The organism is Algoriphagus boritolerans DSM 17298 = JCM 18970 (assembly GCF_900108085.1).
Lineage (GTDB): Bacteria > Bacteroidota > Bacteroidia > Cytophagales > Cyclobacteriaceae > Algoriphagus > Algoriphagus boritolerans.
Genome location: NZ_FNVR01000006.1, coordinates 1 through 57,671 on the forward strand (window position 1 = coordinate 1; position 57,671 = coordinate 57,671).

The 57,671-nt window shown below is 44.0% G+C and carries 41 protein-coding genes (1 of these 41 running past the window's edge); 28 read left to right on the forward strand and 13 right to left on the reverse strand.

Going from position 1 to position 57,671, the window contains the following annotated elements; translation table 11 throughout:
• Positions 1-347: 347 nt before the first annotated feature.
• The 7 genes from C4S61_RS07570 to C4S61_RS07600 all read right to left on the reverse strand — a co-directional run bounded on the left by C4S61_RS07570 (position 348) and on the right by C4S61_RS07600 (position 6,494).
• Positions 348-962 carry a hypothetical protein gene (locus tag C4S61_RS07570; protein ID WP_103924190.1) on the reverse strand — a complete coding sequence of 205 codons (615 nt, stop codon included), beginning with the start codon at positions 960-962 and terminating at the stop codon, positions 348-350.
• Positions 949-1,977: an RHS repeat domain-containing protein gene (locus tag C4S61_RS07575; RefSeq protein ID WP_200820550.1), complete on the reverse strand. Its 1,029-nt coding sequence runs from the start codon at positions 1,975-1,977 to the stop codon at positions 949-951. The genes C4S61_RS07570 and C4S61_RS07575 overlap by 14 nt, the downstream gene beginning before the upstream one ends.
• An 86-nt stretch (positions 1,978-2,063) precedes the next feature.
• Positions 2,064-2,384: a hypothetical protein gene (locus tag C4S61_RS07580; protein WP_103924191.1), complete on the reverse strand. Its 321-nt coding sequence runs from the start codon at positions 2,382-2,384 to the stop codon at positions 2,064-2,066.
• Between the two features lie 934 nt (positions 2,385-3,318).
• Positions 3,319-4,128, reverse strand: a complete 810-nt coding sequence (locus C4S61_RS07585; protein ID WP_103924192.1) for a TPM domain-containing protein — start codon at positions 4,126-4,128, stop codon at positions 3,319-3,321.
• Positions 4,109-4,543, reverse strand: a complete 435-nt coding sequence (locus C4S61_RS07590) for a TPM domain-containing protein (RefSeq protein ID WP_103924193.1) — start codon at positions 4,541-4,543, stop codon at positions 4,109-4,111. The genes C4S61_RS07585 and C4S61_RS07590 overlap by 20 nt, the downstream gene beginning before the upstream one ends.
• A 2-nt stretch (positions 4,544-4,545) precedes the next feature.
• A complete protein-coding gene (locus C4S61_RS07595; RefSeq protein ID WP_103924194.1) occupies positions 4,546-5,136 on the reverse strand; it encodes a LemA family protein in 591 nt (196 codons plus the stop codon).
• A gap of 101 nt (positions 5,137-5,237) precedes the next feature.
• A complete protein-coding gene (locus C4S61_RS07600; RefSeq protein WP_103924195.1) occupies positions 5,238-6,494 on the reverse strand; it encodes an aspartyl protease family protein in 1,257 nt (418 codons plus the stop codon).
• Between the two features lie 210 nt (positions 6,495-6,704).
• On the opposite strand from C4S61_RS07600, the gene C4S61_RS07605 reads away from it, so the two are divergent.
• A complete protein-coding gene (locus C4S61_RS07605) occupies positions 6,705-7,184 on the forward strand; it encodes a Fur family transcriptional regulator (RefSeq protein WP_103924196.1) in 480 nt (159 codons plus the stop codon).
• Here C4S61_RS07605 and C4S61_RS07610 read toward each other — a convergent pair.
• Positions 7,162-7,611 (reverse strand): SRPBCC family protein, encoded by a 450-nt coding sequence (locus C4S61_RS07610; protein WP_103924197.1) that lies wholly within the window; start codon positions 7,609-7,611, stop codon positions 7,162-7,164. The genes C4S61_RS07605 and C4S61_RS07610 overlap by 23 nt on opposite strands.
• Positions 7,611-8,225, reverse strand: coding sequence for a cytochrome c oxidase subunit 3 (locus C4S61_RS07615; RefSeq protein ID WP_103924198.1), 615 nt, complete (start codon positions 8,223-8,225; stop codon positions 7,611-7,613). Before C4S61_RS07615 ends, C4S61_RS07610 begins: the two co-directional genes overlap by 1 nt.
• A gap of 123 nt (positions 8,226-8,348) precedes the next feature.
• On the opposite strand from C4S61_RS07615, the gene mfd reads away from it, so the two are divergent.
• The 3 genes from mfd to C4S61_RS07630 all read left to right on the forward strand — a co-directional run bounded on the left by mfd (position 8,349) and on the right by C4S61_RS07630 (position 15,702).
• Positions 8,349-11,699 (forward strand): transcription-repair coupling factor, encoded by a 3,351-nt coding sequence (gene mfd, locus C4S61_RS07620; RefSeq protein ID WP_103924199.1) that lies wholly within the window; start codon positions 8,349-8,351, stop codon positions 11,697-11,699.
• A 177-nt stretch (positions 11,700-11,876) separates the two neighbouring features.
• Positions 11,877-13,100, forward strand: coding sequence for a gliding motility lipoprotein GldJ (gldJ, locus tag C4S61_RS07625; protein WP_103924200.1), 1,224 nt, complete (start codon positions 11,877-11,879; stop codon positions 13,098-13,100).
• A 166-nt stretch (positions 13,101-13,266) separates the two neighbouring features.
• On the forward strand, positions 13,267-15,702 hold the full coding sequence (locus C4S61_RS07630) for an alpha/beta hydrolase family protein (protein ID WP_103924201.1): 2,436 nt from the start codon (positions 13,267-13,269) through the stop codon (positions 15,700-15,702).
• 320 nt (positions 15,703-16,022) lie between these two features.
• Here C4S61_RS07630 and C4S61_RS07635 read toward each other — a convergent pair whose 3' ends face one another.
• Complete coding sequence (locus C4S61_RS07635; protein ID WP_103924327.1) at positions 16,023-16,805, reverse strand: undecaprenyl-diphosphate phosphatase; 783 nt, start codon at positions 16,803-16,805, stop codon at positions 16,023-16,025.
• Positions 16,806-16,946: 141 nt separating this feature from the next.
• On the opposite strand from C4S61_RS07635, the gene C4S61_RS07640 reads away from it, so the two are divergent.
• The 3 genes from C4S61_RS07640 to C4S61_RS07650 all read left to right on the forward strand — a co-directional run bounded on the left by C4S61_RS07640 (position 16,947) and on the right by C4S61_RS07650 (position 20,126).
• Positions 16,947-18,824: a DUF4139 domain-containing protein gene (locus C4S61_RS07640; protein ID WP_160111214.1), complete on the forward strand. Its 1,878-nt coding sequence runs from the start codon at positions 16,947-16,949 to the stop codon at positions 18,822-18,824.
• A gap of 103 nt (positions 18,825-18,927) precedes the next feature.
• On the forward strand, positions 18,928-19,380 hold the full coding sequence (locus C4S61_RS07645) for a DUF1569 domain-containing protein (RefSeq protein ID WP_103924203.1): 453 nt from the start codon (positions 18,928-18,930) through the stop codon (positions 19,378-19,380).
• A gap of 278 nt (positions 19,381-19,658) precedes the next feature.
• A complete protein-coding gene (locus C4S61_RS07650; RefSeq protein ID WP_103924204.1) occupies positions 19,659-20,126 on the forward strand; it encodes a copper resistance protein NlpE in 468 nt (155 codons plus the stop codon).
• 2 nt (positions 20,127-20,128) lie between these two features.
• Here the strand turns inward: C4S61_RS07650 and C4S61_RS07655 are convergent, their stop codons facing one another.
• Positions 20,129-21,061: a hydrogen peroxide-inducible genes activator gene (locus tag C4S61_RS07655; protein ID WP_103924205.1), complete on the reverse strand. Its 933-nt coding sequence runs from the start codon at positions 21,059-21,061 to the stop codon at positions 20,129-20,131.
• Positions 21,062-21,528: 467 nt separating this feature from the next.
• Here C4S61_RS07655 and C4S61_RS07660 point away from each other — a divergent pair, with 467 nt between their 5' ends.
• From C4S61_RS07660 to C4S61_RS07745, 18 genes are all read left to right on the forward strand, one after another.
• A complete protein-coding gene (locus C4S61_RS07660) occupies positions 21,529-22,839 on the forward strand; it encodes a Gfo/Idh/MocA family protein (RefSeq protein WP_103924206.1) in 1,311 nt (436 codons plus the stop codon).
• A gap of 26 nt (positions 22,840-22,865) precedes the next feature.
• Positions 22,866-24,071, forward strand: a complete 1,206-nt coding sequence (locus C4S61_RS07665) for a redoxin domain-containing protein (protein WP_103924207.1) — start codon at positions 22,866-22,868, stop codon at positions 24,069-24,071.
• A gap of 112 nt (positions 24,072-24,183) precedes the next feature.
• On the forward strand, positions 24,184-24,636 hold the full coding sequence (locus C4S61_RS07670; RefSeq protein ID WP_103924208.1) for a MarR family winged helix-turn-helix transcriptional regulator: 453 nt from the start codon (positions 24,184-24,186) through the stop codon (positions 24,634-24,636).
• Positions 24,624-25,043: an organic hydroperoxide resistance protein gene (locus tag C4S61_RS07675; protein ID WP_103924209.1), complete on the forward strand. Its 420-nt coding sequence runs from the start codon at positions 24,624-24,626 to the stop codon at positions 25,041-25,043. Before C4S61_RS07670 ends, C4S61_RS07675 begins: the two co-directional genes overlap by 13 nt.
• Before the next feature lie 145 nt (positions 25,044-25,188).
• On the forward strand, positions 25,189-25,797 hold the full coding sequence (locus C4S61_RS07680) for an inorganic diphosphatase (protein WP_103924210.1): 609 nt from the start codon (positions 25,189-25,191) through the stop codon (positions 25,795-25,797).
• A gap of 81 nt (positions 25,798-25,878) precedes the next feature.
• A complete protein-coding gene (locus tag C4S61_RS07685; protein WP_200820551.1) occupies positions 25,879-28,413 on the forward strand; it encodes a M14 family metallopeptidase in 2,535 nt (844 codons plus the stop codon).
• A 198-nt stretch (positions 28,414-28,611) separates the two neighbouring features.
• The gene (locus C4S61_RS07690; protein ID WP_146064362.1) at positions 28,612-32,322 is read left to right on the forward strand and encodes a sensor histidine kinase; all 3,711 of its coding nucleotides are present in this window, start codon (positions 28,612-28,614) and stop codon (positions 32,320-32,322) included.
• Positions 32,323-32,599: 277 nt separating this feature from the next.
• Positions 32,600-36,328, forward strand: a complete 3,729-nt coding sequence (locus C4S61_RS22560; RefSeq protein WP_103924212.1) for a sensor histidine kinase — start codon at positions 32,600-32,602, stop codon at positions 36,326-36,328.
• Between the two features lie 5 nt (positions 36,329-36,333).
• Positions 36,334-40,458, forward strand: coding sequence for an ATP-binding protein (locus C4S61_RS07700; RefSeq protein ID WP_103924213.1), 4,125 nt, complete (start codon positions 36,334-36,336; stop codon positions 40,456-40,458).
• Positions 40,459-40,478: 20 nt separating this feature from the next.
• Positions 40,479-40,862, forward strand: a complete 384-nt coding sequence (locus C4S61_RS07705) for a response regulator transcription factor (protein WP_103924214.1) — start codon at positions 40,479-40,481, stop codon at positions 40,860-40,862.
• 57 nt (positions 40,863-40,919) lie between these two features.
• A complete protein-coding gene (locus C4S61_RS07710; RefSeq protein ID WP_103924215.1) occupies positions 40,920-42,299 on the forward strand; it encodes a sensor histidine kinase in 1,380 nt (459 codons plus the stop codon).
• A 246-nt stretch (positions 42,300-42,545) separates the two neighbouring features.
• The gene (locus C4S61_RS07715; RefSeq protein ID WP_103924216.1) at positions 42,546-44,324 is read left to right on the forward strand and encodes a patatin-like phospholipase family protein; all 1,779 of its coding nucleotides are present in this window, start codon (positions 42,546-42,548) and stop codon (positions 44,322-44,324) included.
• A 103-nt stretch (positions 44,325-44,427) separates the two neighbouring features.
• Positions 44,428-47,679, forward strand: coding sequence for a sensor histidine kinase (locus C4S61_RS07720; RefSeq protein WP_103924217.1), 3,252 nt, complete (start codon positions 44,428-44,430; stop codon positions 47,677-47,679).
• A gap of 7 nt (positions 47,680-47,686) precedes the next feature.
• The gene (locus C4S61_RS07725; protein WP_103924329.1) at positions 47,687-48,067 is read left to right on the forward strand and encodes a response regulator; all 381 of its coding nucleotides are present in this window, start codon (positions 47,687-47,689) and stop codon (positions 48,065-48,067) included.
• A 40-nt stretch (positions 48,068-48,107) separates the two neighbouring features.
• Positions 48,108-49,439 (forward strand): ATP-binding protein, encoded by a 1,332-nt coding sequence (locus C4S61_RS07730; RefSeq protein WP_103924218.1) that lies wholly within the window; start codon positions 48,108-48,110, stop codon positions 49,437-49,439.
• A 10-nt stretch (positions 49,440-49,449) separates the two neighbouring features.
• Entirely contained in the window at positions 49,450-49,830 is a 381-nt protein-coding gene (locus C4S61_RS07735; RefSeq protein WP_103924219.1) for a response regulator, read from the forward strand.
• 1 nt (position 49,831) lies between these two features.
• The gene (locus C4S61_RS07740; RefSeq protein WP_103924220.1) at positions 49,832-50,872 is read left to right on the forward strand and encodes an adenylate/guanylate cyclase domain-containing protein; all 1,041 of its coding nucleotides are present in this window, start codon (positions 49,832-49,834) and stop codon (positions 50,870-50,872) included.
• A 162-nt stretch (positions 50,873-51,034) separates the two neighbouring features.
• On the forward strand, positions 51,035-54,664 hold the full coding sequence (locus tag C4S61_RS07745; protein ID WP_103924221.1) for an amidohydrolase family protein: 3,630 nt from the start codon (positions 51,035-51,037) through the stop codon (positions 54,662-54,664).
• Positions 54,665-54,720: 56 nt separating this feature from the next.
• On the opposite strand, the gene C4S61_RS07750 is transcribed toward C4S61_RS07745, so the two are convergent.
• Together C4S61_RS07750 and C4S61_RS07755 are read right to left on the reverse strand one after the other, a co-directional pair.
• Complete coding sequence (locus C4S61_RS07750; protein WP_103924222.1) at positions 54,721-55,185, reverse strand: TspO/MBR family protein; 465 nt, start codon at positions 55,183-55,185, stop codon at positions 54,721-54,723.
• 2 nt (positions 55,186-55,187) lie between these two features.
• Positions 55,188-55,490: a DUF4286 family protein gene (locus C4S61_RS07755; protein WP_103924223.1), complete on the reverse strand. Its 303-nt coding sequence runs from the start codon at positions 55,488-55,490 to the stop codon at positions 55,188-55,190.
• 95 nt (positions 55,491-55,585) lie between these two features.
• Between C4S61_RS07755 and C4S61_RS07760 the strand changes: the two genes are divergently transcribed.
• The 3 genes from C4S61_RS07760 to C4S61_RS07770 form a co-directional block, all read left to right on the forward strand.
• Positions 55,586-56,251 carry a carotenoid biosynthesis protein gene (locus tag C4S61_RS07760; protein WP_103924224.1) on the forward strand — a complete coding sequence of 222 codons (666 nt, stop codon included), beginning with the start codon at positions 55,586-55,588 and terminating at the stop codon, positions 56,249-56,251.
• A gap of 98 nt (positions 56,252-56,349) precedes the next feature.
• Positions 56,350-56,796: a sterol desaturase family protein gene (locus C4S61_RS07765; protein WP_103924330.1), complete on the forward strand. Its 447-nt coding sequence runs from the start codon at positions 56,350-56,352 to the stop codon at positions 56,794-56,796.
• On the forward strand, positions 56,793-57,671 hold the 5' portion of the coding sequence (locus C4S61_RS07770) for a MerR family transcriptional regulator (RefSeq protein WP_103924225.1). 18 nt of this gene lie beyond the right edge of the window; the window shows 879 of its 897 coding nt (coding positions 1-879); it begins with the start codon at positions 56,793-56,795; its stop codon lies off the right edge, out of view. The genes C4S61_RS07765 and C4S61_RS07770 overlap by 4 nt, the downstream gene beginning before the upstream one ends.

Genomic DNA, 57,671 nt, shown 5'->3' on the forward strand with positions numbered 1-57,671 from the left:
AATCCCTTTTCCAACTGACAATACGAAAGGTTCTCCAAAATCAAATCGCGATATACTTTTCTGGTAAAAACATCCGCCCAACCTACAACCTGAAAAGTAAGGAAATAGGGCATTTCAAATGGTTCTAATTAGTTTTAATTGCCATTTGGAATCTCGCAAAAAGGTATATTTTATAAAATTTTGATTATGTTTTGCTCGATTTCTTGATCTCTTATCTGATAGGCCTCTCCCATAAATCATGGTTTTTCGATATCAGCAAATTACAAATTTGTTTGGATAGAAAGGTGTAGTTACAAACTACACCTAGTCCCAATCAACCTTCTTCTACACCCAGAGGGGGGGCAATATCAATTAGAACGCTCATATTTTATACCTTTCCATAGAATGGACTTATTAACAGCTATTTCTTTTATAAAATCACGACAATTCTTTTCAATAATATCGATCAAAAGCGATTCATCACTATTAATTATTATTGGATCAAAATCAAAAATTTTGAATACACCTAACCTATCTGATTTTATCTCAATAATACCCACCAATATGTCAGGACCTCTTAAACCACCACTTGAATTATAAATTCCATATTGTTTGATAATTGATATTTGAAATTCCTCTATTTCATCAAACGAAATCACTTTCTTACTAAAGAATCTTGTTACGACCAACTCCTTTTTTTTTGATAAAACAAACACTCTTGAAGTGAAAATCTGAAAGTAGCGTAAGAAAACTACTAAAAGAAAATAAAAAGCAATTATAGAAAGAACCAAAAAAACAATCCAAATATTAAAATCTGATGAATTACCTTCTTTTAATCTAATAATAATAATAAAAACACCTATAGACATTAAAATTAATAAAACATCCGTAAATAAAATTTTAGGACGAACATAAAATTTTACATATCCAGTATCCTTTTTCGTACAATATAAAGAAAGGTGCCTCGGCTTACTTTTTCTCATATTCAGATGCTTTAGTTGATGCTCCTCCAATTGTTTTCAATGTAGTATTTGCATTAGCTCCAACTGTTACTCCAGCTATTGTGATAGAAACTCCAGAGCTATTTGCACTTCGAACGTTGACATAGTTATCTCTAGCTTCACTTAATTCATTTCTTAAATGTACTTTATTAGGGTTTTGTACGCGAACTGCAGTTTCAGCCTTCTTTAAATTTTTTGAAGCAGTATTTACCTCTTGATTTGTTGCCAATCCTTTAGGGGCAATCCCATTTGCCACTCCAACAGTAGCAACATCGGATACAACACTTCCAAACTCAAACTCTTTACTTTCTTGAATTGAATTAATAGACTCTTTAACCACAGACTTTAAACCCTCTTGTACAACCTCATTATTAGCCAGTTTCATAAGTGTTGAACCTAATTTTGTAGCATTTTTTAAGGTAGAAAGTCCTCCTGTAGCAGCACCCGCTAATCCTTCAACTCCAACGTCGGTAAAATCAACATTGTCAAATGCCACTTTCTTCAAATCTGAAAATGAATTAACCCCACCATTTGCTACCACATTTCCAATAACCTGAGTACTATATTCAATTCCCGCACTAATTAAACCTGACACAACTGGAACTGGAATATTTCCATCCGGATCAATAAACTTGATCGGATTATCAAAGGCATAATTGTAAGGAGAATGTCTTCTCATTTGATCCGATAATGGATCTATGACCCCCCATCTACCTATCGTAGCATCATACATCCTTGCCCCGTAGTCGTAGTACTGAAGTCCGGCGTCCTCAATCAGTTCCTTGCCGTTGTAAAGGTACTTATTCGCTTTTATCCCCCCATACTGAAATCCAATTCCAGTCAGTTCCAATCCCCATGGATCGTAATGGGTCTCCTGAGCGATCGGTGAGGACATGCTCATCAGCATCATATTGTCAAACCAGACATCCTCGGAGGTCTCGTTGACCAGGAAGGTTTCCATAAATCCGTCCTGAGAAATATACAGATTCTCCTCCAAAACCTCATGTTGATTGGCTGCATTTCTGCTCAGAACCCTCCCCTACAAGCTGGCCCCTCACTAAAACAGTCCACCGGACTGTTTCTTCACGTTCGGTCCTCAACCTCGTATCGGTTACTGTCCTGATCATATAGTGCATAGATCAGATAAGCCTCCGGTGCTGATTTCTTTTGCAGATCGCCAGCAAGGATATCCACCAAGTTGAACAAGGCTATCGGATTGCCTCCTCCTGCACGCTGGGTGCTTACAGCCAGTTCATTCAGGTCATTGACCAGTTTGTCTTTCGCTCCCTGGGTCGCAAAGCTTCCCGCATTGGCTTTTTTCTCCTTTTCGTCCGCATATTTCCCAAATACCTGAAGCTTCACACTGTCTCCTCCGTAGATTTTCTGGCTTCTGCCCGGCCCCACCTCCCCTTCAGGCTGGCCTCTCGCTAAATCAGTCCACAGGACTGATTCTTAACGCTCGATCCTCTCTGTCCGCATTCAGCCAAGCCACCCCTCCCCTGCAAGCTGGCTCTTCGCTAAAAATGTCCACCGGACATTTTCCTTACGCTCAGCCCTCACCCACAGTCTTGTTGTGCTCCGGTGCCAGTTGTCTGGAGACCTGGATCTGGGTAAACTGCTGCTCTTCCGTTTCGGCATTTTGGGTCTCCATGGTTGCCATAACCGTCTGGCTGACAGGACTTCGTAGAACTTGGCGCACATTGCCCAAGTGGTCCTTTATGTCTGAATTTTAAATGATTAGGGAACCTTTCAATCATCAATGAAGGTTACGATTTAATTGAAAATTCCTTCCTCGTCTTAGTATAGATTCTACCCTAAACCATTGAAATACCATTATAGGTCAGGTGAATTTTCATCACTTCTACAAGTTGCTCCTTCAAAGTTAGCGGGACGGAAACAGGAACTTCAGTCTCTTCACAACCCGTCAAGAAAATTAGGCCAAACAAAAGAAATAATATATGCCTCATTGTCTTTTAGTTTAAAACGAATCTGTTTTCTAACGCATAAGCTATCAACAAATTATCTCATATTTACTTAAAAAGAAAGTTTTCAAAAAACATTAAATTAAACAGCAGTATTTTTAGAATATGAGTATTCGGTTAGCTACACCTACCCAAATAATGACAGGATTGAGTTCTAGTTGAAGCTACTGTGGTCCGATAGTTATCGGACCGATGGCTATCGGACAGTTGACCGGCGTCTGTGGACATGTATCCGCATTTAAAACACCCAAAATCTATTCACGTGATCAGTGCGGATACACATATTTTAGAATGCGAGGAAGCAAAAAAGCACCTCTTAGTAAGTGCTTTTTTGATGTTATAATTATTCAAACAATTTACCAACTTCCCCCCGCACCACCTCCACCAAAGGAACCACCACCAAAGCCTCCAAATCCACCGCCTCCACCGAAGCCTCCTCCAAAAGAACCCCTTCCAGAGGAGAAATCGCCGAATTTTCCTCCGCCACCTTTTAGCATATTAGCCAACATGATCGTAGTCCAGAGGTCAATTCCACCTCCGCGTCCACCCATGTGGTTATCATTGTCCTTCCGGTTTTTGATCAGCGGAAGGATCACAAAAATGAAAATGAATAACAGAAGCAGAAAAAATGCTCCTCCATGATTTCCATCTGATTCCACCTCTTCGGCTTTGTATTCACCGGAGGCCAATTTGAAAATCATATCCGTAGCTTGATCCAAGCCTTGGTAATAGGACTCGGTCTTGAAGTTGGGTATGATCAGATTAGTGACGATCCGTTTGGCTAGTGCATCGGGCACGGCCCCTTCCATTCCCCGACCGGTAGCGATGAAGACATTGCGGTCATTCATCGCTGCCAAGATTAAGATCCCGTTATCCTTTGAGCTTCCAATTCCCCAGTTTTCACCCAGCCGCTGCGCATAATCGGCTATTTCATAATCACCCGTCGAGCGCATCAGGACAATGGCGATTTGGGTAGAAGTAGTATCCGTGTAACCGACCAGTTTCTGCTCCAAGCGTGCCAGTTCATCAGCCGAGAGGGTCCCGGTGAAGTCGTTGACCAAACGCGGTGGATTGGGTAATGGAGGGAAATCCTGAGCCCTGATTTGCCCAAAGAAGAGGACAAAAAACAACAGGAATAGCGGCTTTTTAGCCAAAAGATAGTTCATCCGAGAGTTCGTTTTTGTCGCCGGCTTGATCGTATGGGAAATGTGCCCCCAATTGCTCTCCGGCTTGATGAATGCCTGCGATCAGGCCTTGGGTAAACTTTCCCTGACGGAAATGTGCTGCCATCAACTCCTTGGTACTTTCCCAGAAATCCTTGGGCACCACTCGATTGATTCCCGCATCGCCTAATATCGCAAACTTGTGATCTACCACTGCCAGGTAAAATAAGACACCGTTTCGGTCTTTGGTCTGGTACATTTTCAGCGTTTCAAATACTTCTGCCGCGCGATCCAGCACATCCCCTTTGCAGTGGTTTTCGATGTGCACTTGGATTTCTCCGGAGGTCCGGGTCTCAGCAGTCTGGATGGCAGCTGTGATCTGAGCTTTTTCCTCCGGAGAAAATAATTTTTCAGCCATAATTAGAATTGAACTGTTGGGGCATTTTCAGCGCCTTCGGAAGCTTTGAAGGTGCCTTTTGTTTCGAAACCATACCAACCTGCAAAAATATTGTTGGGGAAGGTTCGGATGCTGGAATTATAGGCTACCACAGATTCATTGAAGTTTCGTCTCGCGACTGCGATTCGGTTCTCTGTGCCTTCGAGTTGAGCCTGAAGTTCGAGGAAGTTTTGATTGGCCTTCAAGTCCGGATATCGCTCCACTGTCACGAGCAGTCGACTCAAAGCTCCGGAGAGTTGGTCCTGCGCCTGTTGAAACTGTGCGAGGTTTTCAGGAGTCAGATTCGTAGGATCAATGGTAACGGAGGTAGCTTTGGAGCGTGCCTCTATGACGCCGGTAAGCGTTTCCTGCTCAAAATCAGCATACCCTTTGACCGTGTTCACCAAGTTGGGGATCAGGTCAGCGCGACGTTGGTATTGTGTTTCGACTTCGGCCCATTGACCGTTGACTTGCTCTTCAGATTGTACAAACTGGTTGTAGCTTCCAACTGCCTTTGTGTATAAGTAAATACCCAAAACAGCAATAATGGCAACAGGAATAAGAAATTTCTTCATAGTTCTTAGCTTGGTTTTAAATCGAGTTTTTACACGGATTTCTCCCGAATGTGTTTGGATCCTCGATCAAAGGTATCCAATTATCTTTTGTGGCCTGAAAATTAAATCTGCTTTTTGAGAAAAATACTCACCTTATAGTCGTTGTAATTGGTAAGATCATTGCCTTGATATCGCCTCATTTCCAGCTGAATTTCCTTTCCTTCTTCTGAGCGAAGCATTTTGAAAACATCCGAAAGCTCGTAGAGAAAAATCGGAACTTTGTTTAGTGTCAGAATCTCATCAAAGGGCAAAATCCCGGTTTTGTAAGCCGGTGAGCCAGCTCGGACTTCGCTGACGTAAATTCGATTATCGTCATTTGGAATTTTTCTCAATACCAACCCACTCATGTCAAACTCAAAAGGGGCATAGAAATTTTCACCCTTTCGGACCAGCGCTCTTTTTTTGGGATAATCCAAAATCAACCGAGTCCTACCCAAAACTTCAGAACCCAGGCTTCCCTGCCTTCCCGTGGCAACTATAATTTCGCTGAACGTATTCCTTTCGGGATAAGAAGTCAGGACCTCCCGCATACTTAGATTTTTCAACTTTAGGGAATTGACTCTACCGATAAAACCATAAAGCACCCCTCCCAGTGACTGACCGAGTTGGGATTCTATATAAACAGGCGGCATTTTAATGGCATCGGAAGTCTCCTGATTCAAAAGTAAACCATGGTTGGCCCCGGTATCGATCAGCAGCTTAGCCTCCAGCTTTGGACCGTTTTTTTGATTGATTTTCGCAGTGATATAAGCCTTATTTTCCTCTATGGCCAAGTCAAGTTTCCGATAAAAGGGAGGTTTCCACTTGATGGAATTCTCCCGGTAGAAATCGATAAATCCTTCATCGTAATTGATCTTTACGGGATTGAATTTGAAAAACTCATAGCCAATAATCCCATAGACCGGTACGCCGATTACCGATTCCAACTCAAAAAAATCCTCCTCTAGGACCAACAAACTCTGCAATCTCCCCTCAATGGGGCCCATGTCCAGGGTATTAATGGGAGAGACCTGCGCCATGATCACAGTGGACCCATCTGCACCGGCGATACTCAGCCGACGGGTATATTCCAGCCCCAACGCATCTCCGAGCGTTTTGCTAAACAGGATATTGGATCTGACACCCGTATCCACCAAAAAATTGATCGATCCCTTCCCGTTGATCGAAACAGGCAGTATAATCAGGCTATTTGAGCTGTAAAATGGAATTCTGACTTTTCTGGCGGCTTCTTTCATAAAGAAACCAGGCACTTGTGCCTGCGCAAAATCCAGAAACTTGAAGACCAAGATCAGGGAAAAGAGCAGCTTTCTATAAGTCATTTGGGTTGGCGGCGATCATTGAGAGAAGTTAAAGAGATTTCTTCTATCCATCTAGTCCTTTAAACTCAACTTGACCGCTAAAATGTTGGATTGATTCAAAAAAAACTTTTTGGCTAATTTAGACTGAAACCAAATTACGCCTTGGAGACCGTATCGATTTGTCAAAAATATCGGAATGCGTCATCTTTAATTATTAATCCTTAAACCAAAATGGCAAACACAGCCCTCACAGATAAAGCGAAAAAAATCTTTGAAAACTTCCTGATCAAGCAAGGGAACAGAAAGACACCCGAACGGTTTTCAGTCATTGACGAGCTTTACATTCTCCCGGAAGACGAACACATCGACGTGGAGGGACTTTTTCTAAAAATGAGAAACAAAGGCTATACAATCAGTAGAGCGACCATTTACAATACCTTGGATCTTTTGGTCGAGAGTGGACTGGCTGTCAAGCATCAGTTTAAAGACAAAGTAGCACTGTACGAACAAGCCCTCACCTACAAGCATCATGATCACCATGTGTGCAATCAATGCCAAAAGATTCGGGAATTCTCCGATCCAAAGATCAATGAGATCAAGGAATCCATAAGCAAGGACTTCCGATCCAAGATCACGAGCCATTCCCTCGTACTCTATGGGGACTGTCTGATCGAAAACTGCGAAAACCTCACCTCGAGCCAGTCCTTTTAAAGATTTTCCGATAAATCGGCTTTCTGAAGGCAAATTGGAGCCACAAAGCCGGATAAAGTAGGTAGGTCAAAATCCCCAGTGGCGCTTCATAGTCAATTTCATCCCGGATGATGGAGCCGATGCCGGAGGAGATCACCCGGTGCTTGTGTTTCCATTTTTTTAGAAAAAAGGGTAACTGAATGCCTTTATCAACAAAGAAAAACTCCAAATCAGTAGTCTTGTCATCGATGATTTCACTGGTCCATTTTTGCTTAAAAAAGATAAAATTCAGCTCCAGCGTGACTAGATCTCCCTTTTGCGAACCATCGAAGCGAAGTAATTTCACCGGTGGAAAGGGAGGGCTGAGACTCTTGAACAGGGATTCATTGAAACCTGATTTGACATCCAAATAACCTTGTTCGACGGGTGTTTCGATTACTATTTTCATCAGAAACTGAGGATAAAAAGAAAAAACAAGATAAGCCAAATCGCATCCATAAAATGCCAGTAAACGGTGAAAAGTCGAATTCGCATCTTTTCAAAGGGATTGGTCACCAAGATAAGCTTTCGGATGCCATCTTCCTGCGTTTTGCCCAGCTGAAGCAAAAGTATAATCGCAAAAATCATCGCTCCCAACAGGTGGAAAACATGAATGCCTGAAAGCAAATAAAGAAAGCTGCCACTTGGAAGCCCTGTGAAATTGATTCCCATATCGGTGAGTTCTCTCCAACCTGCAAACTGAAGAATGGTAAAAATCACACCCAGCATAAACGTGTTCCTGAGTGCACTTTCGAGTTTGGGTATATTTTCCTCCTGATAGTGCAGCCTCATCTTGGTCGCAGTATATCCCGATATAATCAGCATAAAAGTGGAAATGAGAAACGCCACCGGAATCCGGTGATTCAAGCCCTCCAATTGATTCAGCCCCGATGAAATAAATGCAATCACCAGAAATAAAAAAATCAGTCCACTCCCAAACATACCCAAATAGAGCATCATCTCATAAGGATGGAGTCTTTCCAGCCGTTCAAGCCAGGTTTGAGGTTCTTTGGTACGGTTCATTGGCTGAAAAACATTTTGAAAGGTGCTTGGTTCAGAAAATTATCAAATACTCGCGCTTTAAACCGAAAAAGGTCAAAATAACCTAAATTTGGCACTTCAAATTTTCCCCTAATCTTCCCCGCTTTGGATCGTCAGTCCTTTCTCTACCTATACCAGTCCGACCCGATTTTTCAGACGCTTGCGCATCAGCTTGCTGCTGCCGACAAGTTCAAACTTCAGCTTCGAGGTGTTTCCGGCAGTTTGGACATGGTGCTTTTCGCTTCATTTTTTGAGAAAAATGGGGGGTTTCACCTGATCATAGCGCAGGACAAAGAAGAAGCCGCTTATCTTAATTCGGATTTGCAAAATCTCCTCCAAACCGACCATTACATGGTATTCCCGGGGAGTTTCAAGCGTCCATATCAATACGACGAGATCGATAATGCCAACGTATTAATGCGGGCAGAAATTCTGAATCAGATTTTGGAGACCAAGGAGGAACCGAAAATAATCATCACCTATCCCGAGGCCTTGTATGAAAAAGTGATCAACAAGCGATCCCTGGTGGATAATACCTTTTCTATTCGGGTAGGTGAATTACTTGATATGGAATTCGTCTCAGAAGTCCTCAGCAGCTATGATTTTGAGCGGACAGATTTTGTCTATGAACCCGGGCAATTTGCCATACGGGGAGGAATATTGGATGTTTTTTCATTCAGCAATGAGCATCCCTACCGCTTGGAGCTCTTCGGCAAGGAAGTCGAAAGCATCCGCACTTTTGACCCGGAGACCCAGCTTTCGATCGCAACTGTGGAGTTGATTTCTTTGATTCCAAATGTGCAAACCAAGCTGCTGCAAGAAGTCAGGCAGTCATTTCTGGGGTTTTTGCCGAAGAACTGCATCATCTGGATCAAGGATTACCAACTGACTTCCGACGTGATGGATGAGTCTTTTCACAAAGCCGAGCAGGCATTTTCCCAGATTGTATCAAAATCCAATTCAGAAAATCTACTGCTTAAGCCCAGTGATTTGTTTGATCGGGGAAGTGACTTTACCGAAGCGATCAGTGAATTTTCGACCGTTGAGTTTGGGCGCCAATTCTATTTGAAAACTGAAAACAAGGTAATCTGGGAAAGCCAGCCTCAACCCTCTTTCAACAAAAACTTTGACCTGCTGGTCAGCAATCTGGCTGATAACGAAAAGCAGGGATTTACAAATTTGATCACCGCGGAGAATGAAAAGCAGATTGACCGACTGCTTGGCATTTTTCATGAATTGGATCCCATACTTCAGGTCCAAAGCATGCTGCTGGGGTTGCGCGAGGGTTTTGTGGACAAGCAGAGCAAAATCGTCTGCTACACAGATCACCAGCTTTTCGAACGTTTTCACCGCTACAAGTCCAGATCAAAAGCCAGCAAATCGAAAGCACTGACAATCAAAGAACTCAAGTCTCTCCATCCGGGAGATTACATCGTTCACGTCGATTATGGTGTAGGGCGGTTTGCAGGATTGGAGAAAGTAGATGTCAGTGGCAAAATGCAGGAAGCAGTACGCCTGATCTTCCGAGACGATGACCTGCTGTATGTCAACATCCATTCCCTGCATAAAATATCGAAATATTCCGGTCAGGAGGGTCAAGTACCCTCCATGTCCAAGCTCGGTTCGCCGGAATGGGACAACAAGAAAAGTCGGGTCAAAAAGCAAGTCAAGGACATTGCTAAGGACTTGATTACCCTCTATGCCAAGCGAAGAACTGCCCCGGGTTTTGCATTTTCCAGAGACTCGGTCTTACAGGTGGAACTGGAATCATCCTTTATCTATGAAGATACCCCGGATCAAGCTTTGGCCACCTCGGATGTGAAATCTGACATGGAAAAGTCCTATCCCATGGATCGCTTGATCTGTGGAGATGTGGGGTTTGGAAAAACTGAGGTCGCCATTCGTGCGGCATTCAAAGCCGTCAATGACCGGAAGCAGGTTGCTATTTTGGTTCCTACGACCATTTTGGCTATGCAGCATTATCACACGTTCAGCGAGCGCCTGGAAAATCTACCGGTGAAAGTGGAGTACATCAATCGCTTTCGCAGCGCGAAAGAAATCAAAGAAATCGTGGCCCAGGTGAAAACCGGAGAAATTGACATTCTGGTCGGCACCCATAAAATCGTCAACAAAGACATTGTATTTAAAGATCTTGGGCTCCTGATTATCGATGAGGAACAGAAGTTTGGCGTAAAAGTCAAAGACCAACTCAAAAATATCCGGGTAAATGTGGATGTTCTCACCTTAACAGCAACACCTATTCCCCGAACCTTACATTTTTCACTGATGGGTGCACGGGATCTATCGGTCATTGCTACCCCACCACCAAACCGCCAACCTGTAACTACTGAGGTTCAGACCTTTCAGGAAGAAGTCATCCGGGATGCCGTCGCTTATGAAATGAGGCGGGGAGGCCAAGTCTTTTTTGTCCACAATCGGGTGGGTGAGATCGACAGTATTGCTAATCTGATCATGAGGCTTGTGCCTGATGCCAGAGTAGTGGGTGCCCATGGACAAATGGACGGCAAAAAGCTCGAAAAAATCATGGTGGACTTTATCAATCACGAGTATGATGTACTGGTCTCTACCAACATCATCGAGTCGGGACTGGACATCCCCAATGCAAATACAATCATCATCAATCGGGCTCATATGTTCGGATTGAGTGATCTGCACCAGATGCGAGGAAGAGTCGGAAGAAGCAATAAAAAGGCATTCTGCTACCTGTTGACAAGTCCGCTGTCGGGATTGACTGCTGAAGCCAGAAAGCGCCTTCAGACCTTGGAGGAGTTTTCCGATTTGGGAGATGGATTCAAAGTGGCAATGAAAGACCTGGATATCAGAGGTGCAGGAAACTTACTGGGTGCCGAGCAAAGTGGGTTTATCACCGACTTGGGCTTTGAGATGTATCATAAAATTCTGGACGAGGCGGTTCAGGAATTGAAGGAAAATGAATTTGCAGCACTTTTTGAAACTGACCTGGTAGAAAAATTCAAAGTACTCGTTCAGGATTGCACGATCGAAACTGACCTGGAGCTGCTGATTCCGGAAGCCTATGTCACCAACATCAGCGAGCGACTTGGTCTTTATTCCAAGCTGGATGGAATTAAAAATGAAGAAGAATTGGCTAAGTTTTCATTGATGCTTCAAGATCGTTTTGGACCCTTCCCTCAGGCTGTGAGCGACTTGATGGAGACAGTTCGTTTACGTTGGCTTGCAGAAAAGCTTGGAATTGAGAAGCTTGTCTTGAAAGGAAGGCAAATGAAGTGTTACCTTTTGCCCTCAAATCGGAGTGACTTCTATTCTTCTGCCGTCTTTGACAACATCATGAAGTTTGCTCAGGTTCATGCCAAGCAATGTAAAATAAAAGAACACAAGAATCGTTTGATTCTTACGATTGAAGGAGTTCCGAACATTCAAAAGGCTCAAAAAGTCCTGTTGGAGATGAATTTATAAGATATTTATCAAAATTTAACTGGCATAAATATTGCATTTTCGATTATCGATTTTGTAGTATCTGCCTCAAATGATTCATTTGAAGGCATTTTGATCAACTTTGAAAATTGAAAAGCATTGGAAGTGCATTCCATTGCATTTATATTAGCATTCTGAAATAGACCAAACCATTACAATATGCGTCTGAATAACAACTCTTGGGGAATTTGGGTAACAGCCTTGGTGCTCGTATCTGCCTCCTTATTATCCTCTTGTAACAAAACCCCCGGATATGGCCGAAGAACTGCCGATAATCCAGGAAAGAAAAGCGCCACAACCGGAGCGGAATTCTCATTCGAAGAAAATGACTCCACCAACTTTTTTGTCTCCAAAAATGCGGAGCAAATTCCGGGGCCAAACCTGAAGTTTATTCAAGGGGGTAGAACCGTATTAGGTTCTCAAGAAGAGGACGTTATGGCATTTCGTGACAATTTGGAGCGAACTGTATCCATTGCAAATTTCTACATGGACGAAACGGAAATCACCAATAACGATTACCGGGAATTCCTTTTTGATATGAAAAAGAAGGTGAGTGCTGACTCACTTTTGAAACTCGAGCCCTCTGAGGCGGTGTGGTCCAGTGCCATGTCATTCAATGATTTATACCAATCTTATTATTTCAGATTCCCGGGATTTAATTTTTACCCGGTAGCCGGAGTTTCCTGGAAGCAGGCAAACGTGTACTCCAAATGGAGAACTGAATTTGTTCAGGATTTGGTAAGAGAAGAGCGGGGTATCGACTCCTCCTTTACAAAGTCTCAGCTGATCGAACGCGGAGTAGCGATGGCTGATTTCAGACTTCCAAATGAAGCCGAATGGGAATATGCGGCTAAAGCAATGATCGGCACCCAATATCTGGACGAAAATCAGGAATATGGCCGGATCTATCCTTGGGATGGTCGTGGTGTCAGAAATCCTTACAATGTGAAACGAAAAGGGAAGCAGGGTGACTTCTTAGCCAACTTCAAAAGAGGACGAGGTGACTACGCCGGTATTTCAGGAAATCAAAGAAATGATGGCGAAATCCTTCCAACCAACGTGTATGACATGGCTCCAAATGATTTTGGGCTTTATCACATGGCAGGAAATATGAACGAATGGGTTTATGACGTCTACAGACCGATGACCTTCCAAGATGCAGATGATCTTAACCCATTGAGAAAAGATGGAGTGTATGATGAAGAAGAGAATTATGAAACCTCCTTATTCACAGACGAAATACGAGTTTATAAAGGCGGTTCTTGGAAGGATGTAGCCTACTGGCTTGCACCGGGTACCCGTAGATTTTTGCATCAAGACTCAGCGACTAATCATATTGGATTCCGTTGTGCGATGATTTCTATCGGAGAAAAAGGGAAATAATAGACCAAAACTATACGAGCCCGGCAGCAATGTCGGGCTTTTTTTTGCTCTGGTTTTAAAAACACCGATTGAGCCCAAAATTCCGACCCGGCAAACCATTAAAATATTTTTGTACAATACTTCGGATTGAAGCCCTTATTTTCAGTCAGAATTAACCCAAATCAAGATGAATAGACGTGTAACCAAATTAATCTTTACGCTTGCTTTCTTTGGAGTAAGTCTCGGTTCCAATTTTGCCCAGACTACCTACCAGATTCCCCCCAAAGAAATCGCAGACTTGGTCAATTCACCAAGCACTCCATCGGTTGTCTTCAACAAAAGCGGAGATTGGATGCTCCTCCTGGAGCGGGCAGGAAACCCCTCAATCGAAGATCTGGCCCAGCCGGAACTGCGTATTGCCGGTCTTAGGCTAAATCCCGCCACTTCCGGTCCCAGCCGTACCAGAAGCGTAGAAAATCTAAAAGTAAAAATGACCGCTGGAGGCGAAGAAATACAAATTAAAGGACTTCCAGCCAAACCCAAAATGGATGGATTTTCACTATCAAGGGACGAAAAATATCTGGCCTTCACCCAAACGGAATCAACTGGAATCAGCCTCTGGGTTGTGGATATGTCTACCTTCCAGGCACGCCAACTGACAGAAAACATCCTTAATGACGTCATGGGAGGAAGCCTGATTTGGACACCTGAACATGAAATCATCATCAGGGCAACCAACCCGGCAAGAGGGGAAATTCCAAAAGCTCCCGCGGCTCCTTCGGGACCGATTGTACAGGAATCCTCCGGAAATGCAGCCCCAAATCGTACCTATCAGGATCTGCTAGCCAATCCACATGATGAAGCACTTTTTGCCTATTTCATGGACTCGCAGCTCATGGTTGTGAATTTAGACGGCAGCAAGAAACCTATCGGCCCTTCAGGAATGATCAAATCCATGGATCTGTCACCGGATGGATCTTATCTGGTAGTAGAGACCATCAAAAAACCATTTTCCTACCTGGTTCCAGCCTCTCGTTTTCCTTATGATGTAGATATCTGGACCAAAACAGGACAAAAAGTCAAAACTTTAGCTCAAATCCCACTGGATGAAAATCGACCTACCGGATTTGACGCGACTGTAGCTGGTCCCCGCAATATCAACTGGAGAGCTGATCAACCCGCCACACTTTACTGGGTAGAAGCACAGGATGGCGGCGATGCCAAAGTAGAGATCGCCGAAAGAGAAATAATTTACACCCTGAAGGCACCATTTTCGGGAGAAAAGCAAAAACTGACCTCGACAGCCTATCGATTTGGAGGAATTGCCTGGTCGGATGATACTTTCGCCATCTTTTCGGAAAGATGGTCCCGTACCCGTATGGACCGTAAATCTGTGATCAATCCTTCTGATCCTAAACAGGCTCCAAGGGTATTCATCGATCGATCTTCAGATGATATTTATAATGATCCGGGAGATCCTGTCGTCACCGTAAACGAATTGGGACAGCGCGTGGTACTTCGTAAAAATGACCTTGTTTTCATGACCAGTGAGGGAGGATCATCAGAAGGAAGCATGCCGTATTTGTCCACTTTTGATACCCAAACCAAAGAAGAAAAAATCCTCTGGAGATCTCAGGCTCCATACTATGAGCGGGTAGTCAAAGTGCTGGATGATGAGGCCACAGCATTTATTACGTTGAAAGAAAGTACGGATATTCAGCCTAATTACTGGCTCGTAAATACCCGTAAACGAATCGCTCCAATTCAGGTAACGGATTTTGCACATCCTTATGAATCCATCAAAGGAATTCAAAAGCAATTGGTCACCTACGAAAGGAATGACGGTCTTAATCTATCTGCGGTGGTCTACACCCCAGCCGGCTATGACCCGGCAAAGGATGGAACCTTACCGGTGTTGATGTGGGCCTACCCACGGGAATACAAATCAGCTGAAATAGCCGCACAGGTAAGAGGATCCAAATATGCCTTTACCCGATTAAGTTGGGGCTCCCCAATCTATTGGGTAACGCGCGGCTATGCCATCATGGATCAAACTGAAATGCCGATTGTAGGCGAAGGGGAAGAAGAGCCTAATGATTATTTCATCGAACAGCTAGTCGCTAATGCCGAGGCTGCCATTGACAAAATCGTTGGAATGGGTATTGGAGACCGGATGAGAATCGGGGTTGGCGGACATTCCTATGGGGCCTTCATGACAGCCAACTTACTTTCGCACACCAATCTGTTTGCAGCGGGTATCGCACGCAGCGGGGCCTATAACAGAACCCTGACTCCATTTGGCTTTCAATACGAGCAGCGCACTTACTGGGAAGCCCCGGAAGTTTACTTTAACATGTCGCCTTTCAGTTTTGCCCACAAAGTGGAAACCCCTATCCTGCTGATTCATGGGGAAGCTGACAATAACTCCGGAACTTTCCCGATCCAGTCTGAGCGCTATTACAATGCCCTCAAAGGTCATGGAGCCACGACCAGGCTTGTATTTCTTCCTCACGAAAGTCACGGTTACGCTGCCAAAGAATCCATCCTTCACACACTTTGGGAGATGGATACCTGGCTGGAGAAGTACGTGAAGAATAAAAATAAATTAGAGGAAAAGAAGTAAGCAATCAATGCAAAAAGCCCTGCCTGAGATTCGAAATCAGGCAGGGCTTTTTTGTAAAGTCCATTTGACAAAAAACCAGGTAAACTGTAAAATCGATTTTACATTCTATAAAAAGAAATCCGCTGGAGGTTTGGAAACACAGCTCTAAATCTACGAATGGAATTTTATAAGCTCTTTCCAGTATTCAAGGCAAAAATTTCAACCATTTAGGAATTAAGAAGCTGAAATCACCGGTTCAACTTGAACCCTTTAACTCAATGACCTCAATTTCCTAAATGGTTTTAAAAAATCTGTGAAAATCTGAGTAATCTGTGAGAGGTTTACCCCAAATCCGTCCCCCACATAAAGATCAAAAACAGAATCCCCAAGGCAATTCGATACCAGCCAAAAGCGGTAAATCCATGATTGGAAACGTACTTTAGGAATAACTTCACCGCGATCCATGCTGAAACAAAGGCCACGAAAAATCCCACACCAAGCATCGTGATTTGTGCATTGGTAAATACCAATTCCGATTTGAGCAAGTCATATCCTCCAGCAGCCATCATCGTTGGCACTGCCAAAAGGAAGGAAAATTCGGTCGCCTGCTTTTTGTCCAGGCCGTTGAAAACTCCTCCAATTATCGTGGCAGCAGCTCGGGAAGTCCCCGGAACCATGGAAAGGCATTGAAAAAGCCCAATAAAAAATGCACTCTTATACGTCATTTCCTCCACCTCTACTAAATCAGACTTCTGATTGACAACTTTTTTATCAATCAAAATCAAAATAACCCCTCCCAAGATCAAAGAAACCGAGACTACAATCGGATTGAAAAGATAGCCCTTGATAAAATCATAGGCCAATAGGCCGACAATCGCCGTAGGAACAAATGCGGCAAAAAGCTTGATATAAATGTCAATGCTCTTAAAAAATCGCTTGATGTACATCAGGGCAATCGCCAAAATCGCACCAAGCTGAATGAAAACCTCAAAAGTCTTGACAAACTCATCTTCATGGATCCCCATAGCCGCGGAGGCCAAAATCATGTGTCCTGTGGACGAAATGGGTAAAAACTCGGTGAGTCCTTCAATAATGGCAATAATAATGCTTTGAAAAAGAGTCATAGGGTAGTTTTTTTGCTCCGCAAAACTAGCAATCCAAATTGGAAGGCTGGCCATAAAATCGGTTATTGAGTCTATTTTTTTAAAAGGTACTGTTGCCTTTTGATGAAAAAATTCGTTCCTTCTTCAACTAAACCTACAACTATGACAAAGCTGCTCATTTCATTTCTGACATTGTTTTTTTGCGCTCAGGCATTTTCTCAGGATCTCAAAGAAACCGTCCTGACCAGCAAAATTCACGACGTCACACTTTTCCTGTCGGGAGCTCAGGTATTTGAAAATGCCTCCGGCCAAATTACTGAAGGAGAATCGGTCATACTACTCAAAGGACTTTCCCCTTACCTGGATGAAAAAAGCATTCAAGTCAAAGGTCAGGGAAATTTTACCATCCAAGCTGTGAATAAACGGCTGGATTTTATGAGTGAAAAGGAAGTTGGGGAAAAAGTTAAAGCATTGGAAGATCAAATCGATTTGATTCGAAAAAGCCAGACTTTGGCACAAAACAGATTACAGATATTAGCAACCAAAGCAAGTTTACTTTCTGCCAACAAAGACCTCGGTGGAAGCCAAAATGGACCAACGATGGCAGAACTCCGGACAGCACTGGATTTTTTCGATGCAGAGCTCACCAAAATCACTACCGAAGAGCTGAAAATCAAAACTGAAATCGCTGAGGGTGAAAGGAAGATGGAGCAACTTCGAAATCAAATCATTGCGATGCGGGAAAGTGAAAACAAATCAACTTCCGAGATTCGGATTCGGGTAAAAGCACCCGCTTCTGGCACTGCTTCTTTTCAGGTCAATTACCTCGTTGCAAATGCCGGCTGGTATCCCAAATACGATGTCCGGGTGAAAAACATCAACGAACTGCTCTCCCTCACCTACAAAGCTGAAGTCTATCAAAACACCGGCGTGGACTGGAAGAATGTCAAGCTGAGATTTTCCAATGCCAATCCCAACCAAAGCGGTCAATCCCCAAATCTGGATAAATGGGAACTGAACTATGCCCGGTTTACATCGGTCAATAAGTTTGCTGTTCCTCAGACTCCCGGAACTGTGAGTGGAGTGGTTTTAGATGAACAAGGGCAGCCAATTCCCGGGGCATCTGTATTAGTGAAAGGTACCACCATCGGAACTGCTACAGATTTGGATGGAAGGTATTCTTTGACCCTTCCAGGGAATGCACAGAGTTTGGTCTTTTCTTTTATCGGATATGCCGTTCAGGAAGTTCAAATCCAAGGTAGATCAAATCTTAGTGTGAGTTTGATTCCGGATACTTCAATGCTCAGTGAAGTAGTTGTAGCGGGATACGGTGTACGGGAAAAACGAGCATTAACCGGATCCGCTAATGTTGGGGATGGAAGATCTTATCCTATGGAAGCAGCTCCTTTACTCACCTCTTTCATAGAAAACCAAACCACCGTGGAAATCGAAGTAGCCGAACCCTATTCCATCAAAACCAATGGGGAGCGGACTTTGGTCGATTTGAAAGGGTATGATATTCCGGCAACCTATCGCTATACAGCGATTCCAAAACTGGACAAAGATGCTTTCCTGATTGCCGAAATCGCCGATTGGAACCAATACAGTCTGCTCGAAGGGGAAAGCAATTTGTATTTCGAGGATGGGTTTGTCGGTCGGTCGATCCTGAATGCCACCGCACTTCAGGATACACTTCAAGTGTCAATGGGTCGAGATCGATCCATCGTGATGCAGCGGGAAAAAGTGGATCAGTTCTCCAAAAAACGAACCATTGGCTCCAACGTCACAGAAAGCCGCGGCTATGAAATCACCCTGAAAAACAACAAATCCCAAGCGGTGACATTGGTAGTCAAAGATCAAATTCCTGTCTCTGTCAATTCCTCAATTGAAGTCACGCCCGGCGAACTTAGCGGAGGAAAGCTGGATTCTCAAACAGGAATTGTAACTTGGGATATCACTTTAGCACCTGGAGCTCAGCAAAAACTTTCGCTTCAATATGAAGTCAAGTATCCTAAAAATGAACGTATTATCTTAGATTGAAAATGAAAATCCTTTGGCATCCAGCATGAATTAATGCCCATTAAAGTTTGAGCAGAAATACTTCTAAAGGTGGTATTCTTGGCCTTTGATAAAAATTATTCCTATGAAAAACATCTTTGACCCACTTACCACCTCAGAGCTTATTTCGAGAATCAACCGACTGAAACCTGAATCTCCTGCACTTTGGGGCAAAATGTCGGTGGATCAAATGCTTGCCCATTGTTGTGTAGCCTATGAAATGGCATTTACCAATAAGCATCCCAAGCCCAATGCCGTTTTACGATTCTTGTTGAAAGCTTTTGTGAAAAAGGGTGTGGTGAATGAGGTGCCTTATCCCAGAAATGCCCGAACTGCTCCTGCATTTATCATCGCAGACCGGAAAAATTTTGAAGAGGAAAAAGCTCGTCTTATTACGTATTTGGAGCACACCCGCGATTTGGGAAAAGATCACTTTGAAGGAAAGGAATCGCTCTCTTTTGGCCCAATGACCGCTCAGGAGTGGAATAATCTTTTCTATAAACATCTGAACCACCACCTGACTCAGTTTGGGGTTTGATTGAATTTGATTCCCTCACCATAAACCTTCTTATTTTTTGAAAATCCTTTTGACGCCACCGCTTTCCGGCTTCGCTCACAGATCTATCGACAGCTTGGTCAAGAGGAAGCTGCAAGTTCAGATTTGCTGACCTATCAGGAATTAACCGAAAAAGTGCTTACACAGATCGACATCAAAGTTTTCAGCAAGTCCGGACGCCCACAGTGACGGGAACGATTCGAAATTGAGGATTAAAAATCAATTTATCCTAATTTTGAAACTGACTTAATTCCCATCCTATGAAAAAGTCCCTATTCGTTGTTTTAGCTCTAGCCTTTTTTCAATTTGGCTGTAACAAACCGGCTGAAAACCAAGCTGAATCCACCGAGTTCATCACCGAACCTCACGAAACCACCCAAACACTTCCCACAGGCGATAATTCACAAACCTCCCTGGACTGGAACGGCACCTACTTTAATACCCTACCCTGTGCGAGTTGTGAAGGCATCGAGACTTGGGTCACACTGAATTTGGACGGAACATTTGAGCTCAAGACGAACTATCTCGGACTAAATGATGCTAGGGAGGAAACATTCACCGGCAATTTTACCTGGGACGAAACAGGCTCCATTGTACAATTGCAGGGCCTAATCGGTGATGCCCCAGGTAAATACAAAGTAGGCGAAAACCAAATCTGGCACCTGGACAAGAATGGAAACCGCATAGAAGGAGCCTTGGCTGACCGGTACATTCTCAGGAAAAAATAACACTACTTGAATCGAACGATTTTTCCATGGGCTTTGGAGGTCATTTCCTGAGGGATAGCCTCCGTTATTTCTTTATAAAGTAACTCCACCAATTTTTGCTTCAGGAAACTCCGGTTAAGAATAATACTCACTTCACGAATCGGGGCTGTGCCTGCAAATGGCCGCAACCTGCTTTTTTCTTCCGGCGAAAGTCCATGCGTGGCCAATTCGGGCAATAGTGTCACCCCTTGATAGCGATTGACCATATTTCTTAAGCCCTCCAATGAACCGCTTTCGTAGTGAAAATTCCTGTGCCCTGACACGCGCTGATCGCAGAAACTGATCACCTGATCCCGGAAGCAATGCCCTTGCTGAAGAATCCAAAGCTCCTCAGATTTCAATTGGTCTCCGCGTATTTCCTTCTCTTTCAAAAGTGGATGATTCTCGGATAAGTAGACGTAGAATTTCTCATAAAACATGGGTTTTTCCAGGATTCCCGTCTCATCAAGCGGTGTCACAATAATTCCCAAGTCCAACTCGTCATTTTTCAATTTTTTGACGATTTCCTCGGTGATCATTTCCTGAACTTCAAGCATCACATTCGGATACTTTTCCAAAAACTTTCGAATAAAAAGATGCAATAGATAAGGGGCCAGGGTAGGAATGATGGCCAGCTTTATCGTACCTGAAATATCCCCTTTCAGCTGAGCGACTAATTCCATGATTCCTTTGCTCTCAGATACCACTTTCTTGGCCTGAGCAATAATCTGAACACCGATTTCGGTGGGAATCACGGGCATTTTGCTCCGGTCAAAAAGGATCACTCCAAGTTCTTTCTCCAGCTTGCTGAGCTGTGCACTCAAAGTAGGTTGCGTTACAAAACAGGATTCGGCCGCATGACCAAAGTGCCGTTGCTTATCTACTGCGATCAGGTATTCGAGTTGTTGAATAGTCATTATTTGTGTTTATAACTGAATTTTATTGGTAAAACCTAATCGAATGGAGTCAGGTGGAATGCCAAAGCTAACCCCCTTCAAGCGGGAGAAAACTTTCACATGGGTATTTCGATAGAAACAATCTATCAAGATAGCCAAAGAATCAGAATTCCCCGATTTGATCCCACTTCAATTTTATTTTCATTTAGGGATATACCGAACTTTGCCAGTAGCTAAACGAAGTTCAAATGAATTAGTAAATATCAATTCTTGGACTTCTTCGGTCTTCCGTCTTCGGTCTCCCAGCCCAAAATCAAGGGAATATTCGTCTACTGGCAGTATAGCGTATAATCAGATTTTCTTATTTACCATTAGTATATCCTTTGAGTGTTTTGGTCAAATAAGGCCTCAAAAATTTTCCTTCCCTTTCAAAAAAGGCTAATTTATTCCCGTTATTTCACTGAAAATCAACAACCCAAAAACCTATTATGAGCAACTCCTCTTTTTCACGAAGAAAATTTCTAGGCGCTGGCCTACTCACCACCGCTGGACTTGGTCTGATTCCCAATCTTGGCTTTGCGGCTTCTGCCAATCCCTTATTCAATGTCGCCAATGAGCGCGTGCGACTTGGATTTATTGGCGTTGGTAGACAGGCGATGGGCTTATTAAATAATTTTATGCGTATCCCCGGTGTGGAAGTTGTCGCCGGAGCAGATGTTTATGCAATCAAAAGAGAGCGATTTGCGCTGCGGGTGCAAAAGAATATGACCGAAGCAGGCAAAGCCTACGTCGCTCCAAAGCTATACGAAGATTACCGGGAACTTTTGTCAAATCCCGAAGTGGATGCTGTGGTCATTGCTACCCCTGATCACTGGCATGCCATCATGGCAATCGACGCCTGCAAAGCCAAAAAGGATATTTATCTGGAAAAACCGCTCACCTTCACCATCAAAGAGGGGCAGGAGTTGGTCAAGGCAGTTCGGGCCAATGGAATTGTGCTCGCAGTGGGAAGTATGCAGCGCGCCGCTGTCAATTTCCAGACAGCAGCCATGCATGTACAAAAAGGCCGACTGGGAAAAATCTCCCAAGTCCTCGTCCATGTCGGAGACAATCCACACCCAAAACCATATGATTTGCCTGAGGAAGTTTTACCTGCGGGGCTAAACTGGGAGAAATGGCTCGGCCCAATTCCAAAATTACATTTTAACGACCTGCTGAATCCGGGGATTTCATTGAATCCGGAAAAAAACGAGGGAGCTTGGGGAGCCTGGCGCTGGTACAAAGAAACCGGCGGAGGCTTGATGACTGACTGGGGCGCCCACATGATCGATGTGGCCCAGTGGGGACTCAGCATGGATCGAAATGGCCCCATAGAAGTAATCCCGGCCTCCGGAGATAAGCCCCTGACTTACCGCTATGAAGACGGAGTAGAAATGTTGATAACTAAGTTTGACGAAGGAAGACAAGGGGTGAAATTCATTGGAGAAAATGGTTGGATCAAGGTTTCCAGAGGAAATTATGATACTTCTATCTCGGATCTTGAAATCGGAAAAGAACCGGAAAATTTCAGCTTTGGAGGACATCACGTAGACTTTATTGATTCCATACGAAAAAGAAAAGATCCAATTGTCCCGGTGGAGATCGGTCACAGTACCTGCACGGTGTGTACCATCGGAAATATCGCCGCTGACTTGGGAAGGTCCTTGAAGTGGGACCCAATCGCTCAGGTATTCACAGCCGATTGGGAAGCAAATACCAAGCTTCACTATACGTATCAAAACGGGTACACTTTAACCTAAGCCCATCCTACTTATCCACACTCCAAATGCACCATTCAATTCAAAAAGCAGTCCTAGGGATAGTCTACTTATCCACAGCCGCCTTGTTTTTCCAATGTGGGAAAAACACGAATTCAACTGAAACAGTAACCACAGCTGAATCCTTTGTTCCGGACCCTCAGGTAGTTCCCGAACAGCCTATCGCCAAACTTGAAATTGGAGATCAGGCTCCCCCTTTCAATTTGCCTGATGTAGATGGAAAATTCCACTCCTTGGAGGATTATGCTGATTCAGAAGTTTTAGTCGTCAATTTTACCTGTAATCATTGTCCAACGGCCCAAGCATACGAGGACCGCTACATTTCACTGGTCAAAGAATTTGAGGGAAAATCAGTGGCACTAATCGCCATTTCCACTAACAGCCCCATCGCTGTTTTGCCGGAAGAACTGGGCTATACCGACTTGGGAGATTACTATGAAGAAATGAAAATCCGTGCTGTGGATAAGGGCTTTAATTTCCCTTACTTGTATGACGGCGACACCCATGAATTCTCCTTAGCCTATGGCCCCACAGCCACGCCGCATGTGTTTGTTTTTGATAAAAACAGGAAACTCACCTACTCCGGGAGAATCGATGCTTCAGAGAAACCCGGCACCGGAAACTCAGAAGATCTCCGCGCTGCGATAGAGGCGACACTGAGGGGCGAGGCATTGCCTGCAGAAGCTGCTCAGACGCCTGCTTTCGGTTGCTCTATGAAGTGGGCCTGGAAAAATGACTACACCATCAAAACCAACAAAGCCTGGGCAGAAAAAGAAGTTACCATCGAAAAGCTTTCGCCTGAAGGTTTGGCTGATTTGTTGAAAAACCAAACGGATGAGTTGCTCTTGGTGAATTTCTGGGCGACCTGGTGCGGTCCATGCATCATTGAATATCCCGAGTTTGTGACGATTCAACGCATGTATGGGGAGCGTGATTTTCAGTTTGTATCGGTCAGCATGGACACTCCAGATCAAGCGGACAAAGCACTCAAGTTTCTAAAAGGGAAAGCCTCTGCCCTACCAAACTACATCATGGATACTGAGGATAAATACGAAGTGATCAACGTAGTGGGCGAAGATTGGGATGGAAGCTTGCCGATTACTTTGTTGATCGAACCGGGCGGAAAGGTAGCCTATCGAGTACCGGGAACGATCGATGCTTTAGCGTTGAAAAAAGCGATTGTGGATCATCCGATGATCGGACGATATTATTGATTTCGAATTTCGGAGTTGCAATTTCGGCTCTATGTATCTTTAAACAGATGGAGTAAACCTTGGAAATAGGATTGGAAACAAGTAGATTGTATCCAATCCTAATTTTCGTTTTATGGCTAAGTCAGAATTTTCCTCTATTGAGCTTTCCCGCTTGCTTTACTCCTCTTCCCGGCTTTTAATTCAGCAAATTCAGTTGAAATTGAATGAATTTGGTCTGACTTATCCACAATTTCTGGTGCTTTCTATTCTTTGGGAAGCAGATGGGCTAAAAGTTCATGAACTGGGCAAAAAGCTGAATTTGGACTCCGGAACGCTAACTCCGCTTTTGAAAAAACTCGAAAGTCAAAACATTCTGAAACGCAAACGAGGTGAGGAAGACGAGCGAACGGTAACCATTCACCTTACTTATCCGGGAAAATCACTTCAGTCTAAAACCATGAATGCTGTCGGCTTGTTAGAAAATCAATTGGAAACCCAAATGGGCAAAGAAGTTCAAAAACTCCTGCCTACACTGGAGGCTCTAATGAACAAACTGACAAAAGAAATTTTAGCATGGAAAAATTGATTGTAGACTACACTGCGGTGGCAGTTAATACAGGTGGAAGAAAAGGACACGTGAAAACCGACGATGGCATCCTGGATTTTGAGGTAGCCATGCCCAAAGAAATCGGTGGTGAAGGAGGAAAGACCAATCCGGAACAACTTTTTGCGGCAGGTTATGCGGCATGTTTTGGGGGAGCTTTGGCTTCCGCTGCAGGAAAGACAAGCCTGAGAGATTCCGAAATTAAAGTCAAAGTAAATTTGGGACATTACGGTCCAGACAGCTTTGGACTGGGAGTGGATATCGAAGTCAAAATCCCCCATGCAGAATCACTGGAACAAGCCCAAAAACTTGCCGACCTTGCCCATCTGCATTGCCCTTACTCTAAGGCTACAAGAGGAAATATTGAAGTGACGGTGAAGGCTGTTTGATCGATTCCTTCTGATCATTTTCGAATAAAATAAGTCAAGTTATGGCTTGACTTATTTTGTTCTTTAGCAAGAAATCATTTTACATCTGACATTTTTTGGTACTCCCTGACTTCAGAGGTAACTTATCACCTAACAAACTCATCGTATGAAAGTGCCAATCCGCCTAATACTGACATTCTTGATCCTCTCAGCCTGTTCTGGAGAAAAACCACATCTGGTCAATGATATCCCAAGCTACTCCAAAGCGGGATTTTTACAGGCAGTCGTTGAAATCCCAGCCGGAACCACAGCCAAGTATGAGGTCGACAAAGTAAGTGGCAAATTGGTCTGGTCAACAGAAAATGGTCTACCAAGAGACGTGGCCTACCTGGGCTATCCGGGTAATTATGGATTTATCCCACAGACACTTTCTCCAAAAGAAACAGGGGGTGATGGGGATCCATTGGACGTGATTATTCTTGGACCGGCAGTAGAGCGGGGAATTGTGATTGAAATCCGCCTGATCGGGGCATTGAAACTCAAAGATCGGGGGGAGCAGGATGATAAACTGATTGCAGTGCCAATCATTGGAGCTTTTGAGCGCATAGCATCTCTTGACCAACTTGAAGCCGCGTTTCCCGGGGCTTTGGAAATCATTCAGCTTTGGTTTGAAAACTACAAAGGACCCGGAATGATGGTGTTGGAAGACGTTGGAGAAACCGCCTTGGCTAATAAAATTCTAACGGAAGCTGAAAACGCCTTTAAATCCCAATAAATCATTTTTGTATTTTTTTTATATGGTCACTTTCAGAATACCAAAAGACCTTAACTTCCCCCCTGAATCAGCCTTTACTTCATGAACAAGATTTTACTCACCCTTGCATTCGCATTTATGGCTTGCTTTGGCGCTTTAGCCCAACTGCAAACTCCCGAACAGTTTCTAGGCTATAAACCCGGAGACCGGTTCACCCCTCACCACCGCATGGTCGACTACTTTGAGTACGTCGCTTCGCAAAATCCCAACATTAAACTGATCCAGTATGGAGAGACCAACGAGAAACGACCGCTGATCCTAGCAATCCTCTCCAGTCCGGAAAACATGGCCAAACTGGAGCAAATTCGCACGGACAACCTTAAAAGAGCGGGGCTGATGGAAGGAACACCAAGCACGGAAATCCCGATCAACTGGATGTCATTCAATGTCCACGGTAATGAGTCTGTCGGAATGGAAGCCGCGATCTCCTCATTCTATACGCTGGCGGATTTATCCAATACCAAGTCACAGGAATGGCTGAAAAACCAAATTGTGATCATCGATCCATGCATCAATCCTGACGGACGAGATCGCTACTCCAACTGGTACAATCAAAAAATGAACACAACCCTCCAGCCCGACCTACAATCGCAGGAACACAATGAGCCTTGGCCGGGAGGACGTGCCAACCACTACCTGTTCGACTTGAATCGGGATTGGGCCTGGCAAGTACAGGTAGAATCTCAGCAGCGATTGAAAGTATATCAGCAATGGATGCCGCACCTTCACTTGGACTTTCATGAGCAGGGGATAGACAATCCATTCTACATGGCACCGGCGGCAGAGCCCTTGCATGAGCAATTGACCCCTTTCCAGCACGAGTTTCAGGATATATTTGGTCGAAATACTGCCAAATACTTCGACCAAATGGGTCGCTTCTACTTCACCAAGGAGCGCTTTGACTTGCTTTATCCATCTTATGGAGACACATATCCCATGTACAGCGGAGCGATCGGCATGACCATCGAGCAAGGTGGAGGCGGACGGGGAGGAATCGGCGGCTACAATTCTGTGGGCGACACCGTGACCTTAAGTAGCCGAATTGAAGGACACTACACAGCTGCCATGTCGGCTGCGGAAGTGACCAGTCAACATGCAAAAAGACTGGTAGAGGAATTTGCCACCTATTTCAAAAATAACTCCACCAACCCAAAAGGCAAGTACAAGAGTTTTGTCATCAAAGGCGAAAGCAATCCTGCTCAAGTTGCCAAATTGCTTGAATTGCTTGACAAAAATGGAATCAAGTATGGAAAAGCCGGTGCAAAATCCGGGCTGAAAGGCTTCGAATACCAGAGCGGAAAAGCCGGTGTAACCTTTTCTACCTCTGAAAAAGACATCGTCATCAATGCCTACCAACCCAGATCTGTCTTAGCCCAGGTGCTTTTTGAGCCAAATCCGGCATTGAATGATTCGATCACCTATGATATCACCAGCTGGGCGATGCCTTATGCGTATGGACTTCAGGGGTATGCCCTGGAGACCAGACTTGACGCGTCTGGAGCATATGAAAAACCAACTTTCACACCAAATCAGGCAGGAGAAACTCCTGTTGCCTATTTGGCCAATTGGCAAGGAACCCGCGATGTGGCATTTTTGGCAGCGCTGCTGAATCATAAGATTCGGGTGAAATATGCCGAGTACCCATTTGAAGTGGAGGGAAAAAGCTTTCCTGCAGGATCGCTGATCATCACCAAAGGAGGCAATGAATACGTTCCGGATTTTGACAAAAAAGTAACAGCGGCGGCAAATCAATTTGGGGTAAGCTTGGCTACTACCCAGACCGGATATGTGGACAAAGGCAAAGATTTTGGCTCACCTAATATCCGGGTGATCAAGGCACCAAAAGTAGCCTTGGTTGGTGGTCAGGGCACTTCTTCCTTGAGTTTTGGAGAGATCTGGCATTTCTTCGAAAAAGAACTGAATTATCCACTGAGCAATTTGGATGCAGCTTCTATGGGAAGTTATGATCTCAGCAAATATGATGTGATCATCATGCCATCCACCTTTGGTTCAGCGCTCAATGGAAGTGCACAACAGAAAGTTACAGACTGGGTAAAGGCAGGAGGGAAATTAATCGCTATTGATGCGGCACTCAATCTTTTCGCAAACAAAGAGGGCTTTGGGTTAAAAAACTTTGATACTGAGGATGAAAAGAAAGCCGCTGAAAAAGCCGCAGAAGAACTTGCAAAGAAAGAACGCCTGGAACCTTACTCCGATGTGGAAAGACTGGATATTTCCTCTGGGACAGCAGGCGCTATCTATGAAGTGAAAATGGATCAAACCCATCCCTTGGGCTACGGAACCGGCGGAAAGTTTTACACACTGAAAAACAATTCCAATCGGTTTGCCTACCTCAGCGGAGGAGCCAATGCAGGCATCATCGCAGCAAATGACTCCTATCGAACGGGATACATTGGCTATAAAATCAAATCTAAAATGGGCGAATCTTTAGCCATTGGCGCAGAAAGGCTTGGAAGAGGTCAGATGGTCTACTTTGTGGACAATCCGATTTTCAGAAGTTTCTGGGAAAGTGGAAAATTGGTTTTAAGCAACGCCATCTTCATGGTAGGACAATAGATCCAAATAGACCGCTATATGAACCTGGCCGCTGAAAAGTGGCCGGTTTTTAGATTCTAAGGGTTCCAGCCAGTTGGACAGCACTTTATTCTAATTCCAAAAGCGTTTTTTTGCATTCATTAATTGGCTATCTTTTTCCAGATTTTTGAAAAGGCACCACCAAACTCCTTTTCTGTGGATTTTATTTTGAAAAACAGAATGAAACATACCCTGTCCCTTTTGGGGCTTGCTTTTTTACTGGTTTCCTGCTCAAAGGAAGAAAAAACTGACCCGCCCCGAGATCAGCTTTCTTTTTCTTCTCCTGAAATTATTGTTCTTGCCTCATTGCCCGATTCTATAAAACCCGAATCGCTACGTTTGAGTGGATTTCCTCCGCCTCGTGTGATCCAAATCCCAAAACAGGATGGCGGCACCTACACCTTTGAGGATGAAGGCGGAGAAACCCAAACTTTTCAACTCCTGGCACCTGGTAGGCAAGACTTACCGGTATTGAAGAATGAGGCCGGGGAGGTCGTCAAAAATCCCAATGGTATTCCATTTATCTTGGGTGAAGGTGGAATAGCTCAGTTCAGAAACTATTCTACTGATGATGGTCTGGCATTAGACGCAGTAAATACGGCCATTTTAGACAGCAGGGGTCACCTTTGGTTTGGCACCAATGGGGGAGGCATCAGTCGTTACGATGGAAGTGATTTTACCAACTATACTACTTCCCAAGGATTGATTGACAATGCTGTCCGGACAATAATGGAGGATAGTAAGGGAAATATTTGGTTTGGGACAATCAACGGAGCAAGCCGCTTCGATGGATTTTCGTTTAAAAACTACACCACCGCTGATGGCTTGGCGAATGATGTCGTTTTCGGGATCGTAGAAGATGACGCCGGCAATTTGTGGTTTGGAACGGGCGGAGGTGGAATCAGCAAATTTGACGGAACCACTTTTAGCAATTATACCACCGAACAGGGTCTGGCGGACAATTTCGTGATCGCTGTAACCAAAGACTCAAAAGGCAATCTCTACTTTGGTACCAATGGTAGTGGAATGAGTAGATTCGACGGTAGGACTTTTACCAACTTCACAGAATCAGAAGGATTGGCAGGAAACCGGGTCAGAAGCTTTACACTGGGCTCTGATGGGTCCCTTTGGATCGGGACAATCGGTGGAGGTATCAGTCGATTCGACGGCGCTCGATTTCAGAACTTTACAATCCAAGACGGACTTGCTGATAATATTGTCCGGACCATTTTGGAAGATTCAAGCGGAAATATTTGGTTCGGTACAGGAAATGGGGCCAGCAGATTTGACGGAGAAAAGTTTACTACTTATACCCGAGATCAAGGAATGCCTGCCAATAGCATTTTGGCTATAGCCTTGGATAAATCAGGAAAATTATGGTTTGGTACCGATGGAGGCGGTATTTCAAGATTTGACGGAAGTCCGTTTACGAGCTTCACGGTAAATCAGGGCTTAGGAGGAAATATCGTCATGAGTACGCTGGAGGATCAGAAAGGCAATTTGTGGTTTGGCACTGCTGGAGGTGGAGTCAGTGTTTTTGACGGCTTGGGATTTACGACCTATTCGATTTCCCAAGGACTGGGAGGGGACTTTGTCTATTCCATGATTGAGGATCAGGACGGATCCATCTGGATGGGAACGGCAGGCAGAGGACTTTCCAAGTATGATGGGAAAACCTTCACCACCTATACCCCATCACAAGGACTGCCTTCGAATGAAGTCCTTTCAATTGTAAAAGATTTGAAGGGAAATCTCTGGTTGGGAACCGAAAATGGACTCAGCAAATTTGACGGGGCGAGTTTCACTAATTTTGGACCAGAACAAGGACTGGCGGGCTATGCGGTTCTCAAGATTCTGATCGAAGAAAATAAAGGCATTTGGATCGCCACAGCGGACGGGGGCCTTAGCTTTTTTGATGGAGAAAGATTTACCAATCTTGGCGTTGAACAAGGATTGGCAGATAATGCTGTACTCAGCCTGGCCAAAGACAGCGAAGGAAATCTCTGGATTGGCACAGGTAATGGACTGAGTGTGCTTCCGGATTCTTTTCGAATTGCGGTAATAGAAAATAAAAAACTAGAGCAAAATCCATTCATCACCTTTAAAATGGAGAATGGACTTCCGGATAATGTGATCTTGCAGATTGTGCCGATGACCAATGGAAAAATAGCCGTCGGAACCAACTTGGGTATTGCAGTTTTTAATTCGCCTTATTCTATTATTTCTGATTTCTCTTTGGAAAACCTGGAAATCTTCAATTCCAACACGGGTTATCCTGTCAAAGATCTGACAGACGGTCAGAACGGAATGTACCAAGACAGCAAGGGAATCATTTGGGCAGGAACCGGCTCTAACAAAACCGCTTTGGTGCGATTTGACTATGAGGCTTTATTGAGAAATAAGGAGAAACCCGAAATTTTCATCAAACAGCTTCGCATCAATGAAGAAGAAATCTCATGGGAATCCCTCCAAACAGAAGAAAACAGCATTCACAGAAAATCTTCTGAGCAAAGTGTGTTCGGACAAGAACTGACCACTCTGGAGCGAGATCCCATTCGGGAACGCTTTAAAGGGCTAAAATTTGATGAAACCACACCCTTTTACCCCATTCCGCAAGGATTGGTATTACCCTATAAGCACAATCACATCAACATAGACTTTGGCTCTAATGAACTTGCAAAGCCTTATTTGGTGGAGTACCAATACATTTTGGAAGGATACGATGAGGAATGGAGTCCCATCCTGAAAAAGACAAGTGCCACTTTTGGCAATATTCATGAAGGTGAATACACCTTCTTGGTCAGAGCACGATTTACCGGGTCCATTGAAGGCCAAGCGGGAGAATGGACCGAGCCTTTGGCCTATTCCTTTACCGTATTGCCTCCCCTTTATCGCACGTGGTGGGCGTATCTGATTTACACCTTGATTTTTCTTTCATTCGCCTATCCAATCCACCGCTATCAGCGGAATAAGGCAATCAAGCAAGAACAGGAAAAAGCCAGAGAGCGGGAACTGGAACAGGCACGGGAGATCGAAAAAGCCTACACCAAACTGGAATCTGCTCATGAAAACCTAAAGTCCACCCAAGCCCAGTTGATCCAGCAGGAAAAGCTGGCCTCCCTCGGACAGTTGACAGCAGGTATCGCTCACGAAATTAAAAACCCACTCAACTTTGTCAATAATTTCTCAGGACTGAGTTTGGAATTTTTGGAAGAGGTGGAGGAAGAATTGGATAAAATGGAGGAAAGTGAGCCGCTGGAGAATGTCAAGGACCTGCTGGCCGACATCAAAATCAACCTCACCAAAATCAAACACCACGGCGGACGGGCAGACGGAATCGTCAAATCCATGCTGATGCACTCCCGAGGAGGCAGCGGAGCCATGGAGCCTGCCGATGTCAATGAAGTCATCAAGGAGTATGTCAACCTCTCCTTTCACGGCATGCGGGCAAACAAGAACCCCATCAATGTGGATCTGGTCTATGATTTGGATGAAAGTCTACCAAAAATCCCCCTCAATACTGAGGATTTCAGTCGGGTAATTCTGAACCTGACCAAAAATGCATTCGATGCCATGCGGGAAAAAATCAATAAAGTCGGGCCTGAATATAAAGCCATTCTGAAAGTCCATACCAAAGACTGCGGGGACAAACTCATCATCGAAGTAGAAGACAATGGTCCAGGGGTACCGGATGACATCAAGGACAAATTGCTGATGCCATTCTTCACCACCAAAAAAGGAACCGAAGGTACTGGCCTGGGGCTCTCCATCACGCATGATATCATCAAAGCACACAATGGAGTCCTGGACATCAGTACGGTGGTAGGTGAGTGGACTAAGTTTACGATTACGATCCCCAAGCCTTCTGAAAAAACTGTAAAAGAAAACTAATATAAGAAGGCAATGATCCAAGAGGATATCCGAACCTTTTTATAATCATCATCTTATCTTAAATTAACAACGCCACTATTTTTCGCTATCGGACTAAATCTAAGTTTCCCTTTGGAAGGAAACTGGTTTGACATTGGAAGAGCTATCAAACCGCTTCTTTATTCAGATTAAAAATTTGTCAACCAGGGCAAAAAAATCAGCCTTCAGAAAACTATATCGGCTGAATTTCTCCTGCCACCTGCTTGATAAGTGAGATTCATTTTAAACCAATCCATCAATGAAGGTATCTTCCTTATTTGTAACCAGCCCGCTGAATCTGTTTTTTTTGATAGTTCTTGGTTTTTTTTCGTGTAAACAAGACTCCTCGGTACCTTTTCCTGAAAGTTCTTTCGGATACGAAATACCCAAACCCATCCCCTTTGAACTTCCCCAACCAAAACCTGTCAACTGGAAATCCTACCCTCCTGACAGTATTCCTAAAGGGGTAAAATTCAACTTCAATCTTGAAAATCTTCCCTCCAAACCCTTTTCAGCGAATGAATTCAGACCGCTAAAAGCTCCGGTTAAAACCACTTCATTCGATTGGAACACGCTGGATTCCATTTCGTTTGACTTGGATACGATCACCCGTAAGCCCTTCCCTGTAAAAAAGTTTTTACTGCCTCCACCCCTAATCACTGCTGCTTCGGTTCCCTCCGTTTGGCAGGGAGGCACCTCGGCAATAGTCCGACTGGGGCAAACCGAAGGCTTGCTTGGAAACAAGGTTTACGCCATGGTCACTGATCCCTTTGGGAGTATGTGGATATCCACAGACAGAGGATTGACCAAATACGATGGCGTGGAATTCTTGACTTACAATTTTTTTGGAAGGGCTGAAAATGGTACCGTTGAGATTATCTCAAAATTAATATTTGATCCCGAGGGTAGGCTGATTATTTCAGCAATGGTGACAGGCGTCTATCGCCTCGACATCACCTTAGGCTTGGTCGAGCATTTTCAGACGGAAAAAGGCTTTAACCGAATGGAATACGACGCTCAGGGAAAGCTCTGGGGAGTAAATGGGGGGCTTTACCTATTGGATCTTGAGGAAAGGTACATTTCAGAAATTAACCTTCAGTCGGCAGATGGTATGATGCCCGGCACTTTTGGCATCAATAAAGATTCCAAAGGGAATCTATGGATTGGCTTGGCAAGAAGAATCGGAATAATGGATCCCGCTCAAAAATCGATTCGCTTTCTCGGAGCACCCGAAGGAATTACACTCCAGACAGCCTACGCGTTTTCTGAAGACCAGAAGGGCAATGTCTGGGTTTCAGCTTTTTCTCCGGGAGCGATTTCCATTGATCTGCAAAACAGAACTTTTGACCAACTGGGGCCGGAACAGGGGTATTTTGGCCGAACCGCTGAAGTGCTGCAGGATGAAAAGAAGCGCCTTTGGATTATTTCAGAGGATACGGTTAGAATTTTTGATCAGGAAAAAGCTTTAATGAAAAAGGTGATCACCCGTACAGTCACCCGTGATTTTAACTTCCCTTCCCCGTCCATCATCGGCAAGGACGGAACCATTTGGATCGGAACCGATAAAGTAGGCATTCTACTTATCAACCCGAATGGAATGCTTTCTGACTATTTCACTGAAGAAAATGGACTCGAAAGCAACGACGTCTGGGGTATCACTGAAGATTCGAAAGGAAGAATTTGGCTAGGAACCTATAGAGGAATCAATATCTATGATCCCCAAAAGGAACGGCTTTACTTGCTCAAATTCCCCGGTGGATCAGATGTAAATAATTTTCGGCAGATTTACCAAATCGGAGAGGATTTGCTTTTTGTGGGAATGGCCAGAGGATTCTCCCTTATTGATCTAAAAACCAATACAGCTACATTTTACAATAGCCAAAACTCCCTGGGGATAACGACCATTTTCACCGGAAAAAAAACCCAGGATGGTAGAATCTGGATGGGTTCAGGTTCTGGAATTTTGGTATTTGATCCCCAAGCCAACACACTTAAAAATCTGAAACAATCCAATGGACTTTCCTCTGACATAGTTTTTGTCATCAAAGAAGACAGAAAGGGTCAAATTTGGGTCTGCTCTGATTCAGGAGTTCATTTATTCGATTCCAAAGGCGAATCCATGCGAACGATCGATAAAAGCACCGGATTGATGACAGATTACACTTCCATGCTTTTTGAATCTTCCAAAGGGGAAATTATCATCGGCGGAGATGTGGGGTTTTCTATTTTGGATCCTGAGCAAAAGACCATTACCCATGTATCGGCAAAATCCGGTATCAGCCCTCCGGCGCTCTACGACTTGAACGAAATCAAGGGGAGAATTCACGTCGGCTCCGAAAACGGAATCATCGTCGTGGACAGGCCTGATGAATACAACTCCGATCAATTATGGCGTTTTTCAAATTATGGCAAATCATCCGGTCTGCCATACAATGATCACAACCAAGCTACATCCTTTGTCTCCTCCACAGGTGCAGTCTGGTGGGGTGCTGCGCCGATTTTGGTAGTCAATCATCAGGACCCCGTGATAGACAGCCTAGCACCTGAAGTGCACATCAAGGGCATGAATGTCATGGATCAAAATCCGGTATTCCTCAAGCCGGAATTCTATCAAAGCCGACTAGAAGAAAGTGATACGCTTTGGACCAGTGATCTTTCTCAAGGCTGGACCAAAGCAACTCTTCCTGAGGACTCCAGCTATGTAGCTCTTAACAATATCCTCTGGGACAGCGTCAGCTCGGGATTTCATTTACCGATCGGGTTGAAGCTCCCCTACAATCAAAATTCTTTCAATTTCACCTTTGTCAATCAAGCGGCACAGGGAAGAGATAAGATCGTCTATCGTTACATTCTCGAAGGTGAGGATGAGGAATGGTCAGATGTCAGCCCGAAACCCGCTTCGCGGATTTACTATAATTTGCTACCGGGAGATTACAGCTTTCGAGTGGCTACCCGAGGGTTTAATGGAGTCTGGAGCGAACCCGAATCACTGAGCTTCACCATTCTTCCGCCTTGGTGGCAGACTTGGTGGGCCTATTTACTTTTTGCAACGCTATTTGGAGGATTGACTTATGCGATAGTCTACGTCAGGTCTCAGTACTTGAAAAAGGAAAACCGCATTTTGGAGGAGAAGGTCAGCCATCGTACAGAACAACTTAAAAAATCGATTGACGAACTCAAATCCACCCAATCCCAACTGATTCATTCTGAGAAAATGGCTTCGCTGGGAGAACTCACAGCTGGCATTGCACATGAGATTCAAAACCCGCTGAATTTTGTCAACAACTTCGCCGAAGTGAGTGGGGAGCTCATCGACGAAATGAAAGAAGAACTTGAAAAAGGCAACATGGAAACCGTGGTAGAAATATCCGATGACCTCAAGGAAAACCTAGCCAAAATCAACCATCACGGAAAACGTGCCGACTCCATCGTAAAAGGCATGCTGGAGCATAGCCGGGGTAGTACAAGTGAGAAAAAACCGACAGAACTTAATGCCCTTGCCGATGAATTTTTGCGCTTGAGCTATCATGGGTTACGCGCCAAAGACAAAAATTTCTCTGCTGACTTCGAAACCGATCTTGATCCAAATCTGCCCCTTGTAAACGTGGTAGCCCAAGATGTAGGACGGGTCATTTTGAATTTGATCAACAATGCCTTTTACGCCTGTGCTGAACGGAGCCGAAAGTCCTCCGAGAATGGTGCTTCAACTTACAAACCAAAAGTCTCTGTCCTTACTCGATTGGTCGAACTGACTGGTAATACAGGTGGTGTGGAAATATGCATTAAAGACAATGGGAGCGGAATCCCAAAAGCAATCAAGGACAAAATCTTCCAGCCTTTCTTCACCACCAAACCTACCGGAAGCGGAACAGGACTTGGACTGAGTCTCAGCTATGACATCATCAAGGCACACGGGGGTGATCTTCGGGTCAAAAGCACCGAAGGCGAGGGCACAGAAATGATCATCTTTTTACCCATTGAAGCCTAATATCCATGGAGTCACAGAAAACCAAACTTGCAGAAGCCAGGAAGACCTACGAAACGTATTGGGACAGCTATACCAAAGGAGACTTAGAGACATTTGCCTCCACTTTGGATGATCTATTTGAGATGATCGGCACCTCCGAATCCGAGCGCTGTCATACCAAAGCAGACGGAATTGAATTCCTAAAAGCCCAACTACATGAAATAGTGGGAAAAGCGGAGATGAGAAATCGGCAAATTGATGTCGTGCCTGTAGATCATTTGGTACTGATCAATGAGCAATGTGATATTTATGTCCTTATAGGAACTGATTGGAATTTTTATTCAAAGATCAGAATATCCACGCTGCTCCGGGAGACCAAGGAGGGTTGGAAAGTAACCCAACAGCATGGATCGCTTCCTGATATGCGGGTTCAGGAAGGAGAGACGATAGCCTTGGAGAAAATCAGCAAGGAAAACCTCGAACTCCGGGATGCGATCAAACGACGAACGATCGAGCTAGAAAATAAAAGCCGTGAACTGGAGATCGAAGCTTCATTGGAGCGGGTTAGGGCTGTAGCCTTGGGTATGCAAAATCCGGCTGATATCCTTGATATCTGTCAAGTCATGTTTAACGAGTTGAAATCCCTTGGTTTTACAGATTTAAGAAATACAATTATTAATTTCTGGGATGATTCAAACAATTCGTTGATTGATTATGATTATTCGGATTTTGCAGGTGCTAACAAAGCAAAAATTGCGTATGGCAGCCACCCTATTATTGAACAATTCCAGAAGAGAATCAGGAAATCCAAAGATTCATTTGCCAAACTGGTGGTTAAAAAGGAGTATTTGGAAAGCTGGAAACAGCGCCGAAGAGACAGTGGGGAATACGAAGACCCACGCCTGAATGACCTTTCTGAACTTTATTATTACTTCTATTCTATTGGGGTAGGGGCAATAGGAATCTCTACTTTCGGCCCACTTACGAATGTTAACCTTGACTTGCTCAAGCGCTTCAGAAATGTTTTTGAGTTTGCCTACCGAAGATATATGGATGTGGCACAAGCAGAAGCCCATGCTCGGGAAAGTGAAATTGACCTTGCATTGGAACGAGTCAGAGCGCAGACCATGGCCATGCACAACAGCGAGGATGTGGGGAAATGTGTGGTCAAGATGTTCTCTGAACTTACCGCCCTTGGGGTGGATGAAGGGACCCGATTTGGGATCGGCATCCTGAACCATGATAATGAAAACAATCAACTTTGGACGGCGCGCAAAACCGGAGAGGAAGTCAACATGCATATTGGCAATATCAATATGTCATGGCACCCCATGCTAAAGAAAGCCCGTCAGGCTTGGCTGGAGCAAGTTCCCTACCACCAATATGTGTTGGAAGGCGAAGATTTGCTTGATTATTATCGCATGCTCAATAATGCTCCTGACTATAAAATTCAGATCCCGATAGAAAAATTACCTGAAAAAGAGATCCAACACTGTTTCATTTTCGAGCACGGCTTTTTTTATGCCTTTAGCCCCTATGAATTCCAACCCGAATTGATTCACATTACCAAGCGGGTCAGTGCGCTTTTTGAACAAACCTACACGCGCTTTCTTGATTTGCAGAAAGCCGAAGCGCAGGCCCGTGAAGCGCAGATTGAGGCGGCCCTTGAAAGAGTAAGATCAAAAGCGATGTCCATGCACAGCTCCGAGGATTTGACAGAAACGATCAGGGTTTTTTATAATCAAGTGAGTTTGCTTAATGGTATCCCGCAGCGATGTGGTGTGAGTTTGTTTGACAAAGAAACCCATAATTCCGAGTTTACTTCCATGTACACCACAAAAGAGGGAAAGGCTGTTGAGATTATTGCTACATTAAAGTTAGTAGGGCATCCTATTCTTGAAAATATGTACGAGTATTGGTTATTGCAAAAGGAATATCATCCCATTTTGAGAGGTCAGGAAATAAGGGAGTATTATCAATTTATAAAGCCACAGGTTGCATACCCCGAAGTTTCAAATGATGAGGTTCAATACGGCTATTACTTTTTTTTCAGGGAAGGTACAATTTATGCATGGACGGAGGTAGGATTGACGGAAAGTGAATTACAGATATATCGCAAATTCACTACCGTTTTAAGCTTGACTTATAAACGGTATAACGATTTAAAGTTAGCCGAAGCGCAGGCAAAGGAAGCGAAGATTGAAGCAGCGTTGGAGCGTGTCCGGAGCAAAAGTTTAGCAATGCATAAAAGTACGGAACTACACGAAGTGGTCAATACTTTATATGGAGAATTCATGCATCTGGAGATCAATTTTAATGTGGTGGGAATCCAATTGCTCAAAGACAGAACAAAGGACCTGCACCTTTGGATCAGTACGGCAGATGGGTTGTACGATAATGTAATTCATTGGCCTTATGTGAATATGCGCAACTTCAACGAAATGTATGCCGCTTCCTCCACACAATCGCCTTTAACTATTACCCTTAATGAAGAAGAAACCCGGGCTTTTTTTGAAGAATATTTTAAGTTGCCCGAAGTGCCGCAGGGAAGAAAGGAAGCCACTAAGGCTGTACGGCTTATTGATGTTATGGGCTTTTACCAAAAAAATACCGGGATATTCCTGATGCGCTATACGGAAGGGGTCTATTCCGGTTATGAGAAAGATATTATCCAGCGATTTTCAAAAGTTTTCGAACAGGCATATACCCGTTTTCTTGACCTGCAAAAAGCCGAAGCACAGGCATTGGAAGTTATCAAGCGGGCATCGGTGGACAGGGTGCGGGCAGAAATCGCTTCGATGCGCACCACAAGCGACCTGGAACGGATACAACCCCTGATCTGGAATGAATTGAATATTCTTGGCGTGCCCTTTATTCGTTGCGGGGTTTTTATTATGGATGAAGCCAAGCAAGAAGTGCAGGCCTTTCTTTCTACGCCCGATGGAAAATCCATTGCTGCCTTTCACTTGCCTTATCATTCCACCGAACAATCCAGGCAGATCGTTGCGCATTGGCAGCAAAAGAAAATATTCAGGGACCATATGGATGAAGCAGCCTTTGCCGAATACACCCAAAACCTGGTGCAGCAAGGCGCCGTGGCAAGCGATGAAAAATATGTAACAGAAAACCGACCCACTGACCTTTACCTGCACTTTCTTCCCTTTTTGCAGGGCATGTTGTATGTAGGCAACGATGCCCCATTAAAGGATGAAGCGCTGCAATTGGTGCAAAATCTTGCCGATGCATTCTCTACCGCCTACGCCCGCTATGAGGACTTTAATAGGCTGGAAATAGCCAAAGCGGAGGTAGAAGCCGCCATGAGCAAACTAAAAGCTACCCAAAGCCAACTCGTACAGCAGGAAAAACTGGCAAGCCTTGGACAGCTCACTGCCGGCATTGCCCATGAGATCAAAAACCCACTGAATTTTGTGAATAACTTCTCTGAGGTGTCCATGGAGCTTGTGGATGAGGTCATTGAAGAAAGAGCTAAGAGCCAAGAAGCAAAAGACGAGAGTTTGGTGGATGAGATCTTAGCCGACATTAAATCAAATCTTAAAAAAGTGCATGAGCATGGCAGCCGGGCAAACAGCATCGTGAGCTCCATGCTACAGCACTCCCGAGGCGGTTCCGGCAAGATGGAAGCCGCCGACCTCAATTCCCTAATCAGGGAATATGTCAACTTAAGTTTCCACGGAATGCGGGCAGGAAAGAATCCGATCGATGTGGATATAATCTTGGACTTAGACCCTGAAGTAAAGGAAGTGCCCCTGATCAAGGAGGATTTTTCCCGGGTAGTGATCAATTTGTGTAATAATGCCTTTGATGCGATGCGGAGTAAGATGTACCAAGTACAAAGCACCAAGTACGAAGTAGAGGTGGGAAAAGACATAGACTACTTGCCGAAATTGAAAGTGATAACAAGCTTGGAGAAAGGACAAGTTCTAATAGCTGTTCAGGACAATGGCCCCGGCATCCCGGACGAAATCAAAGATAAAATCCTACAGCCTTTTTTCACAACAAAGAAAGGCACGGAAGGAACTGGACTTGGGCTGAGTATTACCCATGATATTATAAAGGCGCATGGGGGTGAGATCAAAGTAGAATCTAGGGCATGCGAGTTTACTATTTTCGAAATTTTATTACCTGTCTAAAATCACTTAACTTTTACCCTATGAAAATATTAATCGTCGACGACGAACGCGATGTGGAAGATCTCTTTCGTCAAAAACTGCGGAAAGAAATCCGAAGTGGAATGTTGGAATTGGAGTTTGCTTTTTCAGGAAAAGAGGCACTGGATATCTTAGCAAGCGAAAATCCACCAAAAGTCGTCTATGTATTTTCAGACATCAATATGCCCGGAATGAGTGGGCTGGAAATGCTGGAAATCATCAAAGAAAGATTTCCCCAGATTCAGGTTTCAATGATCTCCGCCTATGGCGATGAAGCCAATTACAAGAAAGCAATGGACTCCGGAGCCAAGGAGTTCTACACCAAGCCTGTTAATTTTGAAAATTTGAAGAAGGAAATTGCTTCTTTATCCACCTCAACCTTCTGACAGAATTCTGACCTAACCCAAGTACTTTTAAGCTAAAGAAGATACCAGCCCTCCACTATGATTCTGATCAATATCATTTCACTTTTCCTTCTTTATTACCTCAAGAAGAGCAGTGGGCCGGAAGGATTCCCTGTTCATCTCAATCGGTATTTCAACTATGGAATGGTCGCGTCCGGGATCTTCATTGTCCTCGGCGCAACGCAACTTCCGCCTGAGTTTCTTTTTGAGTTGCTCTCCTTTGCGCTCGTTGGAGCCATAATTTACCTCATTTTAAATACCCCCGAGCTCGAGTATCAGAAAACATTGGCCATCACCCCGCTGCCTATCATTGGGGTGCAGCTATTGGAATATTTAATCGAAACGATTAGCCCATCTATCTACGATATACTTGAAAATTACCTTGATGCGGCAGGATTTTTTGCATTGATCTGGGCAGTCACCATGTGGCTGAATCACAGAAAGCAGATGAAGGAGCTGGAGATCGAACGGATTTTTCTAAAAGAACAGGAACGACAGCTCAAAGCAACAGCGGAACAAAAAAACCAATTGGAAGCATTGGTAGCAGAGCGAACTTCCGAGATACTCAAACAAAAAGAAGAGCTCCAAAAAGCCTTAAATCATCTCCAATCCACCCAATCCCAACTCATCCAACAGGAAAAGCTCGCCTCCCTCGGTCAACTCACTGCCGGCATTGCCCACGAGATCAAGAACCCGCTGAATTTTGTGAATAACTTCTCGGAACTCAGCGTGGATTTTCTCGAAGAAATCGGTGAAGAAATGGCAAAAATCTCCGACAGCCCAGAAAAAGAAAACATCCTCGAACTTCTGGAAGATGTCAAATCCAACCTGGTGAAAATCCGACACCATGGCTCCCGAGCCGACAGTATCGTACGCTCCATGCTGATGCATTCCCGCGGAGGAACGGGCAGCATGGAACCAACAGATCTTAATGCACTGATCCGTGAATATGCCAACCTTGCATTTCACGGAATGCGGGCCAATCCCAAGCCCATCAATGTGGATATCAAGCTGGACTTCGATGAAAAGCTCCCCCAAATCAAGCTCAATGGGGAAGATTTCAGTCGGGTAATTTTGAATTTGGTCAAGAATTCCTTTGATGCGATGCGAGATAAAATCTCGGCCCTGGGAAATGAATACAAAGCCAAAGTAGAAATCAGAACCAAAGACCTGGGGGATCAGATTCTGATCGAAGTAGAGGACAACGGCCCTGGAGTACCGGATGAGATCAGGGATAAGCTATTGATGCCATTTTTTACCACCAAAAAGGGCACCGAAGGTACCGGACTTGGCCTGAGTATCACCCATGATATCATCAAGTCCCACGAAGGGAAATTGGAAATCGAATCTAAGGTGGGAGAATTTACCCGATTCAGTATCCTCCTCCCTAAAATAAAATCAACCGAAAAATCAAGCTAGGTAAGCTGGGCTGGCAAAGTAGCGCTGCTTTTCCTCTCCTACTTTTTAGAATAAATCACAGGCTGAAAATTATACCCATTTCAATCTCCCGCTTCTTTTACTGTAGTGCTTCGATCCACGGATTTTCCTGAGGATGACCATTTTTCTACAAAGGTAAATTTGCCTCAATTCAATTAATTCTTACTTTAGACTAACTTTTACTCCAAATAATGCTGCGTTTACTTTAACTCTTAATTTAGATCCAAATTGAACCCAAATCTTAAGAAAAACGCCCATAACAGAAAGATCCTACTTCAGCTTTTCGGTGAACTTGAAGATGATTTACTTACTCAAATACTTGAAAATGGAAAGATCCTTGACCTTGAGACAGGAGAATTCCTGTTTCATCAGGGTGATCGGGATAATTCACTATTTATCGTAATTTCAGGTAGATTCAGAGCCCTGGCACGGCAAGAGGACGGTTCACTTCACGCATTGGGCGATATCGGAGAGGGTGAACCGATCGGAGAATTTGCCCTCTTTATGGCCGAACCCAGATCAGCTTCTGTAGTGGCTATTCGAAAATCCATTGTTTTGCAAATCAATGAAAGTCAATATTTGGAGATTGTCTCCAAGCATCCGGCATTCTCAAGCAAACTGACCCGATTTGTGGTCAACCGACTCCGTCGAAATGCACTTCAGCAACATCTGGAGACCTCTGCCAAAAATATAGCGGTCATCAACCTCCAATCAGAAAATGACATCTCGGACTATACGGAAGCGGTCAAAAAAGAATTTGAATCGCTGAATTTAAGCATCCAAATCCTTGATCATGACTCGCATGCACACCTGGAAATACAGGAAATGTATGACACTTTGGAGGAGCATACAGGTTTAAATTTTCTGGTTTGCAGCGACGCTGATTTAGAATGGTCCAGACAATGCATCATCTACGCAGATTTGGTTGTGGTTGCTACTGATTTTTATGCCGATAGCAAAATTTATGAGATCGAAAATCACCTGGATCTCTATTCTCAAAATATACTTAACAAGAAAATCTACTTGCTGCTCTTCCATCCGGAGGAGGCGAAGTTTCCTGAAAATACGAGGCGCTGGTTTGAAGCTCGAAAAATCGACCTCCATATCCATTCCCGAAAAAACCACGCTCCGGATATCAGGCGGTTTGCCAGGATTCTTTCAAACAAAGCCATAGGACTGGTGCTAGGTGGAGGGGGGGCCAAAGGCTTTGCCCATTTGGGAGCAATCAAAGCTTTGTATGAAGAAGGGGTGGAAATCGACTTTCTGGGAGGTACCAGCGCCGGGGCACTCTATGGATTGACTGCCGCTTATTGTGATTTTGATAAAAATAAAATTGACTACTACAGCAAAGATTCTGCTCAAAGCAAGCTGACGACCAATGACTTCACCATACCCTTAGTCTCCTTTATGTCAGGTAAAAAAATGAGCAATTACCTCAAAAAAATGATGGGAGATACCCACCTGGAAGACTTTTGGGTGGGTAGTTATTGTGTTTCGACCAACTATTCCAATGCGACCTCGCAGGTTCATGACCGGGGTCTCGCGTGGAAACAGATCGAAGCCAGCATAGCCATTCCAGGTATCTATCCTCCGGTGGTAATCGACCATCAGCTCCACGTGGACGGAGGCGTCGTAGACAACCTACCCATCGAAACCATGTATAATTACCCGGTGAGTCATATCATCGCCATTTCTCTCACTCAGCTTAAATCTCAGCCGGTTGACTTTGATGAAACCCCAAGCTCAGCCAGTATACTTTGGGATAAAATCACCGGAAAGAAAAAATTCAGACTTCCCGGTATCACTTCAATTCTGGTTAATTCACTCACCCTCAACAGTCGTCAAAAACAGGAAATGACCAAATCCGGCGTAGCAATTTATTTGGAAATGGAACTGAAGGGAATCGGCATGATGGATGATACCAAATGGAAGCAAATCGTCCAAAAAGGTCACGATCAGATGAAAGAAGCCTTACACAGAGTTCCTGAAAATGAGCGATTTTGGTGATCCTTCAAAAAGATTTTGTCTGTGACTCAGTTTTTTTGATTAGTACCACATTTTTAAGAACTTTTTACTATTTTCAAGAAATAGTCCAACCAATATCATTTTTATGCAAAAATTATTCTTCCGGGCGGCTTTTTTCTCTCTCGTACTTTTTTCCCTGATTCAGCTCAAGGGGTTTTCCCAAATCAACGCGTCACAGGGAATCCCGACGATTACAAATTATTCTCCCCGAGACTACCAAGGTACAGGACAGATTTGGAGTTTGGCCCAAGATGCCAAAGGATTCATCTTCTTGGGAACCAATACCGGCATTGTGAAATTTGACGGGAAAAATTGGGAGCTTTTAATTTCTCCATTGAAAGGATATAATACGAGTACGAGGGCTCTGCATTTATCCAACTCAGGCGTTCTTTATTATGGCTCTTTGGCTGATTTTGGATACATCGGAGAAAACGATTTGGGAAATACAATTCAAATTTCGCTCATCCACTTAATCCCCGAAGAAATCACGCTGAATGACATTTGGTCAATCAATGAAGTGGATGGTAAAATTTATTTCCAGGCCCGGGAGGCCATTTTTATTTACACCCCTGAAAAGGAAAATCAGGATCCCAAAATTGAAATATGGAAACCTGACTCGCAGTTTATGTATTCCTGGGAGATCGACGGCACTTTCTATGCGCATCAGATAGAATTGGGGATTTTCAAAGAGCGGAATGGTAAACTGGAGTTGATTCCCGGAAGTCAATTTTTAGGTAAAGACCGAGTTCAGGTTATGCTTCCTTATACCAAGCCCGATGAATTTTTAGTAGGCGCATTTTCCGGAGGACTTTACCATTTTGACGGTAAAAAATTCCAGAAATTCGAAACCAAAGCCGAGGATTTCCTAAACTCAAGACTTTACAGAGGAATTTCACTTGCAGACAATCAATTTGGGCTTGGTGGCATTGGGGTTGGTTTTATAATTTTGGATTCTGAAGGAAATCAGATCACTCTATTAACCTCCAAGAGTGGATTGATAGACGATAGTGTGTATTCTCTATTATTGGATCGAGCCGGAACCCTCTGGGTCGGTACCAATACCGGTCTTTCAAAAATTGAAATCTCTTCTCCCCTCACCCGCTTCAAGTCCGAAAATGAAGAAATCGGATCAATTCTTTCGATCAATTCATTGGATGAAGAGCTGTACATCGGAGGTTCTACCGGAGTACATTTTTTGGATAAGTCAGACGGAAAAATCAAAAAATTAGAAGGCATTCCCAATTCGCAAATCTTTTCCCTTGTCAAGGATGAAGATAGACTTCTGATATCCAACATCGGGCTATATTCATTAAAAAACGGAAAAACGGTATTAATTCCGGGGACAGAAAAGCTTCAGATACTCAAAATATTACTTTCAGAAAAACACCCGGGTTATGTCTTCCTCAGCGGAGCTTATGGCATTGCTGTTTTTAAAAGAATCAAAGTTTCCACTTCATCAATTCAGCCTTACGCCTACGAATCGATCGGATTCCTAAATCAGATTGATCGGTATATTTACACCTTGGAAGAAGATGATAAGGGGAACCTTTGGGCAGGAACTCAAGCGGGCGACAATTATCGGATAACGTGGGCCAAAACTGCCTCAGGAAACATCGATTTAGGAGGCTCAACGGTCAGAAAATTCTCTGAGGAGGATGGGATTCCCGGAATGGTGGGAAGAATATCCAAAATTCAAAGTCGGATATTCTCTTCCGGCATCAATGGGTTTTATTATTTCGATGAAGACAAAGATTCATTTGTAAGAGACACGGTTTTTAGCTTTTCTGATGAGGTGGCAAATATTAACATTGACGCCTTCGCAGTTCAAGGTGATGATCTTGATCGCGCCTTAATTGTATTCAAGAATGAGAAAAAACTTGCAATCCCCTCAAAAGATGGAGGCTATGCTCTTCAGGATTATCCCATCAATCTTTTTCCTGGCTTGAATATTTCCGCCTTCTTTTCTGAACCAAACGGTGTAATTTGGTTAGGGACAGATGAAGGCTTGATCCGAATCGATGATAAAAAATCAATTGATACTGACATTCCATTCCCGGTTTATTTCAGACAAATCATATCCAAAGCAGATACCCTAAACCACAAAAATCAGGAGAAAGACCAAGCACTCCATAAAATGAAGTTCAAAAATAATTCGATCCGATTTTCCTATGCTGCACCATTTTTTATTCAGGAGAAACTGACCAAGTATCAGACATTTTTGGACGGATATGACGAAGAATGGGGGAAATGGGAAGAAAATTCAACCCGGGAATTCAATAATCTCCCTCATGGGACTTACACCTTTCGGGTAAAAGCCCAAAACGGCTTCCATGCTATCTCGGACGAAATAACTTATAAATTCATCATCCTCCCTCCCTGGTATGCCACCTGGTGGGCTTATTTACTGTATTTCTTTAGTTTTGGATTAGTGATATTTGGACTGGTCAAATTCCAATCCGGAAGACTGGTGGCCATCGAAAAAGAGCGAGCCCGGCAAAAAGAACTCGAACATGCGCATGAAATCGAAGAAGCCTATCAAAACCTAAAAGCCACGCAAGACCAACTACTCCAGCAGGAAAAACTCGCCTCCCTTGGCCAACTCACCGCGGGCATTGCCCACGAGATCAAAAACCCGCTCAACTTTGTCAACAACTTCGCCGATGTGAGCATGGAGCTCATCGATGATATGCGGGAAGAACTCGAAAATGACCATAAAAAAGAAGCCCTGGCACTCTCGGAGGACATTAAAAGCAACTTGCTCAAAATACACCTGCATGGCACCCGTGCCGACAATATTGTCAAATCTATGCTTTTGCACAGCAGGGGCGGCAGTGGAAAAAAGGAGCCGACGGATCTGAATGCAATGGTTCAGGAATTCTCCAATCTTGCCTTCCACGGGATGCGCGCCACCAAAAACCCCATCCCTGTAAGTATCGAGCTGGATTTGGATGATCGCATTGGTAAAATCCCGCTTTACACGGATGACTTCAGCAGAGTGATTCTCAACCTCTGCAACAACGCCTTTGACGCAATGCGGGAAAAATTGAATATGGAAGAAACTTATGGAAAAAAATATTCGCCTGAACTTATCATTACCAGCAAATCTACGACCGCAGGAGTTGAGCTGATTTTTGAAGATAATGGCACAGGAATCCCTGAAGAGATTCAGGATAAAATCCTTCAGCCATTCTTCACTACCAAAAAGGGGACAGAAGGTACCGGACTCGGTCTCAGCATTACACACGACATCATCAAACGGCATAATGGTAATCTATCCATCAATTCACAACTTCAAAAAGGAACAAAATTCATCATTTTTTTACCAAACCAAATTTAAACAGCTTATGAAGATTTTATTTGTTGACGACGAAAAGGATGTAGAGGCACTTTTCCGTCAGAAATTTCGAAAGGAAATCAAAAGTGGGGAGATTGAACTGGCCTTTGCCTTTTCAGGCAAGGATGCTTTGAATATTTTAGGTGAAGAAAACCCCCCAAAATTCGTTTATGTTTTCTCCGATATAAACATGCCCGGAATGAGCGGATTGGAACTTCTGGAGGAAATAAAAACCCGTTTCCCGAACATTCAGGTGAGTATGATCTCTGCCTATGGTGACAGTGAAAACTACGACCGCGCTATGAGCTCCGGCGCTAAAGGTTTTTTCACCAAACCGGTGGACTTTGAGCGCCTTAAAAAAGAAATTGCCGAAATGGTCAAAAATCAATAGCTGAAAACCTGACTAAATAAGTTTCTCCAAAAGGAAAATCATGGATGCTCTAAAAGAAAAACTATTATTTGAAACACTTCAAAAAGTCCTGGACACGACAGCCACGGCTAATTTTCCTTTGGACACCATTGGTGAATTCGTTGTTTCGGATGTAATGGGATTTGGCACCACGGTGGATGAGAAAATCATCGGGATCCAAGGATTCAGGAAATTATTGGAAGATCAGCGTGAGCAATCCAAAGGACTGGATATCCAATTCAAAACCAGTCTGATCCACCGGAGAATTTTTGCACAGGAGAATGCTGCCCTTTTTACTCATGACTTTACTGTCACTATCCAAATGGGAAATGAGGAAAACGTCCTTCCATTACGATTTAGTACCGTATTTGAATATTTCAACGACCACTGGAGATTAGTTCACTTTCACGGTTCTCAGGCCGTAAATTCGGAAGGAGACACTTGGCATCGAAATGAATTAATCAAAAAAAACGAAGCGCTGCAAAAACTTGTAGATGAGAAAACCGCAGACCTGAAAAATAAAAACGCAGCCCTTGAACAAGCCATCCAAACCATAAAAGAAACTCAAGATCAGCTATTGCAGCAAGAAAAGTTAGCTTCTTTGGGGCAACTCACGGCAGGGATTGCACATGAGATAAAAAACCCGCTGAATTTTGTCAATAACTTCTCCGAGCTCAGTCAGGATTTTATAGAAGAAATCGAAGAAGAATTGGAAAAAACCCCCAATACTTCTGAAAAAGAAAATATAAGGGACCTACTGGAAGATGTCAAATCCAATCTGGGAAAAATCCGTCACCATGGCTCAAGGGCTGACAACATCGTCAAATCTATGCTCATGCATTCCCGCGGAGGAACAGGCAGCATGGACCCAACCGATCTCAATGCGCTGATTCGGGAATATTCCAACTTGGCCTTTCACGGGATGCGTGCCAATCAAAATCCAATCAATGTAGAAATCAACCTCAATTTGGACGAAAATCTTGGCCTGATCCCATTAAATGGAGAGGACTTCAGTAGGGTGATTTTAAATTTGATAAAAAACGCTTTTGATGCCATGCGCGACAAAATAAGTATGGTAGGATCAGATTATAAAGCTAAATTAGAGATTCGAACCAAGAACTTAGCAAACAGGGTTTTGGTAGAGGTGGAGGACAATGGTCCGGGTGTTCCGGAGGAGATACGTGACAAACTTTTAATTCCTTTTTTTACCACGAAAAAAGGGACTGAAGGCACTGGATTAGGGTTGAGTATCACCCATGATATCATCAAATCCCATCTGGGCACGTTGGACATAGAATCGTCAGTAGGAAATTTTACCCGATTCAAAATTGAATTGCCAAACAGTAAAACTTAACTTTTTTCGAATGAAAATTTTAATCGTTGATGATGAGCAGGATGTAGAAATCATGTTTCTGCAAAAGTTTAGAAGGGAAATCAAAAGCAAATTACTCGAAGTAGAGTTTGCCTTTTCGGGCCAACAGGCCTTGGATTATTTGGGTCAATCAGGCTCTCCTGATGTCGTGTATGTTTTTTCCGACATCAATATGCCCGGTATGAGCGGGCTGGAGTTACTGGAAAACATCAAAAGTAGATTTCCCCACATCCAAGTAAGCATGATATCCGCCTACGGAGATAAGGAGAGCTACAACAAAGCGATCAAATCCGGCGCAAAAGGGTTTTTTACAAAACCGGTGGATTTCGAATCCCTCAAAAATGAAATAGCAGAATTGCTAACCAACAAATAAAATGGCAAAAATCCTGGTTGTGGATGATGAGGAGGATTTGGAGATGCTCTTCCGCCAGAAGTACAGACAAAAGATTCGCTCGGGAGAGTACGAAATGTTTTTTGCACTCAATGGACAGCTTGCACTCGATCTCCTGATAGAACATCCCGATGTAGACATGATCCTTAGCGACATTAATATGCCGGTAATGGATGGCTTGACCCTACTCGCCAACACCAAGGAGCAGAATCCACTTTTAAAAACCGTCATCATATCGGCCTACGGAGACATGGAAAACATCCGAAAGGCGATGAACTTGGGAGCCTTCGACTTTGTAACCAAGCCGGTAGATTTTCAGGACCTGGAGATTACCGTTGAAAAAACCCTCAGCTACATCAGTCAGATCAAATCCAACATCAAAGCAATTCGGGAAAATAATATCCTCAAGATGTACGTGGATGAGACCGTGTTAAACTTCATGGGCGGAAAAGAAATTGAATCTGCCCTGATGGAAAATGAAATCATCGAAGGTACGGTTGCATTTATCGATTTATGCGGGTTTACTAGAATATCCGAAAACGAAGAGCCGAATACCGTTGTGGGCCTGCTCAACGAATACTTCGATCTCATGGTACGTGAGATTATTGAAGAAAAAGGCAGCGTGGATAAGTTTATTGGGGATGCGGTGATGGCAGTCTTTCAGGGACCCGATCACCTTCAACGTGCCCTTAAGTGTTGCATTGCCATTCGTGACAAAATGGAAGCCATTCCCGAATATTCGGAAGCGACTCATTTCAAACCTCAGGTCTCGATTGGGATCAATTCCGGGGAAATGGTCTCCGGAAACATCGGCTCAAAATCCCTAAAACGTCTGGACTACACTGTAATAGGCGATACTGTCAATGTAGCGGCTAGACTTCAAGCCAAAGCTAATCCCGGACAAATTTTGATTATGGAACATTGTCAGGCACAGATTCCAGACAAATTTACCTTCAACCGGATCGGTGAAATGGCATTGAAAAATAAAGCCAAACCTGTCACCGTATATGAAGTTGGAAACTAGGTTCAGTGCCTTCTTTTGATGCAGGATAACAAGGAAGAAACTCTTCATTTTTTAAATTAATCCTCAAAAACGTCCGCCTCCGAACTGTTTTTCACTTGGGACAACTGCTTGTTGCATTATTCCAAAGATTCCCAGTAGATTAATTGCCCTAATCACTACCCTATGTTCAAATTAGCCCAACCTGCTTTACTGCTTGCCTTAGGAGCCTCAGTAAGCTTTGCCGCCTTGGTTCCAATATCAGAAAGAAGTCTGATCCCTCATAGTCCAAGGACTAAAGAATTTGCCGACAGTGTCAAAAAAGACAGCCTAGACTACCCAAAATTCAAAGAACTCCCGCTTAAGCCGGAGCGTGAAATTAAATTTAACACCAAAGAAGGGACTTGGATGAGCGTGGACGTAAGTCCGGATGGGAAGACCATCGCTTTTGATCTGATGGGAGACATTTACAGTATTCCATTCGAAGGAGGAAAAGCAACGCCTATTACCACGGGAATCGCGTATGAGACTCATCCGAGATTTTCTCCTGACGGAGAGAGGATCCTCTTCACCTCAGACCGTGCCGGTAATGACAACCTTTGGTACATCGATATGGTGAAAAAAGATACCGTACAAGTCACCAAAGACAAAACTGGAGATGTGCCAGGAGCGCACTGGACTCCCGATGGTGAATACATCGTCGTTTCAAAAGGCCGAAGAATCGCCAAACTTTGGATGTATCACGTTGATGGCGGAGGAGGAATTCAGCTCAATGAGAACCCGGCTCAGATGAAAACCATCGATCCATTTGTGAGCCCTGATGGCAAAAGTGTCTATTTTTCACACCGATCAGGCGCTTGGAACTATAATGCACTTTTACCTCAATATCAGATTGGCACTTACGACTTCGACAAAGGTCAAATTACCAGCATTACCTCAAGATATGGTTCAGCATTCACACCTACACTAAGCAAAGATGGAAATTGGATGGTCTATGGCTCCCGTTGGGACGATAAGACCGGACTCGTTATTCGCAATTTGAAAACAGGAGAAGAGAATTGGCTGGCCTATCCTGTACAGCGGGACGAACAGGAATCCATCGCTCCACAGGGCGTCCTTCCAGCCATGGCTTTCACGCCTGACAGCAAATTTGTCATCGCATCCTATGGTGGAAAAATCTGGAAGCTGGCTATTGACGGCAGTCCGGCAGTGGAGATCCCATTTGAAGCAGAGGTAAATCTTGCGATGGGCCCGCGTCTCTATTTCAATTATGAAATCAAAGACACCACAGCCAAACTTGCCACCCAAATCCGCAATGCTGTCCCATCGCCGGACGGTAAAAAATTAGCCTTCACGGCACTGAATCGATTGTATGTAATGGATTATCCAGACGGCAAGCCGACACGAGTAACTTCACATGAATTTACCGAGGCGATGCCAAGCTGGAGTCCAGACGGGGCTCAACTTGTATTTACTACTTGGGATGAAAAGGCCGGCGGTCACTTGTACAAGGCATCATTTGGAAATCGAACTTCCGTCACAAAACTAACCTCGGAATCTGCGCTTTACATGGCCCCAGCCTGGGGACCAAATAATAAAATCACCGTTTTCAAAGGTTCTAACCGATTGCTCCGAGAGGCAGAAGGCCCCGGCATAAGCGGTGCAGAGGCTGAATTGGTCTGGATACCTGCAACCGGTGGTGCTCTTAGAAAAATCATGAATGCCGGCAATTACGGCAATGCTCATTTTACCCGGGACACGTCGAGAATATTCCTGAATGGGCCCGGTGGAGCACTATTGAGCGTGAAATGGGACGGAACGGATGAAAAAGTCTACGCCAGAATCACGGGTATAACACCTTTTGGTTCAGCTGCGGATCCACATGATGATCACGATCATGCGAACTTGGAAGAAATCTCCACAGTACGATACGTCATGGGCGTACCCGTTTCGACAGCCGATGCAGTTAATTATTGCATGCTGCCTGAAGGGTCAAATTCCCGTGAACCACAGATGACCCCTTCCAGCGCAAGTACCATTTTGATGGCGCCTGTAGGGAACAAAGCCTTGGCCAAAGTCAACAATAACGTCTATGTCGTCACTATTCCGACTGTAGGAAAAGTTCCGAGTATCAACGTAGGAGATCCTGCATCCAGCAATTTTCCTTCCCGACAACTGACCGAAATTGGCGGCGAGTTTCCTGCTTGGGAAGCCAATGGCAAAAAGATCCACTGGTCGCTCGGAAACGGGCATTGGGTTTATGACATCGATCGGGCGGAATTTGTGGAAGATTCTGTAAAAACAGCAAAAAAGGCAAAGACTTTGGCCGCTGCGGATAGTGTTGCCTCACTTAAAGCCAAAGGCGAAGACGCCGTTAAACTGGCAGATTCCTTGGCCAAAGCAGATAAAAAACGCATTGACTCACTTTTCAAGGCAGACAAAACCCTGGCCAAAGCTGACAGTCTCCACAAGGCTCAATTAAAAGAAAAAGAATCCTACAAGCCTGAGGAGAAGCAAGTGAAAGTCTACTTTGCAAAAGACACACCCAGCGGAAGCATCTTGTTGAAAAATGCCCGAATCGTCACCATGAAGGGTTCTGAAGTCATCGAAAACGGCGACATTCTGATAGAAAACAACCGTATCAAAGCAGTGGGAGCCTCCGGTACACTGGACGCAGGCAATGCAAAAGTCATCGATGCTTCAGGAAAAACAATCACCCCCGGATTTATCGATACCCACGCGCACATGTGGCCTGCTTGGAATCTCCACAAAAACTCGGTTTGGATCTACGCAGCAAACTTGGCTTACGGCGTGACTACCACCCGCGATCCTCAGACTGCGACTACAGACGTGTTGACCTATGGAGATATGGTCGAGGCAGGAATGGTTCCTGGTCCCCGGGTGTATTCTACAGGTCCGGGGGTAGGCTTTTGGATGTATAATCTCAAGTCACTGGATCAAGCCAAAAGCGTCTTGAAACAGTACAGCAAGTATTACAATACCCAATACATCAAGATGTACCTCGTGGGTAACCGTCAGCACCGTCAGTGGATCATCATGGCTGCCAAAGAACAGCAACTGATGCCTACCACAGAAGGCGGCTTGGACTACAAATTAAATATGACCCAGCTATTTGATGGCTATCCGGGTCATGAGCATGCGATTCCTGTGCACCCGCTTTACGCTGATGTGACCCGAACCATCGCCGAGAGCAAAATGGCCTATACGCCTACTTTGCTGGTCTCCTATGGAGGACCTTGGGCAGAAAACTTCTACTACACCACCGAAAGCCCGCTTCACGATCCGAAATTAAACCGTTTTACGCCTTACAACGAAATGAATTCCAAGGCTAGAAGAAGAGTTGGCGGGCTCGGTGGCTGGTTTGCACCCGAAGACCATGTTTTCCAAAAGCACGCAAAAGGCGTAAACTCCATCGTCACTCAAGGCGGACTTGCCGGTATCGGATCGCATGGTCAGTTGCAGGGACTGGGCTATCACTGGGAACTCTGGTCTGTGGCGAGTGGTGGCATGAGCAACCTGGATGCAATTCGTATTGCAACAATTCTCGGTGCTGAGTCGCTCGGTCTGGACAAAGAACTCGGCAGCATCGAATCCGGTAAATTGGCAGACTTGGTGATCATGGACAAAAACCCACTGGAAAATATCCGAAACACGAATACGATCTCACATGTGGTGAAAAACGGTCGGGTATATGATGGGAATACCCTGGATGAAATCCTTCCAACTCCTAGAAAACTGGATGTGAGCTCTTGGACCAAGGAGGCTCCTAAAGTGACCACAAGCGTTCAGGATTAATTCCGTATTGTTTTAAAAACTAAAAAAACCAGCTCAAAGGGGCTAGTTTTTTTAGTTTAGTTCATTGCCAAAATAGCCGTATTCAAAGCAGTCGCGAAAGTTACCCAAAGCAGATATGGGACCATAAGACCTGAGGAGAGCGGACTGGCCTTTCTAAACTGAATAATACAAAGAACGATCGCTACCCATAGTGGAATGATGACCAAAAGTCCAAGTAATGGCGATTGCATGCCGAAAAATGCCGGGGACCAAAGTGCGTTTAGAACTAGTTGAGCGGTATAGAGCTTCAGCATCGCCTTTTTTTGAGGATGATCACTTTTCCAAATCAGAAAACATGCGATTCCCATCAGGATATAAAGCAAAGTCCAAACTGGACCAAACAACCAACTCGGTGGATTCCAACCCGGCTTGATCAGGGTTGGAAACCAAGTTTTCACTGAAGAAAAAGTAAAAAAAGCGCCCAAGCCTCCGACTAGTTGAGGGAGTGCAAGGCTGATAATTAATTTGAGCCAGTTTGCCATAATCAGATCGTTTCGAGCAGGGTACGAAAGGCTATAGCCTTATCTTGATAGCGTTCTTGGGTTTTAGCGCGGAGTGCAGCAGCGTGTTTACTTTCGTATTCCATCATCATTTTCAAATTCTCAGTGAAGTATTGAATGCAATAATTCGTAGTGCCGTCTTCTGAATTATGGATCAGCCTAAAAAACTTATGATCATGGAAAATTCCTGTTTCCATGACCTCTGGGATATGGGTAGTTTTCATCCAAGCTATAAAATCCTGCTCGATATCGGGGGATACGTTTATGGTAATATTGTAGAGGATCATAATGAGAGAAGTGGGTTTTATTTACTTTTGTGGCTAACAAAGATGAGATTGTAAAGTTAAAAATCTCAATTCGAAACGCATCCTATCTTTTAAATATGCAAATAGATAACCCATCTAGTGGGAAACTTCAGATTTCAAGGTTATCAATCGCCAAGATAATTATCGTTGCTCTTCACCTTGTAGGAATCATCGGCCTCAGCTTACCGGAATATCAGGATTTGTTTTTGAAACTGACTCCAGCTCAGCTGTTGTCATCTTTAATTTTGATTTTAATCTTTCACAAAGGCTGGACCGATGCTTTTCCAATATTTGCAGCAGCAGCATTTTGGATTGGATTTGGATCGGAAATTATCGGAATTCACACAGGATATTTATATGGTGACTATGTTTATGGACCTACATTAGGACCCAAGCTTTGGGACGTTCCTATCATCATTGGAGTCAATTGGTTTATTTTGAGCTACCTCACCGGAACACTATTTCGGAATGTTACCAATGATTATCACGCAGCTTTTCTTGGTGCAATAGCAATGACCTCCTTGGACTATATCATCGAACCTGTAGCTGTCACCCTCAATTTCTGGGCATGGAAGTTTGACGTTATACCGGTAGAAAATTACGTCGGTTGGCTAGGTGTCTCATTTTTGATCCAGCTGATCTACCGAAAAGCAAATTTTGAAAAGTCAAATCCGATTGCGGCATTCCTTCTAATGGCTCTCATCCTTTTCTTTGCTATTTTAAACTTCACTTTGGCGGTTTAACCAAATTTAATTCCACTTGAATTGCCATTCTTGTTCACATATCTCGCAGATTTGAATTTATTATCTAACAAAATTTTCCGAATCAAGTTGTTTCGATGATGATTACAGCAATAGCATTCATAGCATTAGGTTTTGCTGCCATGGAATTTTCCGGTTGGTTTATCCATAAATACCTGATGCATGGTCCACTCTGGGTGATTCATAAGACACACCATGAGCCTTCGAAAACGTTTTTCGAGCTGAATGATTTGTTTTCTGTTTTATTCGGAAGTGTTGCTTTGATCCTGATCTTCAAAGGAGTAGACACTTTGGATTACCGCTTTTGGATGGGTATGGGAATCAGTCTTTATGGCGTACTTTATTTCGTTCTGCATGACGTATTGGTACACCGTAGATTAAAATGGTTTGACCGACCTAAGAATACATTCCTGAAGGGAATATTTAAAGCCCATCAGGCTCATCACCGAACAAACCAAAAAGAAGATGCTGTTTCTTTTGGTCTTTTTGTAGTCCCCAAAAAATTCTTTAAAAACGAAGAACATTGAGCACGTATTCAATCAAAGATCTGGAACAATTGTCGGGCATCAAGGCCCATACCCTTCGTATTTGGGAACAGCGATACAATCTGCTCAATCCGAAGCGGACCGATACCAACATTCGTTTCTATGATGACAACGACCTCAAGCTCATTCTCAACGTCGCGCTTCTCAACGACAATGGATACAAAATAAGCAAAATTGCCTCCATGAATCAGGAAGAAATGCGGGCAGAAGTAATGAAGCTGACTGACCGCACGCTCACGCATGATGACCAGATTCACGCACTCACCATTTGTATGATAGAAATGGACGAGGAGCGCTTTGATAAAGTCCTTTCAACCAATATTCTAAAATTGGGTTTTGAACAGACGATGATGAATATTGTCTATCCGTTCATGTCCAAAATCGGCGTCTTGTGGCAGACAGGGGCTATAAATCCTGCCCATGAGCATTTTATTTCCAACCTTGTCCGCCAAAAACTGATTGTAGCGATCGATGGGCAAGTAGTCAGTAGCGAAGGCAAAAAATTCCTGTTGTTTTTACCTGAAGGTGAACTGCATGAAATTTCACTTCTATTCGCCTCCTATCTGATCAAAAGTAAAGGAAACAAGGTGATCTACTTAGGTCAAAACACTCCAAATGAAGACCTCCTCGCTGTCTATAAAATTCATCAGCCGGACTTTATGCTCACGGTGATCACTACATCACCTTCCTCCGAAAATGCGCAAGACTACTTAAATTTACTTGCGAAACGTTTTTCGGAAACTCAAATTCTGGTAACCGGATACCAAGTAATTGGACAGGACTTAGTCATGCCATCCAATGTGAAGTTGATGAATTACATCCGCGATATTAAAGAACTTCTCGATGAGGTAAATTTG

Bases quoted from the DNA above. Each gene is read 5' to 3' on its own strand.
- C4S61_RS07570 (WP_103924190.1), bottom strand. From the start codon at position 962: ATGAGAAAAAGTAAGCCGAGGCACCTTTCTTTATATTGTACGAAAAAG.
- C4S61_RS07585 (WP_103924192.1), bottom strand. From the start codon at position 4,128: ATGAACTATCTTTTGGCTAAAAAGCCGCTATTCCTGTTGTTTTTTGTC.
- C4S61_RS07590 (WP_103924193.1), bottom strand. From the start codon at position 4,543: ATGGCTGAAAAATTATTTTCTCCGGAGGAAAAAGCTCAGATCACAGCT.
- C4S61_RS07595 (WP_103924194.1), bottom strand. From the start codon at position 5,136: ATGAAGAAATTTCTTATTCCTGTTGCCATTATTGCTGTTTTGGGTATT.
- C4S61_RS07600 (WP_103924195.1), bottom strand. From the start codon at position 6,494: ATGACTTATAGAAAGCTGCTCTTTTCCCTGATCTTGGTCTTCAAGTTT.
- C4S61_RS07605 (WP_103924196.1), top strand. From the start codon at position 6,705: ATGGCAAACACAGCCCTCACAGATAAAGCGAAAAAAATCTTTGAAAAC.
- C4S61_RS07610 (WP_103924197.1), bottom strand. From the start codon at position 7,611: ATGAAAATAGTAATCGAAACACCCGTCGAACAAGGTTATTTGGATGTC.
- C4S61_RS07615 (WP_103924198.1), bottom strand. From the start codon at position 8,225: ATGAACCGTACCAAAGAACCTCAAACCTGGCTTGAACGGCTGGAAAGA.
- gldJ (WP_103924200.1), top strand. From the start codon at position 11,877: ATGCGTCTGAATAACAACTCTTGGGGAATTTGGGTAACAGCCTTGGTG.
- C4S61_RS07630 (WP_103924201.1), top strand. From the start codon at position 13,267: ATGAATAGACGTGTAACCAAATTAATCTTTACGCTTGCTTTCTTTGGA.
- C4S61_RS07635 (WP_103924327.1), bottom strand. From the start codon at position 16,805: ATGACTCTTTTTCAAAGCATTATTATTGCCATTATTGAAGGACTCACC.
- C4S61_RS07640 (WP_160111214.1), top strand. From the start codon at position 16,947: ATGACAAAGCTGCTCATTTCATTTCTGACATTGTTTTTTTGCGCTCAG.
- C4S61_RS07645 (WP_103924203.1), top strand. From the start codon at position 18,928: ATGAAAAACATCTTTGACCCACTTACCACCTCAGAGCTTATTTCGAGA.
- C4S61_RS07650 (WP_103924204.1), top strand. From the start codon at position 19,659: ATGAAAAAGTCCCTATTCGTTGTTTTAGCTCTAGCCTTTTTTCAATTT.
- C4S61_RS07655 (WP_103924205.1), bottom strand. From the start codon at position 21,061: ATGACTATTCAACAACTCGAATACCTGATCGCAGTAGATAAGCAACGG.
- C4S61_RS07660 (WP_103924206.1), top strand. From the start codon at position 21,529: ATGAGCAACTCCTCTTTTTCACGAAGAAAATTTCTAGGCGCTGGCCTA.
- C4S61_RS07665 (WP_103924207.1), top strand. From the start codon at position 22,866: ATGCACCATTCAATTCAAAAAGCAGTCCTAGGGATAGTCTACTTATCC.
- C4S61_RS07670 (WP_103924208.1), top strand. From the start codon at position 24,184: ATGGCTAAGTCAGAATTTTCCTCTATTGAGCTTTCCCGCTTGCTTTAC.
- C4S61_RS07675 (WP_103924209.1), top strand. From the start codon at position 24,624: ATGGAAAAATTGATTGTAGACTACACTGCGGTGGCAGTTAATACAGGT.
- C4S61_RS07680 (WP_103924210.1), top strand. From the start codon at position 25,189: ATGAAAGTGCCAATCCGCCTAATACTGACATTCTTGATCCTCTCAGCC.
- C4S61_RS07685 (WP_200820551.1), top strand. From the start codon at position 25,879: ATGAACAAGATTTTACTCACCCTTGCATTCGCATTTATGGCTTGCTTT.
- C4S61_RS07690 (WP_146064362.1), top strand. From the start codon at position 28,612: ATGAAACATACCCTGTCCCTTTTGGGGCTTGCTTTTTTACTGGTTTCC.
- C4S61_RS22560 (WP_103924212.1), top strand. From the start codon at position 32,600: ATGAAGGTATCTTCCTTATTTGTAACCAGCCCGCTGAATCTGTTTTTT.
- C4S61_RS07700 (WP_103924213.1), top strand. From the start codon at position 36,334: ATGGAGTCACAGAAAACCAAACTTGCAGAAGCCAGGAAGACCTACGAA.
- C4S61_RS07705 (WP_103924214.1), top strand. From the start codon at position 40,479: ATGAAAATATTAATCGTCGACGACGAACGCGATGTGGAAGATCTCTTT.
- C4S61_RS07710 (WP_103924215.1), top strand. From the start codon at position 40,920: ATGATTCTGATCAATATCATTTCACTTTTCCTTCTTTATTACCTCAAG.
- C4S61_RS07720 (WP_103924217.1), top strand. From the start codon at position 44,428: ATGCAAAAATTATTCTTCCGGGCGGCTTTTTTCTCTCTCGTACTTTTT.
- C4S61_RS07725 (WP_103924329.1), top strand. From the start codon at position 47,687: ATGAAGATTTTATTTGTTGACGACGAAAAGGATGTAGAGGCACTTTTC.
- C4S61_RS07730 (WP_103924218.1), top strand. From the start codon at position 48,108: ATGGATGCTCTAAAAGAAAAACTATTATTTGAAACACTTCAAAAAGTC.
- C4S61_RS07735 (WP_103924219.1), top strand. From the start codon at position 49,450: ATGAAAATTTTAATCGTTGATGATGAGCAGGATGTAGAAATCATGTTT.
- C4S61_RS07740 (WP_103924220.1), top strand. From the start codon at position 49,832: ATGGCAAAAATCCTGGTTGTGGATGATGAGGAGGATTTGGAGATGCTC.
- C4S61_RS07745 (WP_103924221.1), top strand. From the start codon at position 51,035: ATGTTCAAATTAGCCCAACCTGCTTTACTGCTTGCCTTAGGAGCCTCA.
- C4S61_RS07750 (WP_103924222.1), bottom strand. From the start codon at position 55,185: ATGGCAAACTGGCTCAAATTAATTATCAGCCTTGCACTCCCTCAACTA.
- C4S61_RS07755 (WP_103924223.1), bottom strand. From the start codon at position 55,490: ATGATCCTCTACAATATTACCATAAACGTATCCCCCGATATCGAGCAG.
- C4S61_RS07760 (WP_103924224.1), top strand. From the start codon at position 55,586: ATGCAAATAGATAACCCATCTAGTGGGAAACTTCAGATTTCAAGGTTA.
- C4S61_RS07765 (WP_103924330.1), top strand. From the start codon at position 56,350: ATGATTACAGCAATAGCATTCATAGCATTAGGTTTTGCTGCCATGGAA.